The sequence below is a fragment of the Vagococcus teuberi genome, from assembly GCF_001870205.1.
GTDB lineage: Bacteria > Bacillota > Bacilli > Lactobacillales > Vagococcaceae > Vagococcus > Vagococcus teuberi.
This window is the reverse complement of record NZ_CP017267.1, coordinates 57672-107500: the sequence shown is the minus strand read 5'-3', so window position 1 is coordinate 107500 and position 49829 is coordinate 57672. Positions and strand designations below refer to the sequence as shown.

The following is a 49829-nucleotide window of genomic DNA, read 5'->3' as shown; positions in this document are numbered from 1 at the left end:
CTTCACCCCAATCATCTATCCCACCTTAGGCGGCTGGCTCCAAAAGGTTACCTCACCGACTTTGGGTGTTACAAACTCTCGTGGTGTGACGGGCGGTGTGTACAAGGCCCGGGAACGTATTCACCGTGGCATGCTGATCCACGATTACTAGCGATTCCGGCTTCATGTAGGCGAGTTGCAGCCTACAATCCGAACTGAGAACAGCTTTAAGAGATTAGCTAAACCTCGCGGTCTCGCAACTCATTGTACTGTCCATTGTAGCACGTGTGTAGCCCAGGTCATAAGGGGCATGATGATTTGACGTCATCCCCACCTTCCTCCGGTTTGTCACCGGCAGTCTCGCTAGAGTGCCCAACTGAATGATGGCAACTAACAATAAGGGTTGCGCTCGTTGCGGGACTTAACCCAACATCTCACGACACGAGCTGACGACAACCATGCACCACCTGTCACTTTGTCCCCGAAGGGAAAGCTCTATCTCTAGAGTGGTCAAAGGATGTCAAGACCTGGTAAGGTTCTTCGCGTTGCTTCGAATTAAACCACATGCTCCACCGCTTGTGCGGGCCCCCGTCAATTCCTTTGAGTTTCAGCCTTGCGGCCGTACTCCCCAGGCGGAGTGCTTAATGCGTTAACTGCAGCACTGAAGGGCGGAAACCCTCCAACACTTAGCACTCATCGTTTACGGCGTGGACTACCAGGGTATCTAATCCTGTTTGCTCCCCACGCTTTCGAGCCTCAGCGTCAGTTACAGACCAGAGAGTCGCCTTCGCCACTGGTGTTCCTCCATATATCTACGCATTTCACCGCTACACATGGAATTCCACTCTCCTCTTCTGCACTCAAGTCCTCCAGTTTCCAATGACCTTCCTCGGTTGAGCCGAGGGCTTTCACATCAGACTTAAAAGACCGCCTGCGCTCGCTTTACGCCCAATAAATCCGGACAACGCTTGCCACCTACGTATTACCGCGGCTGCTGGCACGTAGTTAGCCGTGGCTTTCTGGTTAGATACCGTCAAGGTGATAACAGTTACTCTATCACTTATTCTTCTCTAACAACAGAGTTTTACGATCCGAAAACCTTCTTCACTCACGCGGCGTTGCTCGGTCAGACTTCCGTCCATTGCCGAAGATTCCCTACTGCTGCCTCCCGTAGGAGTCTGGGCCGTGTCTCAGTCCCAGTGTGGCCGATCACCCTCTCAGGTCGGCTATGCATCATGGTCTTGGTAGGCCATTACCCCACCAACTAACTAATGCACCGCGGGCCCATCCATCAGTGACACTTAAAGCGTCTTTTATGATTCCACCATGCGGTAAAATCAATTATGCGGTATTAGCACCTGTTTCCAAGTGTTATCCCCCTCTGATGGGCAGGTTGCCCACGTGTTACTCACCCGTCCGCCACTCATTTCTTTTCGGTGGAGCAAGCTCCGGTGAAAAGAAATGCGTTCGACTTGCATGTATTAGGCACGCCGCCAGCGTTCGTCCTGAGCCAGGATCAAACTCTCAATAAAAAGTTGATAACATCTTACGATGTTTAAGCTCATTTGTTTAAAACTTGCTAGCGAATTGTATTCACTAAATATGGTTTGTTTCTACATAGTAGAAACGCCCTACACATTTGGTTTGTCTTACTTTGTTCAGTTTTCAAAGGTCTAAACTGTGTTGCCGTAACAACTTTTATATCATACCAACTTGTTCTCTTATTGTCAACAAGTTTTTAAGATTTTTTTGAGAAAATTCTCAAAATCGGGAAGACAGGATTCGAACCTGCGACCCCTTGGTCCCAAACCAAGTGCTCTACCAAGCTGAGCTACTTCCCGTATTAAAATCTAACGCGCCCAAGAGGAGTCGAACCCCTAACCTTCTGATCCGTAGTCAGACACTCTATCCAGTTGAGCTATGGGCGCTATTTTGATGCCGAGGACCGGAATCGAACCGGTACGGTGATCACTCACCGCAGGATTTTAAGTCCTGTGCGTCTGCCAGTTCCGCCACCCCGGCTAGAACTTATGAAAGCGGAAGACGGGGTTCGAACCCGCGACCCCCACCTTGGCAAGGTGATGTTCTACCACTGAACTACTTCCGCTTATAGATGCCGGCTAAAGGACTTGAACCCTCGACCCTCTGATTACAAATCAGATGCTCTACCAACTGAGCTAAGCCGGCATGTTCTATCAACACGATGTTTATCACAATAAAAAAGACTATAAATCGTATTATGGCTTAATATAGTAATGACCCGTACTGGGCTCGAACCAGTGACCCTCTGATTAAAAGTCAGATGCTCTACCAACTGAGCTAACGAGTCTAAAACTTATGGAGGTTAACGGGATCGAACCGCTGACCCCCTGCTTGTAAGGCAGGTGCTCTCCCAGCTGAGCTAAACCTCCATCACTAAAAATATAAGCACGGCAACGTCCTACTCTCACAAAGGGAAACCCTTCACTACCCTCGGCGCTAAGAAGCTTAACTTCTGTGTTCGGCATGGTTACAGGTGTATCCTTCTTGCCATCGTCACCGCACTTATATATTATTGAGTAATTGCTCACTCAAAACTGGATGTTAAAGTTATCTATCATCATAATTGTCCACCGCTTATTTTGGTTAAGTCCTCGACCGATTAGTACTAGTCCGCTCCATACATCACTGTACTTCCACTCCTAGCCTATCTACCTGATCATCTTTCAGGGGTCTTACTTCCTTAAAGGAATGGGAAATCTCATCTTGAGGGGGGCTTCACGCTTAGATGCTTTCAGCGTTTATCCCGTCCATACATAGCTACCCAGCAATGCCCTTGGCAGAACAACTGGTACACCAGAGGTATGTCCATCCCGGTCCTCTCGTACTAAGGACAGCTCCTCTCAAATTTCCAACGCCCGCGACGGATAGGGACCGAACTGTCTCACGACGTTCTGAACCCAGCTCGCGTGCCGCTTTAATGGGCGAACAGCCCAACCCTTGGGACCGACTACAGCCCCAGGATGCGACGAGCCGACATCGAGGTGCCAAACCTCCCCGTCGATGTGAACTCTTGGGGGAGATAAGCCTGTTATCCCCAGGGTAGCTTTTATCCGTTGAGCGATGGCCCTTCCATGCGGAACCACCGGATCACTAAGCCCGACTTTCGTCCCTGCTCGAGTTGTAGCTCTCGCAGTCAAGCTCCCTTCTGCCTTTGCACTCTACGAATGATTTCCAACCATTCTGAGGGAACCTTTGGGCGCCTCCGTTACCTTTTGGGAGGCGACCGCCCCAGTCAAACTGTCCATCTGACACTGTCTCCCACCACGATTAGTGGTGCGGGTTAGAATGGTCATAACACAAGGGTAGTATCCCACCAGCGCCTCCATCGAAACTAGCGTTCCGACTTCTACGGCTCCTACCTATCCTGTACATGTGTCACAAACATTCAATATCAAACTACAGTAAAGCTCCATGGGGTCTTTCCGTCCTGTCGCGGGTAACCTGCATCTTCACAGGTACTAAAATTTCACCGAGTCTCTCGTTGAGACAGTGCCCAAATCGTTACGCCTTTCGTGCGGGTCGGAACTTACCCGACAAGGAATTTCGCTACCTTAGGACCGTTATAGTTACGGCCGCCGTTTACTGGGGCTTCAATTTTGAGCTTCGCTATTGCTAACCCATCCTCTTAACCTTCCAGCACCGGGCAGGCGTCAGCCCCTATACGTCATCTTTCGATTTTGCAGAGACCTGTGTTTTTGATAAACAGTCGCTTGGGCCTATTCACTGCGGCTGAACTTGCGTTCAGCACCCCTTCTCCCGAAGTTACGGGGTCATTTTGCCGAGTTCCTTAACGAGAGTTCTCTCGCTCACCTTAGGATTCTCTCCTCGACTACCTGTGTCGGTTTGCGGTACGGGTCATTTGTTTCTAACTAGAAGCTTTTCTTGACAGTGTGACATTGAGACTTCGGTACTTTATTTCCCTACTCATCACAACTTGTCCTTAGAGATAAAAGCATTTGACTCTTATCAAGACTTGTTGCTTGAACGTGCACTTCCAGTCGCACGATCTCATAGCCTCCTGTGTCCCTCCATTGTTCAAACAAAACAAACGAGTACAGGAATCTCAACCTGTTATCCATCGCCTACGCCTATCGGCCTCAGCTTAGGTCCCGACTAACCCTGGGAGGACGAGCCTTCCCCAGGAAACCTTAGTCATTCGGTGGACAGGATTCTCACCTGTCTTTCGCTACTCATACCGGCATTCTCACTTCTAAGCGCTCCACCAGTCCTTACGATCCAGCTTCAACGCCCTTAGAACGCTCTCCTACCATAGAACCAAAGGTTCTATCCACAGCTTCGGTAACATGTTTAGCCCCGGTACATTTTCGGCGCAAGGGCACTCGACTAGTGAGCTATTACGCACTCTTTAAATGGTGGCTGCTTCTAAGCCAACATCCTAGTTGTTTGTGCACCCTCACATCCTTTTCCACTTAACATGTATTTTGGGACCTTAGCTGGTGGTCTGGGCTGTTTCCCTTTCGACAATGGATCTTATCACTCACTGTCTGACTCCCGGATATAAATGAATGGCATTCGGAGTTTATCTGAATTCGGTAACCCAAGACGGGCCCCTAGTCCAAACAGTGCTCTACCTCCATCATTCTCAAATCCGAGGCTAGCCCTAAAGCTATTTCGGAGAGAACCAGCTATCTCCAAGTTCGTTTGGAATTTCTCCGCTACCCACACCTCATCCCCGCACTTTTCAACGTACGTGGGTTCGGTCCTCCAGTGCGTTTTACCACACCTTCAACCTGGACATGGGTAGGTCACATGGTTTCGGGTCTACGACAACATACTCATTCGCCCTATTCAGACTCGCTTTCGCTACGGCTCCGCTTCTTCAGCTTAACCTCGCATGCTATCGTAACTCGCCGGTTCATTCTGCAAAAGGCACGCTATCACCCATTAACGGGCTCTAACTTCTTGTAGGCACACGGTTTCAGGTTCTATTTCACTCCCCTTCCGGGGTGCTTTTCACCTTTCCCTCACGGTACTGGTTCACTATCGGTCACTAGAGAGTATTTAGCCTTGGGAGATGGTCCTCCCGGATTCCGACGGAATTTCTCGTGTTCCGCCGTACTCAGGATACTCATAGGTGTGTTGTCAATTTCGTCTACGGGGCTTTTACCCGCTACGGCTGACCTTTCCAAGTCGATTCGACTATCCACAACAGCTACCACAGCTGAGTCCTACAACCCCAACAAGCAAGCTTGTTGGTTTGGGCTGTTTCCGTTTCGCTCGCCGCTACTAAGGAAATCGATTTTTCTTTCTCTTCCTGCAGGTACTTAGATGTTTCAGTTCTCTGCGTCTACCTTCTAATAGCTATGTATTCACTATTAGATAATATCCTATAAAAGATATTGGGTTCCCCCATTCGGAAATCTCCGGATCATAGCATACTTACTGCTCCCCGAAGCATATCGGTGTTAGTCCCGTCCTTCATCGGCTTCTAGTGCCAAGGCATCCACCGTACGCCCTTATTCACTTAACCTTTTCTAACCTGACGGTTAGCTTGTTTTTTAATTAATGACTAACTAGCGATAGATAATCATTAATACATTTCACAGTTCTTTTTAAAGAAACTGTTCAACGCGGTGTTCTCGGTTTATGTTGATGTCTAACTTCAACTATCCAGTTTTCAATGAACAATTCGTTTGAGAGTAGACCTCTCAAAACTGAACAAAGTAAAGACAAAATGTGTTTTCCGTAATTATCCTTAGAAAGGAGGTGATCCAGCCGCACCTTCCGATACGGCTACCTTGTTACGACTTCACCCCAATCATCTATCCCACCTTAGGCGGCTGGCTCCAAAAGGTTACCTCACCGACTTTGGGTGTTACAAACTCTCGTGGTGTGACGGGCGGTGTGTACAAGGCCCGGGAACGTATTCACCGTGGCATGCTGATCCACGATTACTAGCGATTCCGGCTTCATGTAGGCGAGTTGCAGCCTACAATCCGAACTGAGAACAGCTTTAAGAGATTAGCTAAACCTCGCGGTCTCGCAACTCATTGTACTGTCCATTGTAGCACGTGTGTAGCCCAGGTCATAAGGGGCATGATGATTTGACGTCATCCCCACCTTCCTCCGGTTTGTCACCGGCAGTCTCGCTAGAGTGCCCAACTGAATGATGGCAACTAACAATAAGGGTTGCGCTCGTTGCGGGACTTAACCCAACATCTCACGACACGAGCTGACGACAACCATGCACCACCTGTCACTTTGTCCCCGAAGGGAAAGCTCTATCTCTAGAGTGGTCAAAGGATGTCAAGACCTGGTAAGGTTCTTCGCGTTGCTTCGAATTAAACCACATGCTCCACCGCTTGTGCGGGCCCCCGTCAATTCCTTTGAGTTTCAGCCTTGCGGCCGTACTCCCCAGGCGGAGTGCTTAATGCGTTAACTGCAGCACTGAAGGGCGGAAACCCTCCAACACTTAGCACTCATCGTTTACGGCGTGGACTACCAGGGTATCTAATCCTGTTTGCTCCCCACGCTTTCGAGCCTCAGCGTCAGTTACAGACCAGAGAGTCGCCTTCGCCACTGGTGTTCCTCCATATATCTACGCATTTCACCGCTACACATGGAATTCCACTCTCCTCTTCTGCACTCAAGTCCTCCAGTTTCCAATGACCTTCCTCGGTTGAGCCGAGGGCTTTCACATCAGACTTAAAAGACCGCCTGCGCTCGCTTTACGCCCAATAAATCCGGACAACGCTTGCCACCTACGTATTACCGCGGCTGCTGGCACGTAGTTAGCCGTGGCTTTCTGGTTAGATACCGTCAAGGTGATAACAGTTACTCTATCACTTATTCTTCTCTAACAACAGAGTTTTACGATCCGAAAACCTTCTTCACTCACGCGGCGTTGCTCGGTCAGACTTCCGTCCATTGCCGAAGATTCCCTACTGCTGCCTCCCGTAGGAGTCTGGGCCGTGTCTCAGTCCCAGTGTGGCCGATCACCCTCTCAGGTCGGCTATGCATCATGGTCTTGGTAGGCCATTACCCCACCAACTAACTAATGCACCGCGGGCCCATCCATCAGTGACACTTAAAGCGTCTTTTATGATTCCACCATGCGGTAAAATCAATTATGCGGTATTAGCACCTGTTTCCAAGTGTTATCCCCCTCTGATGGGCAGGTTGCCCACGTGTTACTCACCCGTCCGCCACTCATTTCTTTTCGGTGGAGCAAGCTCCGGTGAAAAGAAATGCGTTCGACTTGCATGTATTAGGCACGCCGCCAGCGTTCGTCCTGAGCCAGGATCAAACTCTCAATAAAAAGTTGATAACATCTTACGATGTTTAAGCTCATTTGTTTAAAACTTGCTAGCGAATTGTATTCACTAAATATGGTTTGTTTCTACATAGTAGAAACGCCCTACACATTTGATTTGTCTTACTTTGTTCAGTTTTCAAAGGTCTAAACTTCGTTGCCGTAACAACTTTTATATCATACCAAGTTAACAAGTGTCTGTCAAGATTTTTTTAAAATTATTTTTTGGAATTTTCTGATAATTTAACAGTCAACAAAAAAATAAAAATATTCACTTCTAAGAACAAAACTTTCAAACTTGTGTCTCAAGGACATGTATTAATATAACAAGTTTATTCGATATCGTCAACCTTTTTTTAAAACTTTTTTTCACAGACTTTACAATTATATTACGATCGTTTATTCGTTAAATATAAGGTTTTAATTCAGTCCCCTAACTCTTTTTACTAGATACACCTACTACAATGCGAACATTCATCGTAAAACCTAAAGTAAATCTCTCAAAACAAATAAAAAAAAGTGAAGAAAATCTTCACTTTTTTATCTCATTGTTGGAAATAGTAGCACATCTCTAATTGATTGTGAGTTTGTAAGCAGCATAACTAAACGGTCTATTCCTATTCCTAAACCGCCAGTTGGAGGCATTCCATACTCTAATGCTTCGATAAAGTCTTCATCTATTCCATGAGCTTCATCATTTCCTAAATCTTTTTCTTTCATTTGCGCTTCAAATCGTTCTCTTTGATCGATTGGATCATTTAACTCGGTAAAGGCATTTCCATATTCTTTTCCTACGATAAATACTTCAAAACGATCTGTAAATCGGTCATCTTCTGGATTTTTCTTAGCAAGTGGAGAAATTGAAACCGGATGGCCATAGATAAAGGTTGGTTGAATCAACGTATCTTCAACAAACTCTTCAAAAAATTCATTAATCACATGGCCATAATCCATATGTTCTTCTATAGTAACATTATGTTTTTTAGCGATTGTTCTTGCTTCTTCGTCTGATGTTACATTCCAGAAATCAACACCTGTTACTTCTTTAATCGCATCAACCATATGAATTCTCTTCCATGGTCCTTCTAAGTTAACATTAACATCACCGTATTGGATTTGTAATGTTCCTAATACTTTTTGAGCGACTGTTGTAATGATACCTTCTGTTAAATCCATAATATCTTTATAATCAGTATAAGCTGTATATACTTCTAACATGGTGAATTCTGGATTGTGTGTCGCATCGATTCCTTCATTTCGGAATACACGACCAATTTCATATACTTTTTCCATTCCACCAACGATTAATCGTTTTAAATGTAATTCAAGCGCAATGCGTAAATATAATTCCATATTTAATGCGTTATGATGTGTAATAAATGGTCTTGCTGCTGCTCCACCTGCCATATTATGTAGGGTTGGTGTTTCAACTTCTAAATAACCATGGTCATTTAAGTAATTACGCACTTCGCGGATAATTTCACTACGTTTAACAAATTTGTCAAAGCTATCACGATTACTAATTAAATCTAAATAGCGTTGACGGTATTTTTGCTCAACGTTTGTTAAACCGTGATATTTATCCGGTAACGGTCTAAGAGCTTTTGTCAAGAATGTAAAGTCAGTTGGCTTGATTGTCATCTCACCCATATCAGTTTTCATCACTTGTCCAGTTACTCCAACAAAATCACCTAAGTCAGCTTGTTTAAATAGTTCATAGGCTTCTTCACCAATCGCATCTTTACGAACGTAAATCTGTACTTGCCCTTCTCTATCCTGTAAATGAGCAAACCCTACTTTACCTTTACCACGTTTTGTCATGATACGACCAGCAATTGTCGCTGTTAGGTTTAACTCTTGTAATTCTTCTTTAGTTTTATCATCATATTTTTCATGCAATTCTTTTGCATTGGTTGTACGCTCAAAACGTGTTCCAAATGGGTCTAATCCCTTGTCACGCAACTCCGCCATTTTTTCTCGTCTAACGATGAGTTGATCATTCATTTCTTGATGCTCTTGATTATCTTTTGACACGTTACTTCCTCCTATACATTATTTGCCATTCTACTCTCTCCTATAATGCCATAAATAGCAAAAAAAAGGCAAGTTAATTTGCCTTTTTTATCCGACTAATCCTTTTTCTTTTACAACTAATACATACTCATCCAAAATCTGATTCATTTCTTCTTGAGTTGTCGCTTTATTAACGGCTAGTCGTGTTTTGGTTGCACGTGGGGCGCCTTTTAAATAATACGCGGCATGTTGACGGAATTCTAAACAGCCAATTTTTTCACCTTTCAAACGAATTAAACGGTCTAAATGAAGTTTAGCTGTCTCGATTTTTTCAGCTGGGTGTGGCTCTTCTAACAACTCACCTGTTTCTAGATAATGCTGTGTGCGATAAATCATCCATGGATTACCTAACGCAGCTCGCCCAATCATTACGCCATCACATCCAACATAATCAAGCATGCGTTTTGCATCTTCTGGGGTTCTCACATCACCATTCCCCATAAATGGAATGGTTAAATGCTTTTTAACTTCCCTTAGTACATCCCAGTTAGCTCTTCCTTCATACATCTGCACGCGTGTTCGACCATGCATCGCCACTGCACTCGCACCGGCTTTTTCAGCAGCTAATGCATTTTCAACAGCATACACATGTTCTTCATCCCAACCAATACGTTGTTTCACTGTCACCGGAATACTCACAGCACTCGCCACAGCTTCTACCATTTCATATACTTTGTTTGGATCAAGTAACCATCTAGCACCTGCTTCAGCTTTGATGACTTTATTTACTGGACATCCCATATTGATATCAATCATATCTGCGGTCGTGTATTCTTCGACAAATTTAGCGGCTTCAACTAAGTTTTCTTTATTACCACCAAATATTTGTAAACTAAGCGGGTGTTCTGTTTCATCAATATAAAGCATTTCTAGCGTTTTTTTATTACGCTGTTGAATGCCTTTATCACTAATCATCTCACATACCACAAGCCCTGCACCAAACTCTTTGACTGTTACACGAAAAGCCGAGTTACTTACTCCGGCCATCGGTGCCACAACCACTCGATTAGGAATCTCGACGTTTCCTATTTTCCACATCGGGTTTCCTCCTCTTAAGACTGCATAGCCTCGTCTCTTAATACTGATAACTCTTCTGCTGTATAATGATATTTTTCATTACAAAAATGACAGACAGCTTCTGCTCCATTGTCTTCTTCTATCATATTGGTTAATTCATCGACTCCTAAGGTAATTAGGGCTGAAGAAAAACGTTCTTTAGAGCAATCACATTGAAACTCGACTGGCATCGTATCTAAAATTTCGACGTTTTCTTTACCTAATAAACGATAAAGAATTTCTTCAGGTGTTTCACCTTGATCTAATAAATTAGACACTTGCGGAATATCTGCTAAACGTTTTTCAATTTCAACAAGTGTTTCTTCTGAAGCAAAAGGCATGACTTGAATCATAAATCCACCTGCCGCTTTTACAACGTCATCATTTTCATTATCAACTAATACACTTAACCCGACTGCTGAAGGAACTTGTTCTGATGTTGCTAAATAATATGTAAAGTCTTCAGCTAGTTCACCTGAAACTAATGGAACTTGTCCTGTAAACGGCTCTCTTAATCCTAAATCTTTTACCACACTTAGAGATCCATTTGTTCCCACTCCACCACGCACATCAATTTTTCCTAATGCATTGGCCGGTAAATTAACTTGTGGGTTTTTAACGTATCCCTTTACATGTCCTTTTGCATCAGCATCAATGACAATAGCACCGATTGGACCATCCCCTTGAATACGAACAGTTAATTTTTCGTCACCTTTATGCATTGAACCTAACATCAAGGCTCCTGTTAAAGAACGACCTAGTGCCGCTGTTGACGTGCGCCATGTATCATGACGTTGTTGTGCTTCAGCAACTAACTCTGTTGTGCGAGTTGCCATCGCACGAATTTCTCCATTAAAACATAAAGCTTTAACTAAATAATCTGTTGTTTGTTTACTCACTTATCGTGCCTACTTTCTTTCTTTATTATTCCCAATTAAAAAGTGGGCTATACTTTCGTATATCCCACTTATCATAACGTATTTTATTCAATCTTAAAACTATTTTTACTCAGATTTATCTTCTTTCACAGCTTCTTCATCTTCTTTAATCGATTGTGATAATTCTTTGTCGCGCTCATTTAAAGAATGCTCTGCTTCTCTTTCTTCTTGAAACTCGGCTTTTTGTTTTTCTGCGTCTTTTTTCTCTAACGCTTCTTTAACTTCTTCAAAAGAACCATCTTTTTCACTTGGGTACTCTTCTGGTTTATCATCACTTGGCATTTTACCGTCTTCAAATAATGATTTAATTTGTTTCGCATCAAGTGTTTCGTATTTAAGAAGTGACTCTGCGATTAATTTATGTTCATCGCGGTGTGCTTCAATGATTTCAACTGCTTTTTGATGAGCACGAGTTAAGATATTTCTTACCTCTTCATCAATTTGGAAGGCGATTTGTTCTGAATAAGTTTTTGTTTGACCATAATCACGGCCAACAAATACTTGATGGTTTCCTTCATATTGTACAGGACCTAATGAATCGCTCATACCATATTCAGTCACCATTGAACGAGCTAAGTTGGTTGCTTGTTCAAAGTCATTACTTGCTCCAGTAGATTTTACACCAAAGATAATTTCTTCAGCAACACGTCCACCCAGCAACCCAACAATTTGTTCAAACATTTCGTTTTGAGTCATTAAGAAACGATCTTCTTTAGGTAAAGCAATCATATATCCGCCAGCACGCCCACGTGGAACGATTGTTACTTTATGGACAATTCTTGCATCGCTTAACACTAATCCACAGATTGTATGTCCTGCTTCGTGGTAAGCAACCATTGAACGTTCTTTTTTACTAATCATGCGGTCTTTCTTAGCAGGACCTGCAATCACTCTATCTTGTGCTTCATCAATATCTGATGCGTCAATTTTCTTTTTGTTACGTCTAGCAGCTACAAGAGCAGCTTCGTTTAACACGTTTTCTAAATCTGCACCGGCAAACCCTGGTGTCTGTTGTGCAACAACTTTTAAGTCAACATCATTTGCCAATGGTTTGTTACGAGAATGTACACGTAAAATTTGTTCACGACCTTTAACATCTGGTGTTCCAACGAGAACTTGTCTGTCAAAACGTCCGGGACGAAGTAAGGCCGGATCTAATACATCTGAACGGTTCGTTGCGGCAATTACGATAACTCCTTCATTACCATTGAAACCATCCATTTCAACAAGTAATTGGTTAAGGGTTTGTTCACGTTCATCGTGTCCTCCACCCATACCGGCACCACGTTGACGTCCAACTGCATCAATCTCATCAATAAAGATAATGGCTGGGGCAGATTTTTTCGCTGTTTCAAACAAGTCACGTACACGACTTGCCCCAACACCGACAAACATTTCAACAAAGTCTGAACCTGAAATTGAGAAGAATGGTACACCAGCTTCTCCGGCAACAGCTTTTGCTAGTAATGTTTTACCAGTTCCGGGAGGCCCTTCAAGTAACACACCAGCAGGAATTCTCGCTCCAAGTTCCACGAAACGACGTGGGTCTTTTAAGAATTCAACCACTTCAACTAACTCTTGTTTTTCTTCTTCAGCACCTGCTACGTCAGAGAAACGAACGTTGATTGCTTTTTTATCCGCTTCTTTTGTTTTTGTTTTACCAAAGTTCATGACACGGCCGTTTCCACCGCCTTGACCGCCTTGTCCCATCATCATATAGAACAGAAACACCATTAGTAATACTGGTAAGAAACTAAACAATAGTGATACCCAAACACTGTTGTTAGACTGCTCTTTAACAACAAATTTGGTTCCTGATTCACTCGCTGTTTCACTGATATTTGAAATCGTTGCGTCATTCGGTAAGACAGAGGTTGTAAATCGTTTTGATTTTACTTTTGTTTTACCAAATACTGGCAAGCCACCTGAATCGGTGATCTTTTGTTCTTCACGATACTCACCTGTAATTTTGTAAACGCCATTTGATGGCTGTACGGTAAAATCTTTGACTTGATCATCTTTTAATTGTTGATAGAACGTTGAATAATTTATAGTAGGAGATTGGTCGCCGCCTTGCCCAAAGAAGAAGTATACTATTGTAATCATTGATAGAAATACAATAATATAATACAGCGAGTTACGCATCCCTGAATTCTTTTTATTCATACATGTCCTCCTTCTCTATATTAAGTTTTTAGTTTGTAATCATTCCTAAGAAATCATTGTAACATTAAACGTTCGAAAAATTAAGCATTTTCGTATATTTCCGGTTTAAGTACGCCAATATACGGTAGATTACGATAATCTTCTGCATAATCTAAACCATATCCGACAACAAACTCATTTGGCACTTCAAAACCAACATAATCAGCAGCCATATCGACGACGCGTCCTTCTGGTTTATCAAGCATTGTCACGATTTTTACTGATGCTGCCTTACGGTGTTTTAGTAAATCAACTAAGTACTTCAATGTACGGCCACTATCAATAATATCTTCCACTAAGATAATATGACGGCCCTCAACCACTGTACTTAAGTCTTTTAGAATACGAACTTCCCCTGAAGAGACTGTTGCATTTCCATAACTTGATACATCCATGAAATCCATTTCCATATGAATTGGCATCGCACGAACTAAATCAGATAAAAACGGTACAGCGCCTTTTAAAATACCAACGACTAAAGGAAATTTATCTTGGTATTCACGACTAATTTCTTCACCTAAAACGGCAACACGTTCTTGTATTTGTTGTTCTGAATAAAATGTTTTTTCGATATCTTTTTCTAACATTGGGTTCTCCTTCCAAACTTACTCATCTTCTTGATACAAGTAGACAAGCTTATACTGTATTTTATCAGTTTCGTACTCAATACTCAAATAACTTTCTCTAAATGGTAAAAGCCACAGAAGACACCCTTTTTCATCGAAAACAAGCCAACTTAAATCACGTAATTTGATGGGTATTTTCTCATCAATAAAATAACGTGATACTTTCTTAGTCTGACCTTTACGATTATATACGAATCTGTCTCCAGCTTCACGTTTTCTGACTCGAATTGAATGATTTTTACCACATGTGTAAATCATCTCTTTATACTGCCAAGATTTTAACTCTTCTGGCAATGTTTCTTTCCCTACTTCAAACATTCCTAGCCACTGAGTATCAGATAAAAATGCCCCTTGATTTTTTTCAAGATAAATTTTTTGATGTTTTACTGTGTTATGACTTTTTTTAGAGACTGTTATACTATCATAAGTTTTTTCAATGAGCCAATTATTCGGTAATTGACCGGTTAAGTTTGGTTTATCATTTTGAATCATGCCTACTATCTGATTCACGTGTTCATAACCGACAGATAGTTTAGTTTTCTCTTGAACATCTGTTAATAAATATCGAATTACTTCAGATTGTATCGCTAAATTGTGTCTTTTTAACGAAAGATAATCTAAATGCCATGTATTATTTTGATAAGTTATCAAAGTGTCGATTAACGGTTTTAAAAGTGACTCTATAACTACCGCTTGCTGATTAACTTCTTTAGCAAGACGCACAATACTCTCGCCTATATTAGGATTTTCATTCTCTAACATAGGGCGCACATAATGTCGTATACGATTACGTAAATAATCATCGGAAAAATTACTACCATCTTCATAATACGGTATGTTTTCGTTTGCTGCGTATACATACAGTTCTTTTTTAGAAAAACTTAATAACGGTCGCATCACTTGATACTTATTTCCCAAGGCTCGACTTGTTGCGATACCACTTAACGTCTTAAGTTGATTCCCTTGGATTAAACGCATTAACACAGTTTCAATATGATCATCTTTATGATGCGCTGTTAACAACATCTGACTATTCGTTTCTTGCATCACGTCTTCGAAAAAATGATAGCGAAATTCACGTGCTTCTTGTTCGACATTTTTTTTAATAGTCAACCCACTATCCCATACGCCTATATAAATAGGCAATCCACATTCTTTAGAATATTGAGCAACAAATTCTTGTTCTTCAAGCGATTCTTTTCTTAATTGATGATTAATATGTGCAACATGAATCGTTGGACGCATGTTTTCTGGTAATTGACACAGTAAATGCAACAACACCATAGAATCTACACCACCTGAAACGCCCACAACGATGCGTGTATCAGGCGTCAAATGATAGTCTGCCTTCATTATTTGTTGAAATCTCTGGTACAAAAGACTCTCCTCCTACTTTATCGCATAAAAAAAGGATAAGAGCCACCTCTTATCCTCTATCTATTAGTTACGACGTCCGCCGCGTCCGCCGCGTTTTCCTTCAGTACTACGTTTAAGTGTGCTTAATCTATCATCACTATCTTTTAAGAAATTACTCATCAATGAGTCAAAACTTTCTTTTTGTGGAGTAGCTACCGCTGCAGGTTTACGATTATTTTTACCACGATCATTACCGCGATTATTGTTACGATCGGATTGGTAGTTATTTGATGAACGTTTGTATTCTTTGCGCTCACGTTGTGCCGGACGTTCTTCTTCATTTGCCCGTTTAATGGATAATCCTATTTTTCCATCATCACCAACACTCATTACTTTTACTTCGACTTCATCATTCACTTTTAGGACATCTTTGATATCTTTAACAAAACTGTTTGATACCTCACTGATATGTACTAAACCTGTTTTCCCTTCACCTAAATCTACAAACGCTCCAAAATTAGTAATACCTGACACTTTACCAGATAACTTTGTCCCCACTTCGATTGACATAAAAAAAATTTTCCTCCTTGAATCCTCTTAATATATTATTTTTATTAATCTTTTAAGTTGCCGCTAACTTTTAATTTGCACCACTTAATGCTGGGATGCTATACACTTGTTCGCCTTCTTTTGAGTAAAAATATTTTGCACGAGCGACTTTTTCAACATACTCAGGATCTTTCAACAATTTAACTTCGTTTTCTAAATCCTTTTTCTCTGACTTCACTTTTGCGTACTCTTTTTTTACTTCGGTATGATTTTGTTGTAATGACAACAAATGTTGCCCATTACGAAATAGATTAATTCCCATAAACGTAAATAAACAAAACGCTAACACAAACATAAGAGTTAAACGACGACGCTTATAAATCATTTTTTTTTGTTCACGCTGAGACTTTCCCATATCAGAAGGAGCTATTTCTTCACTTATCTCTAAACTTAATAATGGTTTTTGTTCACTCATGATACGCTAAACTCCATTTCTGTGTATACTTGTGTTTATTATACCAACTCACTGCATCAATGTCTAATACTTATCGTTAGTTTTTAGTCTTGATTTTTGATTTCACTGATAATTTCATATAAATTTTTTGCTTCATCTTTTTTGGTTGTGTCTTTTAAGTCTAACACTTTAACCTCTAATGTTTTGTTACCAAACATAATTGTAATCACGTCGCCAACCTTTACAGAAGTAGACGATTTCGCTAATTTATGATTGACCTGAATCCGTCCTTTATCTGCTATTTCTTTTGCGATTGTTCGACGTTTAATTATTCTAGAAATTTTCAAAAATTTATCTAATCTCATATTATCACTCCAATTTTTTAATAAAAATGCTTATATATCTTTTGACCGAATGGTAACATGGTCCATTCATCATAACTAAATAATTTAAATTTCACAATACTTATCATATAAACACTAACACCTAGTAACACACCAACAAGCGTAACAACAAACGTCATACCACGGTGAGTGTTTAATAATCCTTGTGTCACACATGTATATCGAAATAGGTACACTAATAGCGCCATCATGCTTAAACTAGCCATTAGTTTGACAATAAACATAGTCCCAACTGATAATCTAAATCCTTTTCTGACGAGGTAGTGATGTAATACCATTAAACACCCTAATAAGCCAAACAGTGTACTAATACTTGACCCTAATGTGCCAAAATAGTAAGTCAATGCTGGTGTTAATATACTTTTTAGTAAAACACCAAAAATTGCCGCTACAAATTGGTAATGCACTCGATTTTGACTTTGATAAATCGTTTGGTAAGTTTGAATCATAGACGCCACACTAACTGATAATACAAACAATGATAATGTCAACACACCATCGTTATTACTAAATAACGTCACATTTACAAATGGAACTAATAACGCCAAGCCAACTCCTGCTGCCATCGATATGGCAAGAGACACTTTTAAATAAGACGTCACCATTGACTCATAATCAGATATTTCTTTATTTTTGTAATAATGTGTTAACGTCGGCATAAAGGTAGCTGTCATCGATACGGCAACTACTAAACCTAATTGGACAAGTGGTTGTCCTCTATCAAATACACCTTTAGCAATTTTTGCTGACAAATCTGGCATCCCAGAAAAGACTAAATATTTTTTAACAGTAAATGAATCAATCAACTGAAAAATCACTAGGTATGCACTAAAAAAACATAGTGCCCCACCTTCGAATATCAATCGTCTAAGCAAGCTTTTTTGGCGGTCTTTTTTTCGTGGAAGTGGGTAAAATGACGTCATTTGTCCTCTGGCGTGATACAATAGCACGCCAATGGCTGCAAGTCCACCAATAATAGCACCTGATGTCGCAACACTTCCCACGACATAAACATCTAAACTATTCACATAAAACAACCAGCCAGCAAATAGAATCACGCCAACTCGAATACCTTGTTCGACTAATTGAGACGTCGCAGTCGGGAGCATATTCATCTCACCTTGAAAAACACCTCGTAACGTCGATAAAAATGGAACGAGCAGAAAAACAAATGACACAACACGTATCAAAGGAGCTAATTCCTTATCTCCCATCATCAAAGCCACAAGAGGCGACCCGATGAATAGACCTAAAAATAAGAAAACGGATAACACGCTAACATAGTAAAAAAACTGATTCGTTAATCTTTTTTGCTCTGTAGGAGACTCCTCGCTAGCTAAAATCTTCGATAGAAAAACTGGCATCCCTGATAAAGATAATGTCATCGCAATCCCGTATATCGGGTAAACTTGCTGATAAACGTAAAACCCTTCATCTCCCACTAAATTTTGAAACGGAACTCGGTAAACAGCACTTAAAATCTTGACAATAAATGATGTGACAGTCAAAATTAATGTGCCTTTTAGTACCGTTTTTTCAACTTTTAATTTATCCATCAACTTCATCCTGTGTCTCTTTTTTTTCATATCTTTCTTGTCGCAACGCTTCGACAAATGCTGATATTTCATGCAACCAAGTTGCAACAGACAAATCTTTCGGTAGTTTCAATGTCACTGCCAAATGGTCATCCGTACTAATTTCAGCTTTTAAAGTAGTTTTAGATAAAGCTTTAAACAATTGTCCTATTGTGTAAGCAGAAGTTCCTTCTTTACTTAGCTCAATATAAATCGAATGTTTTTTCTTTTGAATTTTATTAATCAAAGCAAAATCAGCATTCATTTTAATCAATCCAACCGTTAATAAATTAGCCACTTCATCTGGGTATTCGCCAAAACGGTCTAATAAATCAGCTTCCAACTCATCATACATCTCTTGATTTTCAAGCTGACGAATGCGTTTATACATTTCAATTTTTTGTCGCTCATCCTCTATATAATCACTTGGAATGTAGGCATCTATTCCTAAGTCGATTTCCGTCATAGTTTTTGTTTCCTTCTTATCAATACCACGCTTACGATTAACTGCTTCATTAAGCATATGCGTATACATATCGAACCCGACTGAATCAATAAAGCCATGTTGCTGAGCACCTAATAGGTTTCCGGCACCACGAATGGATAAATCTCGCATTGCAATCTTAAATCCAGAGCCTAATTCAGTAAAATCTTTAATTGCTTGAAGTCGTTTTTCACTGACTTCATTTAATATTTTTTGTGGTTCGTACATAAAATATGCATAGGCAACACGGTTACTTCGACCGACGCGACCTCTTAACTGATACAACTGAGACAATCCCATGTGATCAGCGTTTTCCACAAACAATGTATTCACATTAGGAATATCCACCCCTGTTTCAATAATAGTGGTTGTGACTAAAATATCGTATTCGCCATTAATAAATTCCATTAACGCATTTTCTAATTGGACTTCTGTCATTTGACCATGAGCATATGAAATACGTGCGTCTGGTACCAACATTTTTAATTCATCGACTTTTTGCTCAATCGTATCCACTCGGTTGTATAGATAAAAAATTTGTCCACCTCGAGCAATTTCACGTTCGCAAGCTTCACGTATCGCTCCTGGATTTTTTTCCATTACATATGTCTGCACTGGATAACGATTGGCCGGTGGGGTTTCAATAACCGACAAATCTCTCACACCAAGCATTGACATATGCAATGTCCTTGGAATCGGTGTAGCTGTTAGCGTCAATACATCCACTTGTGCACGTAATTGTTTTAGTCGCTCTTTATGTTTCACCCCAAAACGTTGTTCCTCATCAATGATAAGCAATCCTAAGTCCATAAATTCTAAGTCTTTTGATAAAATTCGGTGCGTGCCAACAATAATATCCACTTGACCTTTTTTCAATTGGTCAATCGTTTCTTCTTGTTGTTTTTTCGTTCTAAAACGGCTCATCAAACCAATACTAACTGGGAAATTTTTAAATCGGTCAATCATGGTTTCATAATGTTGTTGCGCTAAAATTGTAGTTGGTACTAAAAAGGCGACTTGTTTGCCATCTTTAACAGCTTTAAACGCTGCACGTAAGGCCACTTCCGTCTTACCGTAACCCACGTCCCCTACTAACAAGCGATCCATTGGACGTTTTTTCTCCATATCCCGCTTGATTTCTTGAATACTACGCAACTGATCATCCGTTTCTGAATACGGAAAGGCATTGTCGAACTCATGTTGATAATCATCATCTGGCGAAAAAGCATATCCAACTTCTGCTTCTCTAGCAGCATATAACTGAATCAAATCATCCGCGATATCTTCCACTTTAGCCGATACTTTTTTCTTTGTCTTCGTCCATTCACTGCCACCTAATTTATTAATACGTGGTGCTTTTGATTCTGATGCCACATATTTTTGAATCAAATCAAGTTGCGTCACTGGAATAAACAATTTATCGTTGTTTTGATAAAGAATGGTCATATAATCTTGATGCGTACCACCACTTAATAATGTCTCCATCCCAATATATTTACCAATCCCGTGATTAGCATGAACCACATAATCTCCAGGACTTAATTCGTTATAACTTTTTAGCCGTTCTGCGTTTGAAATAGTTTGTTTACGTGCTTGACGTTTCGTTCTAGTATGAAGAATTTCTTTTTCAACCAACACGACCAAATTATCTTGCGGTAGTTCAAAACCTGACTCTAGTAATCCAACTTGGATTTGAGCCTGTCCTTCTAGCAACTCTTTCTTACCACTTACTACAACAGAAATACCCGCATCAATGAATAAGCGTTCAATCGTTTTACTTCTCTCATCATTTTCAACTAACACAACTACTGTTTGTTTTTGTTTCGCCCAACGATCCATCTCTGCTTTTAGTAATGGTAGTTGACCGAAAAACTGTTGCATTGAACGATACTCAAAAGGATACACAGCTGAAAAACGTAAATTTCCCATTCCTTTTTGAAATAAAGAGAAAAACGTACGATTTTGTGGCATTTTTTTCATAATTTGCCTGAAATCACCACCGAGTGTGCGGTTTTCAAAAACAGGATTGTCTTCTAACTTAATCGTTAACCATTCAGCTTCTTCTCTTAATATTTCTTTTTCTGTATCCAACATCCGACTATAATCATCGAATAATACCAAATCATCAACTGAAAGGTAATCACTTAAATGATATTTTTCATCATAGACCAAGTCAATATACTGGCCAATGTCATCTGTTGGGTGGCCATTTTCCCATTCACCTACTGTATAGTTTTTATAAGCCGTTAGCTGTGCTTTTTTGTCTGGATCTTTTATACCATCCAATTTTTCGCTTAAAGACATATCAAGCTCTTTTGAAGCATTGGCTAACTGCTCTTTCGTCACCACTTGGTCCATAGCTGGTGGAATCAATATATTCTCTACTTCTGACAATGAACGTTGTGTTTCGGCATCGAATAAACGTAACGAATCCACCTCATCATCAAATAAATCAATACGAACGGGATACTCACTAGTTAAAGGATAAATATCTACAATACTTCCTCTGATACTAAATTCTCCAGGCTTACCGATCATTTGTTCTCGAACGTAACCTAAAGAAATTAATTGCTCAGGTAATGTCGTTAAATCAAGTGTGCCTCCAACTGAGATTTGTAACATGTTTTCTTTCCAATTTTTTGGTGATGGTAAAAAGCGTCTTAGCCCTGCTAAAGGAGTCACTAAAATACCTGGTTCATCATTATTTAAAAACACTAAACTGTTAATTCGCTCAGCTAAAGCCTCAGGAGAAGAAAAAGACATCTCTACTGCGGCTACTTCATCGACTGGAAAAAAATGCAAATAAGACTCATCAACAACATGTTGTAAGTCATCCATTAACTTTGTCCCATAATATAGATTTGGGGTAACAATCATTATTTTTTTATTTTTTTGTAATAATGTCGACATAACAAGTGATTTGGCTGAACCTGCTAAACCGGTAACAAGCTGTGCCTTATTTGTATCAATGGCGTGATACCATTGATTGACCTGTTCGTCATGTTTGATAACGGATAATAATCCTTCATTGAGGTACATTACTTAATAGTCCTCCTTATTTTTTACTATTATATTGATTCATTGTATCGACAAAAGAATGACCATTCACCCAATATAAACTGGCATCTACAGCTAATTTAACAGCGGATAACAGGTCTTCATGTGTATCTTTAGGAAAATTCCCTAACACGTGTGCAATCACTTCTTCTCCGCGTTTTGGTCGATCAATCCCAATACGTACACGATTAAACTCTTGTGTGCCGATATGAGAGATTAAGCTCTTTATTCCATTATGTCCACCAGCACTGCCCTTTTGTCGCAATCGTATTTTACCAACAGGCAAATCTAAATCATCATAAATCACTAATATATCTTCTGGAGACACATTATAATAAGTCATCAATGGACCAACACTACGCCCTGATTCATTCATGAACGTTTGAGGTTTTACTAATAACACTTTCTCACCGTTTACAAATAATTCTGCTATGTCTGCTTCGAATTGACTTTTATTGAATGTAGCATTTTCTTGATATGCCATTTCATCTAGTGCGATAAAACCAATATTGTGCCTTGTCGCACGATACTTCACTCCAGGGTTACCTAATCCAACAATTAATTTCATCATATATTCTCCTATAACATCAAAAAACACGGGTTAAAGACACGTGTTCCTGCATGGTATTTGACTAAAAAATATTTCAAATAATTATACCATACCTTTACATTTACTATGAATAATAACTATTAATTAGATTTAGTTAACGTTTGTTTAATAGACTGTTATTAGGTAAATGACCTTTTTCTTGGGTTTTTTAGATTTTTAGTGGTATAATCCGTATTGGAGTAAATAAAACAACAAGGAGCGATTACATGAAACACTCAAATATTGATCATCAAAAAATTATTGTTGTCGGCAACGGAGCAGTTGGTTCAAGCTATATCTTTGCACTAGTAACACAAAACATCGCACAAGAAATTGGTATCATTGATATTGACGTCAACAAAGCTGAAGGTGATGCCCTTGATTTATCTCACGCATTAGCGTTCACCTCTCCTAAAAAAATATACGCTGCAACTTATGCTGATTGTAAAGATGCTGATATCGTTGTGATTACAGCTGGTGCAGCACAAAAACCTGGTGAAACACGTTTAGACTTAGTCAATAAAAATTTAAAAATATTTAAATCTATCGTAGATGACATTGTTGCTTCTGGCTTTGATGGTATTTTCTTAATTGCAACAAACCCTGTTGATATTTTAACTTATGCTACTTGGAAGTTTTCAGGATTTCCGAAACATAAAGTTATTGGTAGTGGTACATCTCTTGACTCTGCTAGATTTAGACAAACAATTGCTGAGTTAGTTGATGTCGATGCACGTAACGTTCATGGGTATATTCTTGGTGAACACGGCGATACTGAGTTCCCTGTTTGGTCACACGCTAATATTGCCGGACTACAAATTTATGAATGGGTGTCAGATCATCCTGAAGTTGATGAAGAAGAACTCGTTAATATATTCTTTAAGGTACGTGATGCTGCCTATACGATTATTGATAAAAAGGGTGCAACATTCTATGGTATCGCCGTTGCTCTTACTCGTATCACAAAAGCGATTCTCTATGATGAAAATGCTGTATTACCATTATCTGTTTATTTAGATGGTCAATATGGGTTAAACGATATTTATATTGGAGCTCCTGCTGTTATTAACCGCCAGGGAATCAGTCATGTCATTGAACTCCCACTAACAGATGCTGAACAAGAGAAATTTGATTTATCTGCTGAACGTTTAAAACAAGTATTGGATGAAGCTTTCAAATAAACTGAATGACAAAAAGACTGGAATAAATACTTTTCTAGTCTTTTCTTACTTTTTATTGACTAAAAAGATATGGAAGCACTTATATTGTTTTTAATGAAGAATATGTTACAATAATGTTACAATTTTTATTATGGGAAGGGGCTTCATATGAAACGAAAATCGTGGTTATTGGTACCACTGGTCTTGGTATTAATTATTGTAAGTATTTACTCGTATTTCGCAATCATTTATCAAAATAAATTCTTACCCAATACAACAGTTGGTCAAATCAATATTAGTCAATTGTCTAAGAAAGAAGCAATAAAAAAAATAAAGGACAACGTCCATCAAGATGAATTTCTGGTTTTAGATAGTGGAAAGACATGGAAAGCAATTCCTAAACAACAATTAGGCATTACATTTGATGTTGATAAAACTGTTGATAATACTATAAAAAAACAAAATCCTTGGCTATGGTTTATGAATTATATTAATAAACCAAAAAATGTGCCAATCATTATGACTGATTACAATAAGGATGCACTAGCTAAAGAAGCAACTGAGCTGAGAACAACATTAACTGAATTCAATAAAAAACGTACGCCAACCAAGAATGCGATGATTGAAATGAAAGATGGTACATTCCAAATAACAAATGAAGTAGCAGGAAATACGATTGATATAGATAAATTTATTTCTGCTTTTGAATCGCATGTAAAAGAAGGCGAAGGAACAATTGAGTTAGAGACATATGTCCAAAAACCAACTGTTCTAGCAACTGATAGTAAATTAAAAAAAGAATTAGAAGACATTAACAAATTAACAGACGTTAGCGCAACTTATCTTATCAATGGACAAGAAATTGCTATCCCTAAAGAAACAATCGCTAGTTGGTTAACAACAAACGAAAAAGGCGATGTCGATTTAAAGAAAGACCTTGTAAAAGAGTATGTTACTCAATTAGGACAAACTTACAATACAAGTACTAATCCAACGAAATTTAATAGTACAAAACGTGGTGAAGTGACTGTCCCTGCTGGCACGTATAGTTGGACTATCTGGACTGATAATGAAGTTGAGCAATTGACTGAACTGATCTTATCAGGCAAAGGATTTACAAATCGTGTTCCTGCTTATCAAGGAAGCACAACACCAGAAACACCATTAATATCAAATACATACATAGAAGTTGATTTACAAGCTCAGCATATGTGGTACTACAAGGATGGCAAAGTAGCTTTAGAGACACCTATTATTTCTGGTAAGCCAAGTACTCCGACACCACCTGGCGTATTTTATGTTTGGAATAAAAAACGTAATGAAATTTTACGTGGTGAAGATTATGCTAGTCCTGTTGATTATTGGATGCCTATTGATTGGACAGGTGTTGGAATTCATGATTCACCTTGGCAAAATGCCAATGCATACGGTGGAACATCATACACAACAGTTGGCTCTCATGGTTGTATTAACACTCCTCCTGATGTTTGTGCCAAGTTATTCAATATGATTGATGTAGGCGTGCCTGTTGTTGTCTTTTAAAAAAATAAATGACTCGATTAACTATCTTAGTTAGTCAAGTCATTTTTATTTTATATAAAACTTGATAGTTGGATGGCTTTTTTACTATCCCCCTGTATGATTATTAATATATTATTCTCAACCTGTACTACTGGTTGACGTAACCATTCTGAATCACCGCTTGCAATACCTCCAACTAAACTAATCAGACGATGTTTTCCAATAGATAATGTTGCTCGACTAGATGGATGCCCACTATTTTTAAAAAACAAACTAGTATTTGGCTCGTTAGTCGTATATTCCATATCTTCAAATCCTTCTAAAGGAACTAAAACACTTGTCCCAATAGATGATTCACACGTCATTTTATTATGCTCTTCCACTACATTTGTTTCTTCAATCGGTGTCGCAAACCCTCCATCACGAACAATTAGCTCTCGTTGTGTTTCTATGTCATGTACACGAACATGCCAACCATTCATAGGGACAACAAGAGTAGATACCTCCACGTTACTCCATGGTTTCCAAATACTTTTAACATACTCTTGTGTCACTTCAAAAGAGTCAGATTTAAATTTTGTTCTATAATAGCTATCATCTTCTGATAAAGCTAAACAATTATCAAATCCACCCTGACGATAAAACAGATGGCTTTTTGGTACACTAAAACCAAATACTGTTGAGTAAACCAATTTACTGTATTTTGCCTCTATATGCGCTTGATTTGGTTCAAACTGTCCTGCAACAAAAGACTGTACTTGATTTGGAGATGTTTGAACAAGCATTTGGGCTTCAGGTATTAAGTATTCTGACTTATTCGATTGCTTTTCAATTGACTGACTAGACCAAAATGGATGTGTTTCGTCCACTGCCAAAAGTAAAAATGTTTTAAAAGCCCAGTAAGGTGACCCTGATCCATTGTATCCTTCTGCCATGACTAAATTTTCATAATGATACCCAATAGTTAATCGACCATCTCTTAAAAAAATATCATGTTCACACCATGAGGTCATATTTCTTTCAAGTATTCCTTTAATTTCTCCCCAAGGAAGTGCTTCAACATCAGCAAATACTAAAGCTGACCAAAAAGCACTTTGAGCAAAACGATACGTCAAACTTCTACCAAAAGGAATGGCTTCACCGTTTGCATCAAACCAATACTGAAAACTCTCAGCGAATTCTTTTACTCTTTTTTTGAACGAATCAGTCCTGGCTTTATCACTATCCTCCATAAACTTACAATAAATTAATGAATAATAGTGAATAGCAAATGAAATGTAATAATCCATTTGTGTTGACCTACCATCATAGTACCAACCATTTCCAATATAAAATGCTTCGATTTCTTTAAAATCTTCTTCTATTATTTCTTGATTAAATTCTCTACCTAGTTTTTTAAAGCAAACATTGACTAAAATTCTAAAAAACAGCCAATTATTCTTAGGCGTTTTTCGACTATTAACCGTATTTAACCAATTAAAAACATTATCTTGTTCTGCTGATGATAATCTATCCCATAATTTTGGATTTAATAATAATGTCGTACTGGGTGTTGCCATTTCCACTATCAATTGATCATAGTTCTTAGACGTGCCCCAATAATGGCTACCATCTGGATCTGTTCCTACTCGTAATCCTTCAACCACAATTCTGCTCAACTTATCATTCGAATTATGAACAATCAATGGGCCAACACCCCAAAGAACACGCAAGAACCCTTCCACTTCTCTCACAATCATCATCTTACCAATTTAACTCATCAGTCCTATTTGACAAAGAGCCATTCTTTTACCATACAAAAGATAACTAAAAAAGAACATCTTGTTATTTTCATCAACAAGACGTTCTTTTTTAATTAATTTTCTTTTTGCCCCTTTTCAACATAGCTCAAATCATTAACGGACTCTAATTTATATTTACCATCTTTATACTTAATAATACTAACACTAGAGTTTTTCAATCCACCTTCAGGAACTTCAAAACCATCAAATAATGTATCTAATAATGCAGCTATACTTAACCCATGAGATGTAATTAAAACATTTCCACTACCATTTTTCTTTGATTCTTCTTTCACTATTTCATTTAAACCTTCAGTAAGTCGTGTAGTAATTGTTTTATAATCTTCTGCTGCCCAATTAGCTCCTTTTTCTACTTTCTCTTTATCCAATTTAGCTACACTATTCGCAAATGATTCAGGTGACATATCTTTCATGAATTCCTCTAAAGTCACTCCATTGTCATCTGCAATATCTTGCCACATTGTATGATTTAAATCACCTTCATAACTACCAAAATTAAATTCTCTTAATCGTTTATCTGTCTTTAACTCTACATTTTTTTTATTATTTTCAGCTAATATCAAATCAGCTGTTTGAATCGCTCTACCACTATCACTACTATAAGCACTTTGAAATTCAACATCTGCTAACCCTTTACCAGCAGCCATAACAACTTTCTCTCCTTCAGGTGTCAATACTGCATCAGACCAACCCTGAACACGATCTGTCGTATTAAGCATAGTCTTACCATGTCGAACTACATAAAGAGTCAGTTCTTCTGCTGGTTTATCATTTACTTTAGTCGACCCCTCTTTTTGTATGCTACATGCCCCTAGATATAAAAAGACTGTTGCTAGCACTCCTACCAAAACTCCTGATTTTTTTTTCACGATTATTCCCCCTATGAATAATTTTACAAATAGACAAAACCACACTCAAATAAAGTCTGCCCACTAATATAAATGTATAGATTTAGCTCGTTTTAACAAACGATAACCATCTATTTATTTACCAAATTTTACCAAAAAAACCTCTTTTTGTAAACGTTTTATTTAAAATAATAGCTTATAAAACAAAGACAATAATATAGTTGTTTGCTTAAGTTAAATTAATTTAGTTATCTTTATTGTGTTCTATTACTAATATAGATAAACAATCAAAAACAGACAAAAATTAGAGAAGTCTAGGTCTTTTAATTTAAATATTTTTTATATTTTGACATGTGAAAATCAGCCAAATTTTCATGTGTATTTTTTTTGTATGGAAAGAAAGGTATTAAATTAGTTTAGCGTAGTAAATAAGCAATAGCCGGTATATTCTAATCAGCATTCATCACTGTTTTGTTCAGAGTAATATATTTTTTAGTTATTATAAATAACAATCAAGGTACAACTAATATGTTGATTCCTAGATGAGTTGTATAACCTAAAACCACTATTTGATTCGATCTATTTAATAATTTTTCTTATCCTCTTAATGTGCAATAAAGGTGTTTCTTTTGAACTAAATATTCTAATGAATAAGGACCTATTTGATTAAGTTTACTCATGTCTGACTCTTTCAAAATTAATTTCTACTCTACTACTTAATTTTACCAACGCCGATTGTAAAATTAAGCTAGAAAATTAAAAAAATCATTTGCGATACACTCAGATTGCCTTTCTAACCAAAGAAAACAAGAAGAGTAATCACAAATGACCTATGCACACCTGACTACAGATGAGCAATAGATATCGAAAATAATTTAAATAATTGGTTTAATCAACTTCTATGTCATCTATTTAAATCAATCAGAAATCGAAACGATATTGATATTTATTTTGTCGATTCAGGAACACCCTAAAAAAGACTTAAACGAACACTCTAATAGGTTATTACGCAAAAATGGCTTACCTAAAAAAATGGATTTCAACGAAATTGAGGAATCTTTTATCCAATCTATCGCATCTAAAAGAAATAATATTCCTAGGAAATCATTAAACTATAAACACCATTGGAAGTATTTTTGAGCTATATAAACAATGATATTTTTTTGTCTAGCTTAATTTGACAAATTAAATTCAAAAACCCATTTACACTTCCTTATTACTCTACTAAACATATTTTCTTGCAGAATACCCTTTATATCTTCCAAGTTATCAATATTAGGAATTTTAGTTGCATCATAGTAAAGAGTTGCCAACTCATTCTGTTCCTCTACTGTTCCACCAAATTTTACTTTACTATTCATTCTTTCATCCCTCTTTGGTACCTAATATATCTACCAACAGCCATTCCAATAAACAGTACAATAAGGATGTATCGATTTTGTTCATCAACAATTAAACTTGCATTTCCTATAATAATTGAGATAACCACATAAAACAGAGAAACTGCTCCAATAATTGAGGTAGAATCTGTTATCGCTTGAATCACACTACTTGTTCTTTCTTCCACCACTTTTTCCTCCTTCGTATGAGTGATAATTTTAACCTCTTTCTTTTTAATAACTGTTAAATAAAAATATATTCCTAATAAAACAATACCCGAAAAGGGAACCAAGATGATTAATATAACGCCCAAAATAATTAGCGTTGCTTTTGAAAAAAATCGTAAAAAATTTAATTCAATGACATCTTTTTTTAGCTTTTCACTCACTTGTTTATCCCCTTTCAACATGTAATCTAAAGAAATATCATACAATTCACTTAGACTAATTAGACTTGAAATATCGGGAATGCTTTTTCCGACTTCCCAACTCGATACAGTTTGTCTTGTAACATTTAATTGTTCTGCGACATCTTGCTGAGTTAAACCTAGTTCATGTCGTTTTTCCTTTAGTATAGTTGCTAACATATTTTCTCCTCCATTTATCTATAAAGTATATGATACTACGAAATATCGCTAGCAACTATCTCTTGCATCAGTAAAAATACACTAGCAATTTAAAATTGCGCCTTATATAACAAGGGTTTGTACTAATAATAGTGCAAAAAATCACCAACCTTCCATCATGAAGATTGGTGATTTTTTTCTATTAATTAAATGTTCGTTGATAAATATCTGATGCTAAATCTGACAAACTGTCAATCTCACTTCCATTGCTAATCAAGATTACCATTTTCCCGCCTGACTTATCTAGTAAAACAGAAGATTGATAGTTACCAAGACTCCCATTGGTTTGTAGTAGTTCATCATTGCCCCAGAAAGCCCCACTATATTCGGGATTTCCCTGTATTAAATCAGAAAATTCATCTTTAGTAATCAATGTTCCATTAGCTAAGCCTTCTAAATAAGTTGCCAAATCTTTTGCCGACATCAATACATTTCCGGCACCGATTAGACTAGAATACAAAGGTTTAGCTGCAACAAAATTATCCGTTCCTGTAGCATATTCACCTAGTAAAATGGAACTATTGTATGCTTTTGCTACTTTTTTATCTGACACGGTATCCCAGAAAAATGTATTAGATAAATGTAGTGGCTCAATGATTTCTTTGGTAAACAATGTTTCATAGTCTTCTCCTGTAACAGTCGATAAAATACCTGCTAATAAAGAATAATTAGCATTAGTATAGCTAAAACTCATTTCACCTGTACTCTCAAGACTCTCTAAAACATAATCCATTTGTTCTTTTTGAGTTTTTAAAATGTCACCTGGTGCTATTTCATCCATTCGAATACCTGATGTTTGGTCTAGTAAATCACGAATGGTTATCTCATCACTATATGCAATATCAGGATAAAAATCTGATAGAGGCGTTTCATAGCTTATCTTTCCTTGCGATATTTCTTTTGCTACTAATGTTGCTGTCATCATTTTTTGCAGAGAGGCTACAGGGAATAGTGTATCCAATGTGTTTTTTTCTCTAGCTTCGTAATTACTATATCCATAGGCTGAAGCAGATAGAACATCGCCATTTTCAAGCACCATCGCAATACCATTATAATTTTCATCAGAAAAATAGTCATCCATACTTACTTGCAAAGATGTGTCATCCTTTTCATCAGCAGCAAACACTTCATCTTTTATGATATTTTGTCGAAAGTAATGATTCAATCCTAACAGTAATACGACTGTCGCTAAACCTGTCAACGCTATTTTTTTCGCAATCTTTTTTTTCACGTCCCGACCTCCTTTTGGCAAACGATACATTCAATTCACGTATATTGTAAAATACTTTACTTAAATAAACCTTAAATCTATGAAGTCTATCGTATATTTCTATGCTTCTTTAATAAACAATTATAGACAGATTCACTCAGCTACCAAATAATTTAACTTTTATATCTCAATTTTTGGTCATAATACCAACTATATTTATTCTAGTATAATATTCCATATCAAACAACACAATGATACAATAATCATACTTTAAAAATAATTGGATGTCGCAATAATGAATAAATTTATTTCGTATATTATTACAACGATTATCATCATTTGGTTTATCTATCTTGCATATGATTTATATGCTAAATTTCAAGAAAATATCTGGCTTGGTTTCGGTCAGTTAATATTTGTGGTTATTTTACTAGTTATTATCATTTGGCGAAATAAAAAATAAGCCAAAGAAAGGCATCTCTTTAACTTATCAATGTTCCTAAAACTCTTTATAAAAAGCAACTGTGCTTCCCTTATCACAGGATTCGAATCCAAAACTTTCGTAAAATCCTCTAACGTCTGGTTCATCAACAGTTAATAATACTTTTTGGCGCACATGTTTATACGTTTCTAATACATCAGACATTAGTGTTGTCCCAATTTTTTGTCGTTGATAGTCTGGATGAATCAAAATATCTTGTACATATAAAATTGTTTGATCATCACCAATAACTCTGATTAAACCAACTAATTGTTCTTCATGCCAAGCACTTGCCACATAAAGTGAATTAACTAGTGCTTGCTCTAAACCTTTTAAATTTTTTGTATAAGCTATCCATCCAACACTATCATACAACAACTCTAGTTGTTCACGTTTTATATTACTTCCGTTTCTATATTCTATCATTATCTTTCCTCCTAATTTATTTATTTAATTAAGAGTCTAACTTCAACCGATTATTCAGAGTAAAACCCCCTTTCAGGTGTTTCGCTCATTATATCATACCAATAAAAAAATCCCCCAGAACAGTTCTGAAGGATTACCTTTATTGTTTACTTTTTTGATAGTCTTTTGACACCATCATGATTTGATTAAATGTTTCGATGATTGAATCAGCATAATCCTCATTTGATACCATTTGTCGAATTTTTTCTAATACGGCTTCTTCTCTTGTTGTATCAAAAACTGGGATATGATTGTCTTTTTTTATCTTCGCAATGTGCGACACACAATCATATCTTTCTTCCAATAATGATACGATTTGTTCATCAATTTCATCAATTCGTTGTCTATCTTGACTTAACATCTTATCTCCTCATTTCGTATAAGAGTCAGATTATATGTCAGAGAAAAAATCTTCACCTTTTTGTTGCACTAAAAGATGAGGCATCATTAATGAAATGGGTTCTTTGTTTACCACAATCACCTGACTATCAGGTTTTCGGTAATTAATCAGTCCGCTAAAAGGATACACTTGAAAGCTTGTGCCAACAATACACACAACGTCTGCTTGAGACAACCAAGAAATAGCTGTTTCTATATTAGACTCAGATAAGCCTTCTTCGTAAAGTACCACATTCGGACGCGTGATCCCGCCACATTCTTGATGATACATACTCTTCATATAGTCTGGAACAGAAACTGACTGACCACATTTTTGACAATAACAATCATACAAACTCCCATGAAACGGCACCACATTTGGACTTCCTGCTTTAATATGCAAGTCGTCAATATTTTGCGTCACAATCCCAACTTGTTTCGTTTGGCTTAATTCTGCCATTTTTTCATGAATCACATTCGGTTTTGCTTCTGGATGGTATAATTGTTGGACAAATCGATAAAAAACATCAGGCTCACGTTTTAAACAAGTATGACTCAGCAAATATTCTGGATTTTCAACTCCATGATATACCCCTGTCATAGAGCGATAATCAGGAATACCCGATGCTGTTGAGACACCGGCACCTGTCATAAACACGATATTTTCCGCCTGCTGTAATATCTCCATTGCTTGTTCTTCCACATCAATCACTCCCTTACTTTATTATGACATTATTCGTCAAAAAAGCCTAATACAACCACAGAAATAATAATCGCAAAAATCATGACGTATTGTTTTTTAGTTAATTTCTCTTTTAAAAAAATTCGTGACCACAAGACTGATACAATACTATATGAAGCAATCATCGGTGCTACGACAATGGAATTACTCGCAATCGCACCAATATAGAAAAATTGTCCCAAAGTTTCAAAAAGTGCCGCAAGACCTTTATATTTTTCATGAAACACATCAATTTTTTCTCCTTTAGCTACTCGTAAATATCCCCACAGCAGTAACCCGACGATTAAAAAAGTAAATTCATAACTCATGTTGGCTTGGTTTTCAGGTAAAATTTCCGCATAATCTAAATAATACCCATCCAAAAATGTCCCCAATCCATCAATCACGCAGTAAAGTATTGGAAAAATAATCGCAAGTGCACTTTTCTGATATTTTTTATCGACCACATTGCCTGATACTTTTAACTCGTGATCAACTTCTTGCTTTTCATAAACAGACAACATAAAAATAGCGACTGAAATAACTGCCACAGCAATAAATTGAATCCACACCATTTTCGCTCCTAGTATCAGAAACATTAATAAAGCTGACACTGCTCCTGAAGAATTACTTATCGGTGAAGACACACTCAGCTCTATATAACGAAGCCCCACATACCCGATCGCCATTGATAAAATATACATGGACGACACAGGTAAATAAATCAATAAATTTTTCCATTCAAAACTCACACCCAAATACAAATAATAGTAGAAAAAGGCATGAAGTCCCATCACTAATCCTACAATGACCACTGTTTTTTGTGCACTATACTTATCTTTTTCATTGTTTCCCAGTTTATAAAATAAATCTGCTGTCCCCCATGCAAAGACAACTACCAGCGCTGACATAAACCACATATTTTCGTCTCCCTCAATTTTTCTATCATACTTACTTGTCTAAAAATAACGAATTAACGTGACTTGGTCAAATAAAATTTTCGTGAAAAGTCATGACTTTTTGAAAAAGGTATGATATAGTGTTAGACATATTAAGAAAAAATAACCGAATATTATAAATCTAGAGGTTGCAGTCTATCAATAACATTAGTCGAGTAGAGGATTACGTTGACACTAATGCACAGGGAAGATTGCCGAAATGTGATAAAGTTCCTCGCTTATCATGTTGGGTCTATAGTGAATAACTATAGAACTGTCTTAGTTAAAACTAAGATGCGCTATGATTAGATAACTTACTGTTAATCTGACTTCATCACAAGCAACCTCTATTTACGAGGTTGCTTTTTTATTTATCTAAAACAAAAGGAGAATTATCATGCAAACAAACAATCGTTCGACCAATCATGTCCTTATTGCACTATTATTTATGTTTATTAGTCTAATCATGCTAACACCAAAAGTGGAGGCAAGTGATGATAAATTTGTCGTGGGAATGGAAGCAGGCTATCCTCCATTCAACTGGACACAACAAAATGACAACAATGGCGCTGTTAAAATCCAAGGAGGAAACGAGTACGCAAACGGCTATGATGTCATGATCGCAAAACGTGTTGCTGAAGGCTTAGGAAAAGAACTGGTCATTTACAAAACAGCTTGGGATGGTTTAGCTCCTGCTTTAACTTCTGGAAAAGTAGATGCTATTATCGCTGGTATGTCTCCCACTGAAGAACGAAAAAAAACCATCGACTTTACCAATGACTATTATCACTCAAACTTAGTCTTAGTCGTTGCAAAAGATGGAAAATATGCCAATGCCAAAAGTCTGAAAGATTTTGAAGGAGCAAAAGTTACTGCCCAATTAAATACATTTCACTATTCTGTGATTGATCAAATCGAAGGTGTCTCAAAACAAACTGCCATGGATGATTTTTCTGCTATGCGTGTGGCACTTCAATCCGGAAAAATTGATGCCTATGTTTCAGAAAAACCTGAGGGAATCACCGCCCAAAAAGTAAATCCTAATTTTAAAATGATTGATTTTAAAGATGGCCAAGGCTTTAAAACAAATCGTGATGATACATCTGTTTCTATCGGTGTAAAAAAAGGCAGCCAAGATATCGCAAAAATTAATGACATTTTAGCTGGAATAAATCAAACTGAACGAGACAATTTTATGGATATTGCCATTAGTGAACAACCTGATTCACAGTCAAATGAAAATTGGATTGTCAAAATCGTCAAAGAAAACTGGCAAATGTTCTTAAAAGGTGCTGGAGTAACGCTTTTAATTTCACTGGTGGGAACAATTGTTGGAACATTAATTGGATTAGGGATTGGCTTATTTAGAACCATCCCAACGCCAAAAAATATGGTAAACAAAGTCTTATTTAAATTATTAAACACTCTATTTTCAATTTATATCGAAATTTTTAGAGGAACGCCAATGATCGTTCAAGCGATGGTGATTTACTATGGTTCTTCTCAAGCATTTGGGATTGATATGAATCCTCTTGCAGCAGCATTATTTATTGTATCAATCAATACTGGGGCTTACATGACAGAAATCGTTCGTGGTGGCATCTTCTCAGTTGATAAAGGACAATTTGAAGCAGCATCTGCTATTGGAATGACACACGGTCAAACAATGGTCAACGTCGTGATTCCACAAGTATTTAGAAATATTCTACCTGCTATGGGGAATGAGTTTGTCATCAATATTAAAGATACCTCTGTATTAAACGTGATTGCTGTCACTGAGTTGTTCTTCCAGGCTAAAACAGTCGCTGGAAGTAACTTTAGATTCTTTGATACCTTCTTTGTTGTCTGTGTGATTTACTTTGTCATGACCTTCACTGTAACGCGTATCTTGCGATTTGTTGAAAAACGTATGGACGGTACTGGTGAATACGCACCTTATGCTAATCAAATGCAAACAGCTATTTTAGAAAGAAAGGATGACAAATAATGACTGACTTAATTGAAATCAAACACTTACAAAAACAATACGGCAATCATGAAGTGTTAAAAGACATTAATCTATCCGTAAAAGATGGTGAAGTTGTTACCATTATAGGACCATCAGGTTCTGGTAAATCAACTTTACTTCGTTGCATTAATTTATTAGAAGAACCAACTGATGGGGAATTACTTTTTAAAGGTGATAACATCCTTTCTCCTGGGTATAACTTACCAAAATACCGTGCCCATGTTGGAATGGTGTTCCAACAATTTAATCTATTTGAAAATCACGATGTCTTAAATAACTGCATCGTTGGACAAGTAAAAGTATTAAAACGCTCACGCGAAGAAGCAGAACGTATCGCGATTGAAAATTTAGATAAAGTTGGGATGAAAGATTTTGCTCATGCTAAACCTAGCCAATTATCTGGTGGGCAAAAACAACGTGTCGCAATCGCTCGCGCTATCTCTATGGATCCTGAAGTGATGCTGTTCGATGAGCCAACCTCAGCACTTGATCCTGAAATGGTCGGGGAAGTATTAAAAATCATGCGTGAGTTAACTGGGACTGGATTAACCATGATTATCGTAACTCATGAGATGGCTTTTGCCGAAGAAGTATCTGATCGTGTCATTTTTATGGATCAAGGAGTTGTAGCTGAAGAAGGTGCTCCTGAAAAAATCTTCCAACATCCAGAACAAGCTCGTACAAAAGAATTTTTACAACGTATTTTAGAAGGATAAAAAATAAGCTAGATTGAGCCAACTCAATCTAGCTTATTTTATTTATCTAGCTTTTCTAATATATTCTTTGGAATATCACTTTTTGACACATCATTTGGTCCACTAATTATCCTTGTTTGACTAATAAATACTTTTACGTATGAACCAGGTTGTAATGGTGTCACATTTTTACTACTCAATTCATAATCCATTTTTTGTATTGTTCCATCTTTTTTCACAAAATCAAAATCATATTTATAAGATTTACTTCCTGATATAACCTGACCTGTATCTTCCACCATAGGAACACCATCTGGAACTTTTGCATACGCCACATCACCTTTATAAATCGTTGTGTAATACTCATACCCTTTGTAGCCAGAAATCACGATTAATACTAAAATGACAACTAAAATACTTTTCTTTGTCATACTATTCGCCTCATAAACAGATTAATTAACAATATAATCTAAAAACACTTTTTAATCTAATTAAATCGTAATTTTAAACACAAAAAAATATTATTATTTCTTTAAATGAACAACTAAAAAATAACTACCATTTGTTTTATTTCAATAAAAGTTTTAATATATACCTAATCATAAAAAGCAGTTTTTTTAAATGTGTACAAATATCACGTTAACTGCTAAAAATGGCGATATTTTTTTCGGTCGCACAATGGATTTAGATATTTCAATGTTTGGTGAAGACCCTGGATTAGATTTAGATATTACACTAGAAACTGTTCCAAAAAACATCAATATAACTAACCAAGTTTCTCATTGGACCAGTAAATACACAGTATTAGGTGTTATGACAAAGTATACAATGGTTATGTAGGATGGTATGAATGAACATGGACTAGTTGGTGATATGTAAGCATTAGTTGAAGCAACGACAAAAGCCACTCAAGACATTAGTGATGATGAAAAACAACCACTACTAACAGAAGAATTTGTCTTATATATTTTATCAAATTTTAAAACTGTAGCTGAAATTAAAGAACATTATAAAGAATTTGTTTTAGCTGATGAGCCTTTTGTTTATAAAGGTCAACATCTTTATTTCCCTCTACACTACACATTCGTTGATACAACTGGAGAAGGTATCGTTTTAGAGCCTGTATTAGATGGCGGCTTTAAACTATACGACTATGTTGATGTTATGACGAACGGCCCAGAATATAACTATCACACTACAAATATTAGGCATTACATTAATTTAAGTGACATTAATCCCCCAGCTCATCGTGTGATGAAAAACAAAGTTGATTTGGAACCAATTGAACATGATACAGTTTATGGATTATTTGGTTTACCTGGAGATTATACTTCTCCTCCTCGCTTTATAAGACGTTTTTATCTAAAAAATATGTTAGATGATTTTGATACAAATGAAGGAATCAATAGACTGTATAGTATTTTTAGACCGATCATTGTGCCACGAGGTTTAGAACACAAAAAATCTGAAATGAGTATCACAGATTATACACGCTACTAGTCTGGTTATGATGTCACTAAACAAATCGCCTATGCTCAAACAGGTGAAGGACTTGCTCTCTCAGCGAAAAAATTAGATACTTCCCTAATAGACATTACGTATCATACTATTCATTTAGATAATAACGTTGTTTTCGCTTCATAATAACGAAAACAGCACTGTTAATTCATTATTTTTTCGATAACTACGTGTAAGATTACCTTATAAGCATTGAGTAAATGCCATAAATTTAACATGATGAAAGAAGGTAAAACCATGAGAACAGAACGAGATGGAGCCAAACAAAATCGCCGTTCATTTGAACAAGAAAAAGCAAAAGAAATCTTCGAAGCTGATATCGACAAAAATCGTGAAAAAGTAGCAGAGAAAAAAGAAGAAAAAGCTGAAAAACGTTTAATCCGTGAACACAAATAAAAAATAGCTACTCAAGTATTCATGGATACTTGAGTAGCTATTTTAATCTTCTTTATTAATCACATGTCTAATAGTCGTACCTAGTTGCTGGATGATATCATTTAATGGGCTAGGTTTTAATGCATTCAATCTTTCTTTAGGTGTCCACTTAACTTCAATATCTCCTTTTATATCACTTATCTCTTCGATTGGAAAAACCTCATAGACAAAGATAATTTGTTGATATGGTTTGTCCTTATAATTGAACATGTTTTCAACTACTGCTAAAAGATTACCTACCCTAACCCTTATGTTCGTCTCTTCTAAAAATTCTCGTACAACAGCCTCTTTAGATGTTTCTCCTATTTTGACTGCTCCACCAGGTAACGTCTGACTACCATCAGATTCAACACTTGATAAAATATGATTGTCTTGACTTAAAACGCCACACGCTCGCACATCAAACTTACTATCTCCTATAACGACTCGAATGTCTTCCATAAATAACGTCCTTTTTAATTTAAATAAGTTAAAATAATTTGTTTGTATTTATCAATCATATCTAAATAATTATCTATGTCAACATACTCATTGACTTGGTGTGGTAATGTGGATTCACCAGGTCCGAAGACAATAAACTCAAACGGATTAGACGATTTAATAAATTCTGCCGTATCAGTTGTCGCACCAATCCCAATAAGTGGTAATGGTTCATCAAATTGTTGTTGAATTACCTTAATTAATTCAGACTGTTTGTTTGCTTTAACAGATAATTTATTGTAATCAATAGTTAGTTTTAACTTGTATGGTTGGTTTTTATTTAGTTCATCTACCGTATCTTGTAATACTTTAATAATATCATCATTAGAAAATTCTGGAATACTACGTATATTCCCTTGTAGTGATGCAAAGTTTGGAATACTATTGACCTGTTTCCCACCATTCATAATCGTAATATTATGAATCGTTGAACCTAATTCCTCATTTACATAGTTACTTGAAATCTCATCCATTTTTTGATTGATGTGGTACGAAAAATCAATCAAATGGTTTAATGCATTATATCCTTCTTGCGGCATAGAACTGTGTGCTTCTTTTCCTTCTGATGTCACTGTGTAATTGATTGACCCCATATGAGTATAGACTAGATTATAATTGCTTGGCTCACCTACAATCAAACCATCTAAGTCATCAACATATCCTAGATTAGTTAATTGTTCAGCCCCTAACTCACCTACTTCTTCTCCAACGGTTGCTAATAATTTAATCGTTCCATTAAATTCTTTTTGTTCTTCTTGAAGTTCAATCATTGCAATAACCATCGCCATCAGACCACTTTTCATATCCGTTGAACCACGACCGTAAAGTTTATTACCTTCTATAGTTGCAGAAAAAGGCGGATACTTCCAATCACTCGCATCCCCAGGGTCCACGACATCCATATGACCAGTTAACCCTAGAACTTTATCACTATTTCCTTTTTTAATCGTTGCCACTAAGCTGCTACGATTATCAGCATATTGAATCAACTCAGTTGAAATATTAACTTGCTTTAATTTATTTTGAATATATTTTGCCACAATTTCTTCGTTACCATTGATTGTTTCCATCTTAACAATGTCTTGTAACCACTCAATTTTTTGATTCTTTTGCATGATTGTTCTCCCCTTTTTCTTTCATTTTTGTATTTCTATCATACCACGTTCATTTAATCTAGCTAAATCATATAACTTGTTCTTAACATGTCTCTAAATATATTTAATCTAGTTTTAATGATATAATAGACGTAATCAAAAGAAAAGAAGGATACTTATGTCAAATAAATCGATGCCCGCTGAATCAGTTATTCTGAATGACACTATCACATTAGAAAAAGAATTTGTCATAGATAAAGATTTCATTAAAGAAAGAATACACTCACTAGATCATGACGGATTTAACATTATTTTACCTGACACTCCTCTAGTTATCGAAGAAAAGAAAAAGAAAAAATAATGTCACAATAATCTTTTTTTCATCTTACTTTTTTAAGGTTAAATTAAGGTTTGGATATTATGATATAGACAGTTAAATAATTATTTAACACATCCTCTCTTCCCACAACAGAGGATAATCCCAAAGCTTGTTACATTTTTTCATTTTTTTACTCCAAATCGATTTAACAACTTAATCCCGAAAGTTGTTAACCATCTCCTCCTCTAGTGAAAACTAGAGGTTTTTTTCGATGTAAAAAACATTTTTTCATTTATCTATTGACTTATTTATTAATACATCGTATTATGAACTTACCTTTATTTTACCAACCGCGGATACTTCCAAACATTTAATACCTTATACCCCGTGGTACACCCATTAATTTATTAATGGGTGTTTTCTTGTGCCTACGTAGATAATATTTTTATGAAAATTGCATAAAATTCAATTAAGTGTATATTTATATAATGCTTTGAAATAACTAAATACAAAACATTAAATATGTTTTACTTCAGTTTATATTCTTTTTATAATATAAATTTAATGAAATAGTATTATTATTTGGAAAAGAGGGAGATATAGTAAATAAAAAGATAAGATTACAAAAAAACACTTTATTAAGTACATTGAGCATTGGTATGATTAGCTTAACAACCACTGTTAGTGCAGAAGAAGCTAATGGGGGAGACGTGTCTAACGACGAAACTTAGGATAATTTTTTAGTATTTGAATACGATTCTCCAATGACTCCAGACAATGGGTTAACGGAAGACCCAACTGCTCCTGATATTGACTTAGTTGTAAAACCAAGCACACCAGAAAATGAATTGGTATCATCTACTATCAACAAACCTATAGTTTCTGAAACAATCCAAACAATTGTGGTTCTAACAGCTACGACTACTCCATCGACAGCTTCTGAATTACCACAAACGAGTAAAACAACGTCAAAAATGACTGCATCTTTAATCGGCTTAGGTCTTTTAGGTTCGTCTGCTATTATTAGACGTCATTCAATTAACGTAAGATAGATACATACATTAAAAGAGGCTGAGCCAAAAACCTTACCAAAAAGCAATCCCATGAAGTCAGTTTAGTCATTTTCATTTAAAAAATTACTTTTAGATCAGACTCTTTTTTAATAACTTTTATTTATATAATCCCCATACCTACAAACATACCTAAAATAAATGTATTTTCATCTTAGAGACTTTAATACCTCTTAATCCACAGATAAAGCTTCTCCTGATAGACTTTGAAAGATTTCCATAACCGAGGACAATCTATCAATTAATAAATACATTTTAAGTGTCTCTTCAATTAAGGCTAACAAAAACACTGGACACTCTTTTACCATTAGACGTAAATTGTTTTCTGTCGTCTCTATATCTGATAAACCAACACCAACTATCATATCATTATTTTTATTATTGTTGACTAACCCTGTTCTTACACAAATTCGTCTACCTTTTTCCCTATACATGTACTGCTAACAAAACCAATCCTTATCATAAACAACAGCTCTATTTTAGTAATTCTTTTTTTAATACTATTTAATTATGACAACCATACACTATGAAATCTCTGTTTTTTTTAACACCTTTTATTATAATAAAAAATTCAAATGAAAGGCTTTCATTTGAATTTTTTGGGTATTTTGATATATAGTTAAGATACATCAATAGAAATAGGAGGAATTTAATATGACTGATACAGGTAAAGTTGACAAAGCGGTAGGTAAAGTAGAAGAAACTACAGGTGACATTACAAATAATGACAAGTTAAAACATAAAGGTCTTTTAAAACAAGCTGAAGGCAAAGTAAAAGAAGTATCCTCTGAGATTAAAGAAAAAACAGAAGAAGTTGTTGATGACGTGAAAGACAAATTCAAAAAACATGAAGACAAAAAATAAAAGAATATATAGATGAATCTTATAAACGAGATTCATCTTTTTTATTACCTTTTAACTACTAATTAATCATTGAATAGCATCATTTTACATATATTATGTTTTTTATAAGATAAAAATAGACATATTTACTTTTATATATTAAGAAAGAAAAGGAATAAAAATGATGTGAAAAAACATTTACTATCCAAGAGATTGGAAAAGCGATAGCCAGCCAAGAATATGATCGTGAATTTATTTTTTGTGGAACCAGAATAGCTGGTCTACTATAAACTCCTCTAAAGATGACTCCACTTTTAAAGCTTATCCAAGTTCATTTTGTTTATTTGGATAAGTTCATTTATTTCTGTAAAGTAATTTTCATTGGCGAACAAAAAACATACTGTGGATAGTTTTAATTATCCACAGTATAGTTTTTCACATTAAAAAGACTATTTTTTCAGCGTTTTATAAACTTATACACACTGTCCACAAGTTTATCCACAGGTTTTATGTTATATTTACACACGAACAACTATTTTCACTTAATTTACCTAAATATTAAAGTCTATATTATCAACTTATATATATAATAAATCTGTCTATTAAAAAGTTGTCCACACTTGTCCACAGAAAATGTGGACAAGTTACTAAGTTGATCGGATTTTGATAAGAAAAGAGGATTTATCTAGCTTATCAAATTTTTTTTGTTATAATAAAAGTTAGTTTATTAACAAAAATATGTTAATAACATGTTAAAAGAAAAGAGGAGATCCACATGCTTGAGTTAAAAAATATAAAAAAATACTATAATGTAGGTGGAACAACTACTAAAGCCCTTGATGACGTATCAGTATCATTTAGACGACAAGAATTTGTCGCTATCTTAGGAGCAAGTGGTTCTGGTAAGACAACCTTACTTAATGTAATTGGTGGTTTAGATAATTATGATTCTGGAGATATGATTATTGATGGGAAATCTACAAAAGATTTTAAAGATAGCGATTGGGATGCTTACCGAAATAATTCAATAGGGTTTGTCTTCCAAAGTTATAATTTAATCAGTCATTTAGGAATTATCGAAAACGTCGAGTTGGGGATGACTCTTAGTGGTGTATCAAAAGAGGAAAAAAGAAAACATGCTACAGCTGCCTTAGAAAGAGTAGGGCTTGCTGATCATATGCATAAAAAACCCAATCAATTATCAGGTGGACAAATGCAACGTGTTGCGATTGCTCGAGCTCTTGCAAACGATCCAGATATTTTACTATGTGATGAGCCAACAGGAGCATTAGATACAGAGACTAGTTTACAAATCATGAAGCTTATCAAAGAACTTTCTAAAGAAAAATTAGTCATCATGGTCACACATAATCCAGAACTTGCTTATGACTACGCTGATCGCATTATCGAATTTTCTGATGGGAAAATAAAAAATGATTCAAAGCCTCACACAGAAGAGAGCCATGAAAATGAGTTTAAATTAAAACGAACAAAAATGAGCTTTTTCACTGCATTAAAACTATCATTTAATAATTTACGAACTAAAAAGGGACGAACCCTTCTGACAGCATTTGCTTCTAGTATTGGGATTATTAGTATAGGAATTGTCTTATCATTATCAAATGGCTTTCAAATCCAAATTGATAAAACACAAACCGAGACATTATCTAAATTTCCAATCACGATTTCACAAGTGACAACTGACCAATCAATGAATCAACGAAATGCTTTAGGAAGTGACCAAGCAAAATATTCAAAGAAAAAAGAAGTGACACCAAAACTTAGTGAACAAGATAAATCACAACATATCAATAAAATTAATCAAGAATATGTTGATTATATCAAAGATATTAATCCAAACTTAACTAACAGTATTGGCTACTCTAGGACAGTGGCGATGAATATGTTAGGAGATGTTGATGGTGATATTAAACCAATTAGCTTCTCTAATACTGCACCGAATAGTAATAACTCAATAGAAGCCACCATGTCTTCTATGACTGGCATTGGTATCTCATCATTTCCAACAAAGTTAAACAAAGACTCTAAAGATTTCTTACAAGAAAACTACAATGTGATTGCCGGAGACTACCCAAGATCTGCAACAGATGTCGTTTTAATTGTTGATAAACAAAATTCAACCAATATTAATGCCTTAAAAAATATTGGTTTAGATGTAAAAGAAGATGACCCAATTCCTTTTGACAATATTGTTGGAAAAGAATTTAAATTAATTTCAAATAATGATTTTTACCAAAAAATCCCAACAGGAAATTATATTCCTAACACTGACTATGAAAAAATGTATGACAGTAACAACAACACAACTATCAGAGTAAGTGGGATTTTACGTATCAAACCATCATCTAGCATGAATTTATTATCACCCGGTTTTGCCTATAGTAATGACTTAACTGCAAAAATTGTGGAAGAAAATGAGCAATCTGATATTGTCAAAGCTCAACGTGACAGTAACAAAAATATCATGACTAATGAAACACTTGATGATCAAGCTAAAGAAAACTTACTGGCTTATCTTGGTGGTACCACTACTCCTTCCAGTATCCTAATTTATCCTAATAACTTTAGTGATAAACAAGATATTTTAACTTACTTAGATAAATACAATAAAGGCAAAGACAAAGCAGATCGTGTTTTATATACTGACCTAGCTGGCACGATGACTCAACTGACTGGTGGCCTAATGGACGCTATCACCTATGTCTTGATTGCGTTTGCTGGTATTTCTCTTGTTACTAGTATGATTATGATTGGTATTATTACCTACACATCTGTTCTTGAAAGAACAAAAGAAATTGGTGTTCTAAAAGCATTAGGTGCTAGAAAGAAAGATATCACACGTGTGTTTGATGCAGAAACATGTATTTTAGGTATTGCATCTGGTTCACTAGGAGTCCTTATTGCTTATGCATCAACGTTCCCTATTAATAACCTATTATATAAACTAACTGATTTAAAAAATGTGGCTCAACTTAATCCAAAACATGCGATTATTTTAGTCATCATTTCAACAGTTTTAACAATGATTGGTGGTCACATCCCAGCTCGTATTGCTGCGAAAAAAGATGCTGCGATTGCATTAAGAGCTGATTAAATAGTAAGTAATCAAAAAACTATAGATTCTCTTTATTAAGAATCTATAGTTTTTTTCTTTTTTTTATGTTATAACCAATACAAGGGAGTGTCTCATGAAAAAGAAAAAATATATTATAACTGTGCTTTTAGCAAGTCTTTGTGTATTAGGAGTAATTTTGATACAAAAACATTCAAACCAAAAAATTATCAATAAAATATACTCACACCGCGGAGCAAGTGGTGAGGAACCCGAGCATAGCTTTCCCGCCTATGATTTAGCTTTACTATATGGTTCACATAACATCGAACAAGATTTAGTCACATCAAAGGATGGAACTCTCTATGTTTCTCACGATGATAACGCTAAACGTCTCACAGGTGTCGATCGCCTGTATTCTGATATGACTGATGAAGAAATTAATCAACTTAGAACAAGCGATAATAATCACATTCTACGCTTACAAGATGTATTTGACCGTTACAAAAAAACAACTCATTATGTTATTGAACTAAAAGAAAACGATAAACAAATCGATTTATTTAACAACATCATCAGACAAAATAACATGGAAGATTTTGTGATTATTCAAGCTAGAACACTAACTAGTCTAAATAAAATTAAACAAACCTTTCCTAAAATAACCACTTTACTTTTAGCAAAAGATGATATTGAAGCACAGAATGCATGTAAGGCTGACTATGTAGATATTATATCTTTAAACACCAAATTTATGACAAAAGACATCGTTAAGATAATTCACGAAGCTAATAAACAAGCTAACTTTTGGACGCTAAATAGTATGGCAGACATTAACAAAGCTATTAATCTTGGAGCTGATTCTTATTTTACAAACTATACAGCAAAAGCTATTGAACTCGAAAAAAAACATGCTTCTTTCTTTCATTAAAACAAAATCCCATCAGTTCATAATTGAACTGATGGGATTTTGTTTCTTATTTAATTAAACGATAAATCGCATCAGCGTAAATCACTGTTGCATTAATTAAATCATCAACTGAAATAAATTCATTTTTTTGGTGCATTGTATCGATACTATCTGGGAACATTGCGCCATAAGCAACGCCACGTTCTAATAAACGACCAAATGTTCCACCACCGATAACTTGTTCATGACCTTTAAGACCTGTGTGATCTTCGTAAACTTCTAATAATGTTTTCACCAATGGATCTTCTGGTGATACATAGTGAGGACCTTTTCCACCAGGTTTTTGAATCACTTTAGCTGATGTATTGGCTGTTTTTTCAGAAATGCGATCAAAAATCATCTCTTCAGTTAACCCTTTAGGATAACGGAAGTTCAACGTAATAATATTATCATCTCTTGAAGAATCAAATTTGAACACACCAGCATTCATTGTTAAATCTCCCATAATATCATCCACATGATTCACACCAAAGTGTTTACCTTCAGTATCAGTATGAATATAATCAGCAATCGTTGTTAGGTAATCTTTTGCTGAACCTGAAAAATCATAGAAGCTTAAGAAGTTTGCTAAATAAGTTCCGGCATTAATTCCTTTACTTGGCATAGCGCCATGAGCTGCTTTACCATGAACCGTTAATGTAGCAGTGGATCCTACCACTTCAATATCACCTGTTACAGGTGCAGTTGCTAAATATTCTTCAAATTCTTTTTCAAATGCATTAATATCACCTGAAATTTCAACGACAGCTGTTGCTGTTTCTGGTACCATGTTATCACGCATACCTGAATCAAATTTAACTAATGTTAAGTTTCCTTCATTTTTACCAGGGTATTCAATTAAAATGGTTGTATTTCCTTTTTCACCATTGATAATTGGAAACTCAGCATCTGGTGAAAAACCAAAGTCTGGTGTATCTTCCACTTTTAGATAGTGGTCCATACATTTCCATTCACTTTCTTCATCTGTCCCAATAATGACACGTGTTTTTTTGGAAACTGGTAATCCTAACTCTTTGATAATTTTTAATGCGTAATAAGCAGCCATTGTAGGCCCTTTATCATCACTAGCACCACGCGCATAAATACGTCCATCTTTTTCTACTGGTTCAAAAGGATCTGTATCCCAACCTGGTCCAACTGGTACCACATCAACGTGACCAAACACACCTAACGTTTCATCGCCATCACCAAATTCAATATGACCAGCAATATTATCTACATTTTTAGTTAAGAAACCATCACGTTCTCCTAGTTCTAAAAATTTTAACAATGCCGCTTTTGGTCCAGGACCAACTGGTGCATCTTCTGTCGCTAAATCATCTTCTCTAACACTAGGAATACTTAATAATGTAAATAAATCTTTCATCAAGTCTTCGCGACGAGCTTCGACTTCTTTTCTCCAATCGATTGTCATACAAAAATACCTCCTGTTGATTTTATCTTACTTTATCATATCATTTTTTCGATGTTTTAGATAATATAATTTAGGATTTAAACGGGTTTATTCGTTATTTTTTAACAATTTCAACTCATCTTCAGTTAATGGGCGATATTTTCCTCGAGATAACTCTGTATCTAGTGTCAGATTAGCCATTTCAAGTCTTTCAAGTTCTATGACTTTTTTCCCAACAGCTTCAACCATTCTTTTCACCTGATGATACTTGCCTTCCATAATTTCTAGATGAATAATGGTTTGCTTTTTTTCCATATCAATAGATAAAATCGTTAATATCGCTGGTAAACACTTTTCACCATCTAACTGAATACTTCCACTAGAAAAAGTTTCAATATCTGCTTTCGTCATCTCTCCTTGAACTAATGCTTGATATAACTTTGGGACTTTCTTTTTGGGAGATAATAAATCATGAGCCAAGGGGCCATCATTAGTTAACAACAGTAAACCAGTCGTATCTTTATCTAGTCGTCCCACTGGAAATAATCCCTTTTTATAATCATCTGATTTGACTAAATCAATCACTGTTCGGGAGGATGCGTCCTCTGTCGCGGAAATAACTCCTTTTGGTTTATTCAACATGTAATAAACATATTTTTCGTATAAAACAGGTTGTCCATCAACACAGATCTCATCCTCATTTTCATTAACTGAAAATTTAGCATCTCTTACCATCGTTTGATTGACCGTCACTCGCTTTTTCTTCAGTAACTCTTTTACTTCTTTACGACTACCAAATCCTGTATGACTTAAAAACTTATCTAAACGCATCTGTTTTTTCTCCTAATGCAAGAAAGAACACCTAAATAGATGTTCTTCCTGTTTATTTTATTCTAAATTTCCGACGATATTTTCGTGCTTTCGGGCCAAGTAATTGATCTGCTAATCTCACACGTAGTACTAACCAGCCATAACTGATAATACCAAATACCACACATATCATAATGATAATAAAGGCTTGAAATTTTCTATCAGGACTTAATATCGTGTATAGCCCACTTCTGACAAGCCAAGTAACAAGTGACATAATCGCCCCTAAAATCACGATTAGTAAAATTCTTTTGGCTGTCATTGCTAAATCAAACTTGGTAATTCGGTAAATCGAACGCGTCATTAACATTGCAGCTACACCTAAACCAATAGCTGTCGCAATGAGTGGTCCATATGTTTCAAACATACGAATCATTGGATATTGTAGAACTAATTTTATTATTAGTCCCACTCCTAATAGCGAGATAGCTTCTCGGTTTTGATACAATCCTTGTAATGTTGTTGAAATCAGAATAAAGTACCCCATTACAAGACCAACTAAACTAGCTTCAATCAGCACACTCACACCTAGTGTTTCTGGTGTATAGAATAAAGCGTACATAGGTCTTGCTAAAACAATCATTCCCAATGTCGCTGGTACCATGATGAAAAGTAGCAACTGAATGTTATCACTAATTAATTTAGCTAATTCAGGTTTTTCATTTTTAGTATAAGCTTCTGTCACAAGAGGCAAACTTGTCATAGCCATGCCTGTAGCTAAAGATACCGTAATCATAACCAATTTATCAGGGTTTGCACTAAAAATACTAAACAAAGCTTGCAATTGTTTCGGTGAATAATTTGTAAAACTTGCCATCATTCTTTCAAATGTGTATTGGTCAACCAACTTAAACAAGGTAATGGCAGAACCAA

At 36.2% G+C, this 49829-nt stretch carries 37 protein-coding genes, 7 tRNA genes, 4 rRNA genes, 3 pseudogenes and 1 riboswitch (2 of these 52 cut by a window edge); of the genes and pseudogenes, 12 read left to right on the top strand and 39 right to left on the bottom strand.

The window, feature by feature from the left end:
- The 23 genes and pseudogenes from BHY08_RS00500 to pth form a co-directional block, all read right to left on the bottom strand.
- Positions 1–1511 (bottom strand): 16S ribosomal RNA (locus BHY08_RS00500); it reaches 48 nt to the left of the window's first position.
- A gap of 235 nt (positions 1512–1746) precedes the next feature.
- Positions 1747–1820 (bottom strand) — tRNA-Pro (locus BHY08_RS00495).
- Between the two features lie 13 nt (positions 1821–1833).
- Positions 1834–1907: transfer RNA gene (locus BHY08_RS00490), tRNA-Arg, on the bottom strand.
- An 8-nt stretch (positions 1908–1915) separates the two neighbouring features.
- Positions 1916–2001, bottom strand: a tRNA-Leu gene (locus BHY08_RS00485).
- Positions 2002–2014: 13 nt separating this feature from the next.
- Positions 2015–2086 (bottom strand) — tRNA-Gly (locus tag BHY08_RS00480).
- Positions 2087–2093: 7 nt separating this feature from the next.
- A tRNA-Thr gene (locus BHY08_RS00475) sits at positions 2094–2166 on the bottom strand.
- A gap of 69 nt (positions 2167–2235) precedes the next feature.
- A tRNA-Lys gene (locus BHY08_RS00470) sits at positions 2236–2308 on the bottom strand.
- Between the two features lie 9 nt (positions 2309–2317).
- Positions 2318–2390: transfer RNA gene (locus tag BHY08_RS00465), tRNA-Val, on the bottom strand.
- 16 nt (positions 2391–2406) lie between these two features.
- Positions 2407–2522 (bottom strand): 5S ribosomal RNA (gene rrf / locus BHY08_RS00460).
- A gap of 78 nt (positions 2523–2600) precedes the next feature.
- Positions 2601–5512: ribosomal RNA gene (locus tag BHY08_RS00455) — 23S ribosomal RNA — on the bottom strand.
- 229 nt (positions 5513–5741) lie between these two features.
- Positions 5742–7300: ribosomal RNA gene (locus BHY08_RS00450) — 16S ribosomal RNA — on the bottom strand.
- The 16S, 23S and 5S rRNA genes sit together here with 7 tRNA genes alongside, the layout of an rRNA operon.
- A gap of 534 nt (positions 7301–7834) precedes the next feature.
- Positions 7835–9298, bottom strand: a complete 1464-nt coding sequence (gene lysS, locus BHY08_RS00445; RefSeq protein WP_211267919.1) for a lysine--tRNA ligase — start codon at positions 9296–9298, stop codon at positions 7835–7837.
- A gap of 117 nt (positions 9299–9415) precedes the next feature.
- The gene (gene dusB / locus BHY08_RS00440) at positions 9416–10405 is read right to left on the bottom strand and encodes a tRNA dihydrouridine synthase DusB (protein ID WP_071456011.1); all 990 of its coding nucleotides are present in this window, start codon (positions 10403–10405) and stop codon (positions 9416–9418) included.
- Positions 10406–10419: 14 nt separating this feature from the next.
- Positions 10420–11322, bottom strand: coding sequence for an Hsp33 family molecular chaperone HslO (gene hslO, locus BHY08_RS00435; protein WP_084657138.1), 903 nt, complete (start codon positions 11320–11322; stop codon positions 10420–10422).
- A gap of 222 nt (positions 11323–11544) precedes the next feature.
- A pseudogene (gene ftsH, locus BHY08_RS00430) lies at positions 11545–13527 on the bottom strand (ATP-dependent zinc metalloprotease FtsH); the annotation flags it as partial.
- 80 nt (positions 13528–13607) lie between these two features.
- On the bottom strand, positions 13608–14153 hold the full coding sequence (hpt, locus tag BHY08_RS00425; RefSeq protein ID WP_071456009.1) for a hypoxanthine phosphoribosyltransferase: 546 nt from the start codon (positions 14151–14153) through the stop codon (positions 13608–13610).
- Between the two features lie 18 nt (positions 14154–14171).
- Complete coding sequence (gene tilS / locus BHY08_RS00420; RefSeq protein ID WP_157093610.1) at positions 14172–15569, bottom strand: tRNA lysidine(34) synthetase TilS; 1398 nt, start codon at positions 15567–15569, stop codon at positions 14172–14174.
- 63 nt (positions 15570–15632) lie between these two features.
- Positions 15633–16118: a S1 domain-containing RNA-binding protein gene (locus BHY08_RS00415; protein WP_071456007.1), complete on the bottom strand. Its 486-nt coding sequence runs from the start codon at positions 16116–16118 to the stop codon at positions 15633–15635.
- A 70-nt stretch (positions 16119–16188) separates the two neighbouring features.
- Positions 16189–16572 (bottom strand): FtsB family cell division protein, encoded by a 384-nt coding sequence (locus BHY08_RS00410; RefSeq protein ID WP_071456006.1) that lies wholly within the window; start codon positions 16570–16572, stop codon positions 16189–16191.
- A gap of 83 nt (positions 16573–16655) precedes the next feature.
- Positions 16656–16916, bottom strand: coding sequence for an RNA-binding S4 domain-containing protein (locus tag BHY08_RS00405; protein WP_071456005.1), 261 nt, complete (start codon positions 16914–16916; stop codon positions 16656–16658).
- Positions 16917–16933: 17 nt separating this feature from the next.
- Entirely contained in the window at positions 16934–18511 is a 1578-nt protein-coding gene (locus BHY08_RS00400; protein WP_071456004.1) for a putative polysaccharide biosynthesis protein, read from the bottom strand.
- Positions 18504–22052, bottom strand: a complete 3549-nt coding sequence (gene mfd, locus BHY08_RS00395) for a transcription-repair coupling factor (protein ID WP_071456003.1) — start codon at positions 22050–22052, stop codon at positions 18504–18506. Before mfd ends, BHY08_RS00400 begins: the two co-directional genes overlap by 8 nt.
- Before the next feature lie 16 nt (positions 22053–22068).
- Positions 22069–22638 carry an aminoacyl-tRNA hydrolase gene (gene pth / locus BHY08_RS00390; protein ID WP_071456002.1) on the bottom strand — a complete coding sequence of 190 codons (570 nt, stop codon included), beginning with the start codon at positions 22636–22638 and terminating at the stop codon, positions 22069–22071.
- A 248-nt stretch (positions 22639–22886) separates the two neighbouring features.
- On the opposite strand from pth, the gene BHY08_RS00385 reads away from it, so the two are divergent.
- Together BHY08_RS00385 and BHY08_RS00380 are read left to right on the top strand one after the other, a co-directional pair.
- Complete coding sequence (locus tag BHY08_RS00385; protein ID WP_071456001.1) at positions 22887–23840, top strand: L-lactate dehydrogenase; 954 nt, start codon at positions 22887–22889, stop codon at positions 23838–23840.
- 147 nt (positions 23841–23987) lie between these two features.
- Positions 23988–25361 (top strand): L,D-transpeptidase family protein, encoded by a 1374-nt coding sequence (locus tag BHY08_RS00380; protein WP_071456000.1) that lies wholly within the window; start codon positions 23988–23990, stop codon positions 25359–25361.
- Between the two features lie 50 nt (positions 25362–25411).
- On the opposite strand, the gene BHY08_RS00375 is transcribed toward BHY08_RS00380, so the two are convergent.
- Both BHY08_RS00375 and BHY08_RS00370 read right to left on the bottom strand, forming a co-directional pair.
- Positions 25412–27082 carry a DUF2264 domain-containing protein gene (locus BHY08_RS00375; RefSeq protein ID WP_071455999.1) on the bottom strand — a complete coding sequence of 557 codons (1671 nt, stop codon included), beginning with the start codon at positions 27080–27082 and terminating at the stop codon, positions 25412–25414.
- A 113-nt stretch (positions 27083–27195) separates the two neighbouring features.
- Complete coding sequence (locus tag BHY08_RS00370; protein ID WP_071455998.1) at positions 27196–28011, bottom strand: histidine phosphatase family protein; 816 nt, start codon at positions 28009–28011, stop codon at positions 27196–27198.
- Positions 28012–28844: 833 nt separating this feature from the next.
- Here BHY08_RS00370 and BHY08_RS11090 point away from each other — a divergent pair.
- Positions 28845–29171: pseudogene (locus tag BHY08_RS11090) on the top strand (transposase); the annotation flags it as partial.
- On the opposite strand, the gene BHY08_RS00365 reads toward BHY08_RS11090, so the two are convergent.
- The 7 genes from BHY08_RS00365 to BHY08_RS00335 all read right to left on the bottom strand — a co-directional run bounded on the left by BHY08_RS00365 (position 29163) and on the right by BHY08_RS00335 (position 34170).
- Complete coding sequence (locus tag BHY08_RS00365) at positions 29163–29351, bottom strand: hypothetical protein (RefSeq protein WP_071455997.1); 189 nt, start codon at positions 29349–29351, stop codon at positions 29163–29165. The pseudogene BHY08_RS11090 and the gene BHY08_RS00365 overlap by 9 nt on opposite strands.
- Entirely contained in the window at positions 29348–29956 is a 609-nt protein-coding gene (locus BHY08_RS00360) for a helix-turn-helix transcriptional regulator (RefSeq protein WP_071455996.1), read from the bottom strand. The genes BHY08_RS00365 and BHY08_RS00360 overlap by 4 nt, the downstream gene beginning before the upstream one ends.
- 181 nt (positions 29957–30137) lie before the next feature.
- A complete protein-coding gene (locus tag BHY08_RS00355) occupies positions 30138–31226 on the bottom strand; it encodes a serine hydrolase domain-containing protein (RefSeq protein WP_071455995.1) in 1089 nt (362 codons plus the stop codon).
- Between the two features lie 478 nt (positions 31227–31704).
- Positions 31705–32112 carry a GNAT family N-acetyltransferase gene (locus BHY08_RS00350; protein ID WP_071455994.1) on the bottom strand — a complete coding sequence of 136 codons (408 nt, stop codon included), beginning with the start codon at positions 32110–32112 and terminating at the stop codon, positions 31705–31707.
- Positions 32113–32251: 139 nt separating this feature from the next.
- The gene (locus tag BHY08_RS00345; protein ID WP_071455993.1) at positions 32252–32512 is read right to left on the bottom strand and encodes a chorismate mutase; all 261 of its coding nucleotides are present in this window, start codon (positions 32510–32512) and stop codon (positions 32252–32254) included.
- 30 nt (positions 32513–32542) lie between these two features.
- Positions 32543–33217, bottom strand: a complete 675-nt coding sequence (locus BHY08_RS00340) for an NAD-dependent protein deacylase (protein ID WP_071457794.1) — start codon at positions 33215–33217, stop codon at positions 32543–32545.
- Positions 33218–33261: 44 nt separating this feature from the next.
- Positions 33262–34170: an EamA family transporter gene (locus BHY08_RS00335; RefSeq protein ID WP_071455992.1), complete on the bottom strand. Its 909-nt coding sequence runs from the start codon at positions 34168–34170 to the stop codon at positions 33262–33264.
- 153 nt (positions 34171–34323) lie between these two features.
- Positions 34324–34498: riboswitch (Lysine riboswitch) on the top strand.
- 87 nt (positions 34499–34585) lie between these two features.
- Here BHY08_RS00335 and BHY08_RS00330 point away from each other — a divergent pair.
- Together BHY08_RS00330 and BHY08_RS00325 are read left to right on the top strand one after the other, a co-directional pair.
- Entirely contained in the window at positions 34586–36175 is a 1590-nt protein-coding gene (locus BHY08_RS00330) for an ABC transporter permease subunit (protein ID WP_071455991.1), read from the top strand.
- Entirely contained in the window at positions 36175–36912 is a 738-nt protein-coding gene (locus tag BHY08_RS00325; protein ID WP_071455990.1) for an amino acid ABC transporter ATP-binding protein, read from the top strand. The genes BHY08_RS00330 and BHY08_RS00325 overlap by 1 nt, the downstream gene beginning before the upstream one ends.
- A 38-nt stretch (positions 36913–36950) precedes the next feature.
- On the opposite strand, the gene BHY08_RS00320 is transcribed toward BHY08_RS00325, so the two are convergent.
- Positions 36951–37322 (bottom strand): YxeA family protein, encoded by a 372-nt coding sequence (locus BHY08_RS00320; protein WP_071455989.1) that lies wholly within the window; start codon positions 37320–37322, stop codon positions 36951–36953.
- Between the two features lie 190 nt (positions 37323–37512).
- On the opposite strand from BHY08_RS00320, the pseudogene BHY08_RS00315 reads away from it, so the two are divergent.
- Both BHY08_RS00315 and BHY08_RS10865 read left to right on the top strand, forming a co-directional pair.
- Positions 37513–38391 (top strand): annotated as a pseudogene (locus BHY08_RS00315) (linear amide C-N hydrolase).
- 255 nt (positions 38392–38646) lie between these two features.
- Positions 38647–38805, top strand: a complete 159-nt coding sequence (locus BHY08_RS10865; protein WP_157093609.1) for a hypothetical protein — start codon at positions 38647–38649, stop codon at positions 38803–38805.
- Between the two features lie 42 nt (positions 38806–38847).
- Here BHY08_RS10865 and BHY08_RS00310 read toward each other — a convergent pair whose 3' ends face one another.
- Positions 38848–39285, bottom strand: a complete 438-nt coding sequence (locus BHY08_RS00310) for an NUDIX hydrolase (RefSeq protein ID WP_071455988.1) — start codon at positions 39283–39285, stop codon at positions 38848–38850.
- Between the two features lie 14 nt (positions 39286–39299).
- The gene (locus BHY08_RS00305; RefSeq protein ID WP_071455987.1) at positions 39300–40439 is read right to left on the bottom strand and encodes an ArgE/DapE family deacylase; all 1140 of its coding nucleotides are present in this window, start codon (positions 40437–40439) and stop codon (positions 39300–39302) included.
- Positions 40440–40596: 157 nt separating this feature from the next.
- Between BHY08_RS00305 and BHY08_RS00300 the strand changes: the two genes are divergently transcribed.
- Together BHY08_RS00300 and BHY08_RS00295 are read left to right on the top strand one after the other, a co-directional pair.
- The gene (locus BHY08_RS00300) at positions 40597–40779 is read left to right on the top strand and encodes a hypothetical protein (protein ID WP_071455986.1); all 183 of its coding nucleotides are present in this window, start codon (positions 40597–40599) and stop codon (positions 40777–40779) included.
- A gap of 722 nt (positions 40780–41501) precedes the next feature.
- Positions 41502–41789, top strand: coding sequence for an LPXTG cell wall anchor domain-containing protein (locus BHY08_RS00295; protein WP_071455985.1), 288 nt, complete (start codon positions 41502–41504; stop codon positions 41787–41789).
- Positions 41790–41980: 191 nt separating this feature from the next.
- Here BHY08_RS00295 and BHY08_RS00290 read toward each other — a convergent pair whose 3' ends face one another.
- Positions 41981–42241, bottom strand: coding sequence for a hypothetical protein (locus BHY08_RS00290; protein WP_071455984.1), 261 nt, complete (start codon positions 42239–42241; stop codon positions 41981–41983).
- A 220-nt stretch (positions 42242–42461) separates the two neighbouring features.
- On the opposite strand from BHY08_RS00290, the gene BHY08_RS00285 reads away from it, so the two are divergent.
- The 3 genes from BHY08_RS00285 to BHY08_RS00275 all read left to right on the top strand — a co-directional run bounded on the left by BHY08_RS00285 (position 42462) and on the right by BHY08_RS00275 (position 46654).
- Complete coding sequence (locus tag BHY08_RS00285) at positions 42462–42671, top strand: CsbD family protein (RefSeq protein ID WP_071455983.1); 210 nt, start codon at positions 42462–42464, stop codon at positions 42669–42671.
- 754 nt (positions 42672–43425) lie between these two features.
- Positions 43426–45765, top strand: a complete 2340-nt coding sequence (locus tag BHY08_RS00280) for an ABC transporter ATP-binding protein/permease (protein ID WP_071455982.1) — start codon at positions 43426–43428, stop codon at positions 45763–45765.
- 94 nt (positions 45766–45859) lie between these two features.
- A complete protein-coding gene (locus BHY08_RS00275; protein WP_071455981.1) occupies positions 45860–46654 on the top strand; it encodes a glycerophosphodiester phosphodiesterase in 795 nt (264 codons plus the stop codon).
- A 46-nt stretch (positions 46655–46700) separates the two neighbouring features.
- On the opposite strand, the gene pepV is transcribed toward BHY08_RS00275, so the two are convergent.
- The 3 genes from pepV to BHY08_RS00260 form a co-directional block, all read right to left on the bottom strand.
- A complete protein-coding gene (gene pepV, locus BHY08_RS00270; protein ID WP_071455980.1) occupies positions 46701–48107 on the bottom strand; it encodes a dipeptidase PepV in 1407 nt (468 codons plus the stop codon).
- Between the two features lie 87 nt (positions 48108–48194).
- Positions 48195–48917 (bottom strand): pseudouridine synthase, encoded by a 723-nt coding sequence (locus BHY08_RS00265; protein WP_071455979.1) that lies wholly within the window; start codon positions 48915–48917, stop codon positions 48195–48197.
- Between the two features lie 52 nt (positions 48918–48969).
- Positions 48970–49829 carry the 3' portion of a putative polysaccharide biosynthesis protein gene (locus tag BHY08_RS00260; protein ID WP_071455978.1) on the bottom strand. 787 nt of this gene lie beyond the right edge of the window, so 860 of the gene's 1647 nt are visible here — the last part of the coding sequence; its start codon lies beyond the right edge, outside the window; its stop codon occupies positions 48970–48972.

What these genes read in the sequence shown, in the direction of transcription:
- lysS (WP_211267919.1), bottom strand. Translation starts at nt 9,298, where the DNA reads ATGAATGATCAACTCATCGTTAGACGAGAAAAAATGGCGGAGTTGCGT.
- dusB (WP_071456011.1), bottom strand. Translation starts at nt 10,405, where the DNA reads ATGTGGAAAATAGGAAACGTCGAGATTCCTAATCGAGTGGTTGTGGCA.
- hpt (WP_071456009.1), bottom strand. Translation starts at nt 14,153, where the DNA reads ATGTTAGAAAAAGATATCGAAAAAACATTTTATTCAGAACAACAAATA.
- BHY08_RS00415 (WP_071456007.1), bottom strand. Translation starts at nt 16,118, where the DNA reads ATGTCAATCGAAGTGGGGACAAAGTTATCTGGTAAAGTGTCAGGTATT.
- BHY08_RS00410 (WP_071456006.1), bottom strand. Translation starts at nt 16,572, where the DNA reads ATGAGTGAACAAAAACCATTATTAAGTTTAGAGATAAGTGAAGAAATA.
- BHY08_RS00405 (WP_071456005.1), bottom strand. Translation starts at nt 16,916, where the DNA reads ATGAGATTAGATAAATTTTTGAAAATTTCTAGAATAATTAAACGTCGA.
- BHY08_RS00400 (WP_071456004.1), bottom strand. Translation starts at nt 18,511, where the DNA reads ATGGATAAATTAAAAGTTGAAAAAACGGTACTAAAAGGCACATTAATT.
- mfd (WP_071456003.1), bottom strand. Translation starts at nt 22,052, where the DNA reads ATGTACCTCAATGAAGGATTATTATCCGTTATCAAACATGACGAACAG.
- pth (WP_071456002.1), bottom strand. Translation starts at nt 22,638, where the DNA reads ATGAAATTAATTGTTGGATTAGGTAACCCTGGAGTGAAGTATCGTGCG.
- BHY08_RS00385 (WP_071456001.1), top strand. Translation starts at nt 22,887, where the DNA reads ATGAAACACTCAAATATTGATCATCAAAAAATTATTGTTGTCGGCAAC.
- BHY08_RS00380 (WP_071456000.1), top strand. Translation starts at nt 23,988, where the DNA reads ATGAAACGAAAATCGTGGTTATTGGTACCACTGGTCTTGGTATTAATT.
- BHY08_RS00375 (WP_071455999.1), bottom strand. Translation starts at nt 27,082, where the DNA reads ATGATGATTGTGAGAGAAGTGGAAGGGTTCTTGCGTGTTCTTTGGGGT.
- BHY08_RS00365 (WP_071455997.1), bottom strand. Translation starts at nt 29,351, where the DNA reads ATGAATAGTAAAGTAAAATTTGGTGGAACAGTAGAGGAACAGAATGAG.
- BHY08_RS00360 (WP_071455996.1), bottom strand. Translation starts at nt 29,956, where the DNA reads ATGTTAGCAACTATACTAAAGGAAAAACGACATGAACTAGGTTTAACT.
- BHY08_RS00350 (WP_071455994.1), bottom strand. Translation starts at nt 32,112, where the DNA reads ATGATAGAATATAGAAACGGAAGTAATATAAAACGTGAACAACTAGAG.
- BHY08_RS00345 (WP_071455993.1), bottom strand. Translation starts at nt 32,512, where the DNA reads ATGTTAAGTCAAGATAGACAACGAATTGATGAAATTGATGAACAAATC.
- BHY08_RS00340 (WP_071457794.1), bottom strand. Translation starts at nt 33,217, where the DNA reads ATGGAGATATTACAGCAGGCGGAAAATATCGTGTTTATGACAGGTGCC.
- BHY08_RS00335 (WP_071455992.1), bottom strand. Translation starts at nt 34,170, where the DNA reads ATGTGGTTTATGTCAGCGCTGGTAGTTGTCTTTGCATGGGGGACAGCA.
- BHY08_RS00330 (WP_071455991.1), top strand. Translation starts at nt 34,586, where the DNA reads ATGCAAACAAACAATCGTTCGACCAATCATGTCCTTATTGCACTATTA.
- BHY08_RS00325 (WP_071455990.1), top strand. Translation starts at nt 36,175, where the DNA reads ATGACTGACTTAATTGAAATCAAACACTTACAAAAACAATACGGCAAT.
- BHY08_RS00320 (WP_071455989.1), bottom strand. Translation starts at nt 37,322, where the DNA reads ATGACAAAGAAAAGTATTTTAGTTGTCATTTTAGTATTAATCGTGATT.
- BHY08_RS10865 (WP_157093609.1), top strand. Translation starts at nt 38,647, where the DNA reads ATGAGAACAGAACGAGATGGAGCCAAACAAAATCGCCGTTCATTTGAA.
- BHY08_RS00310 (WP_071455988.1), bottom strand. Translation starts at nt 39,285, where the DNA reads ATGGAAGACATTCGAGTCGTTATAGGAGATAGTAAGTTTGATGTGCGA.
- BHY08_RS00305 (WP_071455987.1), bottom strand. Translation starts at nt 40,439, where the DNA reads ATGCAAAAGAATCAAAAAATTGAGTGGTTACAAGACATTGTTAAGATG.
- BHY08_RS00300 (WP_071455986.1), top strand. Translation starts at nt 40,597, where the DNA reads ATGTCAAATAAATCGATGCCCGCTGAATCAGTTATTCTGAATGACACT.
- BHY08_RS00295 (WP_071455985.1), top strand. Translation starts at nt 41,502, where the DNA reads ATGACTCCAGACAATGGGTTAACGGAAGACCCAACTGCTCCTGATATT.
- BHY08_RS00290 (WP_071455984.1), bottom strand. Translation starts at nt 42,241, where the DNA reads ATGTATAGGGAAAAAGGTAGACGAATTTGTGTAAGAACAGGGTTAGTC.
- BHY08_RS00285 (WP_071455983.1), top strand. Translation starts at nt 42,462, where the DNA reads ATGACTGATACAGGTAAAGTTGACAAAGCGGTAGGTAAAGTAGAAGAA.
- BHY08_RS00280 (WP_071455982.1), top strand. Translation starts at nt 43,426, where the DNA reads ATGCTTGAGTTAAAAAATATAAAAAAATACTATAATGTAGGTGGAACA.
- BHY08_RS00275 (WP_071455981.1), top strand. Translation starts at nt 45,860, where the DNA reads ATGAAAAAGAAAAAATATATTATAACTGTGCTTTTAGCAAGTCTTTGT.
- pepV (WP_071455980.1), bottom strand. Translation starts at nt 48,107, where the DNA reads ATGACAATCGATTGGAGAAAAGAAGTCGAAGCTCGTCGCGAAGACTTG.
- BHY08_RS00265 (WP_071455979.1), bottom strand. Translation starts at nt 48,917, where the DNA reads ATGCGTTTAGATAAGTTTTTAAGTCATACAGGATTTGGTAGTCGTAAA.